Annotated in this window: 51 protein-coding genes, 1 tRNA gene and 5 pseudogenes; 24 read left to right on the plus strand and 33 right to left on the minus strand. The window is 58.3% G+C overall.

Annotated features, from left to right (window positions below):
* Nucleotides 1-320: 320 nt before the first annotated feature.
* Nucleotides 321-938 carry a TetR/AcrR family transcriptional regulator gene (locus tag AC4PS6_RS11630; protein WP_014719222.1) on the minus strand — a complete coding sequence of 206 codons (618 nt, stop codon included), beginning with the start codon at nt 936-938 and terminating at the stop codon, nt 321-323.
* Between the two features lie 134 nt (nt 939-1072).
* Here AC4PS6_RS11630 and AC4PS6_RS11635 point away from each other — a divergent pair, with 134 nt between their 5' ends.
* Together AC4PS6_RS11635 and AC4PS6_RS11640 are read left to right on the plus strand one after the other, a co-directional pair.
* A complete protein-coding gene (locus tag AC4PS6_RS11635; protein WP_003192702.1) occupies nt 1073-1513 on the plus strand; it encodes a hotdog fold domain-containing protein in 441 nt (146 codons plus the stop codon).
* A 512-nt stretch (nt 1514-2025) separates the two neighbouring features.
* Nucleotides 2026-3888 carry a DUF3857 domain-containing transglutaminase family protein gene (locus AC4PS6_RS11640; protein ID WP_336827471.1) on the plus strand — a complete coding sequence of 621 codons (1863 nt, stop codon included), beginning with the start codon at nt 2026-2028 and terminating at the stop codon, nt 3886-3888.
* 126 nt (nt 3889-4014) lie between these two features.
* Here AC4PS6_RS11640 and AC4PS6_RS11645 read toward each other — a convergent pair whose 3' ends face one another.
* Nucleotides 4015-5325, minus strand: a complete 1311-nt coding sequence (locus AC4PS6_RS11645; RefSeq protein ID WP_014719226.1) for a sensor histidine kinase — start codon at nt 5323-5325, stop codon at nt 4015-4017.
* On the minus strand, nt 5318-5992 hold the full coding sequence (locus tag AC4PS6_RS11650) for a response regulator transcription factor (RefSeq protein ID WP_019817535.1): 675 nt from the start codon (nt 5990-5992) through the stop codon (nt 5318-5320). The genes AC4PS6_RS11645 and AC4PS6_RS11650 overlap by 8 nt, the downstream gene beginning before the upstream one ends.
* A 137-nt stretch (nt 5993-6129) precedes the next feature.
* Between AC4PS6_RS11650 and AC4PS6_RS11655 the strand changes: the two genes are divergently transcribed.
* The 5 genes and pseudogenes from AC4PS6_RS11655 to AC4PS6_RS11675 all read left to right on the plus strand — a co-directional run bounded on the left by AC4PS6_RS11655 (nt 6130) and on the right by AC4PS6_RS11675 (nt 9080).
* On the plus strand, nt 6130-6303 hold the full coding sequence (locus AC4PS6_RS11655; RefSeq protein WP_014719228.1) for a hypothetical protein: 174 nt from the start codon (nt 6130-6132) through the stop codon (nt 6301-6303).
* Nucleotides 6284-6631: a hypothetical protein gene (locus AC4PS6_RS11660; RefSeq protein ID WP_197900889.1), complete on the plus strand. Its 348-nt coding sequence runs from the start codon at nt 6284-6286 to the stop codon at nt 6629-6631. The genes AC4PS6_RS11655 and AC4PS6_RS11660 overlap by 20 nt, the downstream gene beginning before the upstream one ends.
* Nucleotides 6632-6933: 302 nt before the next feature.
* On the plus strand, nt 6934-7503 hold the full coding sequence (locus AC4PS6_RS11665; RefSeq protein ID WP_032903716.1) for a type 1 glutamine amidotransferase family protein: 570 nt from the start codon (nt 6934-6936) through the stop codon (nt 7501-7503).
* Between the two features lie 93 nt (nt 7504-7596).
* Nucleotides 7597-7947: pseudogene (locus AC4PS6_RS11670) on the plus strand (conjugative transfer ATPase); the annotation flags it as partial.
* A 236-nt stretch (nt 7948-8183) separates the two neighbouring features.
* Complete coding sequence (locus AC4PS6_RS11675; protein ID WP_032903718.1) at nt 8184-9080, plus strand: ribonuclease H1 domain-containing protein; 897 nt, start codon at nt 8184-8186, stop codon at nt 9078-9080.
* A 379-nt stretch (nt 9081-9459) separates the two neighbouring features.
* Here the strand turns inward: AC4PS6_RS11675 and AC4PS6_RS11680 are convergent, their stop codons facing one another.
* Nucleotides 9460-10050, minus strand: a complete 591-nt coding sequence (locus tag AC4PS6_RS11680; protein WP_492180833.1) for an SH3 domain-containing protein — start codon at nt 10048-10050, stop codon at nt 9460-9462.
* A gap of 495 nt (nt 10051-10545) precedes the next feature.
* On the opposite strand from AC4PS6_RS11680, the gene AC4PS6_RS11685 reads away from it, so the two are divergent.
* From AC4PS6_RS11685 to AC4PS6_RS11705, 5 genes and pseudogenes are all read left to right on the plus strand, one after another.
* Complete coding sequence (locus tag AC4PS6_RS11685; RefSeq protein ID WP_014719234.1) at nt 10546-10878, plus strand: carboxymuconolactone decarboxylase family protein; 333 nt, start codon at nt 10546-10548, stop codon at nt 10876-10878.
* Nucleotides 10879-10923: 45 nt separating this feature from the next.
* Complete coding sequence (locus tag AC4PS6_RS11690) at nt 10924-12030, plus strand: alkene reductase (RefSeq protein WP_108538346.1); 1107 nt, start codon at nt 10924-10926, stop codon at nt 12028-12030.
* Between the two features lie 30 nt (nt 12031-12060).
* Nucleotides 12061-12279, plus strand: a complete 219-nt coding sequence (locus tag AC4PS6_RS11695; protein ID WP_014719236.1) for a tautomerase family protein — start codon at nt 12061-12063, stop codon at nt 12277-12279.
* A gap of 107 nt (nt 12280-12386) precedes the next feature.
* A pseudogene (locus tag AC4PS6_RS11700) lies at nt 12387-12593 on the plus strand (NAD(P)H-dependent oxidoreductase); the annotation flags it as partial.
* A gap of 1 nt (nt 12594) precedes the next feature.
* Nucleotides 12595-12925 (plus strand): annotated as a pseudogene (locus AC4PS6_RS11705) (glutathione-regulated potassium-efflux system protein KefC); the annotation flags it as partial.
* A gap of 31 nt (nt 12926-12956) precedes the next feature.
* On the opposite strand, the gene AC4PS6_RS11710 reads toward AC4PS6_RS11705, so the two are convergent.
* From AC4PS6_RS11710 to AC4PS6_RS11750, 9 genes and pseudogenes are all read right to left on the minus strand, one after another.
* Nucleotides 12957-13286 carry a thioredoxin family protein gene (locus tag AC4PS6_RS11710; RefSeq protein ID WP_038450968.1) on the minus strand — a complete coding sequence of 110 codons (330 nt, stop codon included), beginning with the start codon at nt 13284-13286 and terminating at the stop codon, nt 12957-12959.
* Nucleotides 13287-13351: 65 nt separating this feature from the next.
* Complete coding sequence (locus AC4PS6_RS11715) at nt 13352-14050, minus strand: DsbA family oxidoreductase (RefSeq protein WP_014719238.1); 699 nt, start codon at nt 14048-14050, stop codon at nt 13352-13354.
* 6 nt (nt 14051-14056) lie between these two features.
* Nucleotides 14057-14407: pseudogene (locus AC4PS6_RS11720) on the minus strand (TetR/AcrR family transcriptional regulator); the annotation flags it as partial.
* Between the two features lie 132 nt (nt 14408-14539).
* On the minus strand, nt 14540-15313 hold the full coding sequence (locus tag AC4PS6_RS11725) for an SDR family NAD(P)-dependent oxidoreductase (RefSeq protein ID WP_019817523.1): 774 nt from the start codon (nt 15311-15313) through the stop codon (nt 14540-14542).
* A 72-nt stretch (nt 15314-15385) separates the two neighbouring features.
* Nucleotides 15386-15940: an OsmC family protein gene (locus tag AC4PS6_RS11730; protein ID WP_014719240.1), complete on the minus strand. Its 555-nt coding sequence runs from the start codon at nt 15938-15940 to the stop codon at nt 15386-15388.
* 697 nt (nt 15941-16637) lie between these two features.
* Nucleotides 16638-17198 (minus strand): TetR/AcrR family transcriptional regulator, encoded by a 561-nt coding sequence (locus AC4PS6_RS11735; RefSeq protein WP_014719241.1) that lies wholly within the window; start codon nt 17196-17198, stop codon nt 16638-16640.
* Between the two features lie 340 nt (nt 17199-17538).
* Nucleotides 17539-18633 (minus strand): HlyD family secretion protein, encoded by a 1095-nt coding sequence (locus AC4PS6_RS11740; RefSeq protein ID WP_103452252.1) that lies wholly within the window; start codon nt 18631-18633, stop codon nt 17539-17541.
* On the minus strand, nt 18626-20263 hold the full coding sequence (locus AC4PS6_RS11745) for an MFS transporter (protein ID WP_336827309.1): 1638 nt from the start codon (nt 20261-20263) through the stop codon (nt 18626-18628). Before AC4PS6_RS11745 ends, AC4PS6_RS11740 begins: the two co-directional genes overlap by 8 nt.
* A gap of 39 nt (nt 20264-20302) precedes the next feature.
* Complete coding sequence (locus AC4PS6_RS11750; RefSeq protein ID WP_103452254.1) at nt 20303-22639, minus strand: membrane-bound PQQ-dependent dehydrogenase, glucose/quinate/shikimate family; 2337 nt, start codon at nt 22637-22639, stop codon at nt 20303-20305.
* 92 nt (nt 22640-22731) lie between these two features.
* Here AC4PS6_RS11750 and AC4PS6_RS11755 point away from each other — a divergent pair, with 92 nt between their 5' ends.
* Nucleotides 22732-23637 carry a LysR family transcriptional regulator gene (locus tag AC4PS6_RS11755; RefSeq protein ID WP_014719245.1) on the plus strand — a complete coding sequence of 302 codons (906 nt, stop codon included), beginning with the start codon at nt 22732-22734 and terminating at the stop codon, nt 23635-23637.
* A gap of 93 nt (nt 23638-23730) precedes the next feature.
* A complete protein-coding gene (locus AC4PS6_RS11760) occupies nt 23731-24405 on the plus strand; it encodes a MarC family NAAT transporter (protein WP_019817582.1) in 675 nt (224 codons plus the stop codon).
* 191 nt (nt 24406-24596) lie between these two features.
* Here the strand turns inward: AC4PS6_RS11760 and AC4PS6_RS11765 are convergent, their stop codons facing one another.
* Entirely contained in the window at nt 24597-25496 is a 900-nt protein-coding gene (locus AC4PS6_RS11765; RefSeq protein ID WP_492180836.1) for a LysR family transcriptional regulator, read from the minus strand.
* Nucleotides 25497-25679: 183 nt separating this feature from the next.
* Between AC4PS6_RS11765 and AC4PS6_RS11770 the strand changes: the two genes are divergently transcribed.
* Complete coding sequence (locus AC4PS6_RS11770; protein ID WP_014719248.1) at nt 25680-26690, plus strand: zinc-dependent alcohol dehydrogenase family protein; 1011 nt, start codon at nt 25680-25682, stop codon at nt 26688-26690.
* Here AC4PS6_RS11770 and AC4PS6_RS11775 read toward each other — a convergent pair.
* The 3 genes and pseudogenes from AC4PS6_RS11775 to AC4PS6_RS11785 form a co-directional block, all read right to left on the minus strand.
* A pseudogene (locus tag AC4PS6_RS11775) lies at nt 26621-26779 on the minus strand (transposase domain-containing protein); the annotation flags it as partial. The gene AC4PS6_RS11770 and the pseudogene AC4PS6_RS11775 sit on opposite strands and share 70 nt — an antisense overlap.
* A gap of 89 nt (nt 26780-26868) precedes the next feature.
* Nucleotides 26869-26944: transfer RNA gene (locus AC4PS6_RS11780), tRNA-Asn, on the minus strand.
* Between the two features lie 33 nt (nt 26945-26977).
* On the minus strand, nt 26978-27901 hold the full coding sequence (locus tag AC4PS6_RS11785) for a LysR family transcriptional regulator (protein ID WP_032903731.1): 924 nt from the start codon (nt 27899-27901) through the stop codon (nt 26978-26980).
* A gap of 100 nt (nt 27902-28001) precedes the next feature.
* Here AC4PS6_RS11785 and lldD point away from each other — a divergent pair, with 100 nt between their 5' ends.
* A complete protein-coding gene (gene lldD / locus AC4PS6_RS11790) occupies nt 28002-29132 on the plus strand; it encodes an FMN-dependent L-lactate dehydrogenase LldD (RefSeq protein WP_014719250.1) in 1131 nt (376 codons plus the stop codon).
* A 413-nt stretch (nt 29133-29545) separates the two neighbouring features.
* The gene (locus tag AC4PS6_RS11795; RefSeq protein WP_014719251.1) at nt 29546-30472 is read left to right on the plus strand and encodes a GGDEF domain-containing protein; all 927 of its coding nucleotides are present in this window, start codon (nt 29546-29548) and stop codon (nt 30470-30472) included.
* A gap of 44 nt (nt 30473-30516) precedes the next feature.
* Here AC4PS6_RS11795 and AC4PS6_RS11800 read toward each other — a convergent pair whose 3' ends face one another.
* The 7 genes from AC4PS6_RS11800 to AC4PS6_RS11830 all read right to left on the minus strand — a co-directional run bounded on the left by AC4PS6_RS11800 (nt 30517) and on the right by AC4PS6_RS11830 (nt 38198).
* Nucleotides 30517-31290, minus strand: coding sequence for an iron-containing redox enzyme family protein (locus tag AC4PS6_RS11800; protein WP_178122936.1), 774 nt, complete (start codon nt 31288-31290; stop codon nt 30517-30519).
* Between the two features lie 78 nt (nt 31291-31368).
* A complete protein-coding gene (locus AC4PS6_RS11805; protein WP_492180838.1) occupies nt 31369-33831 on the minus strand; it encodes an EAL domain-containing protein in 2463 nt (820 codons plus the stop codon).
* A 71-nt stretch (nt 33832-33902) separates the two neighbouring features.
* Entirely contained in the window at nt 33903-35705 is a 1803-nt protein-coding gene (locus AC4PS6_RS11810; RefSeq protein WP_019817586.1) for an ABC transporter ATP-binding protein, read from the minus strand.
* Nucleotides 35698-36333 (minus strand): DsbA family protein, encoded by a 636-nt coding sequence (locus AC4PS6_RS11815; RefSeq protein WP_014719255.1) that lies wholly within the window; start codon nt 36331-36333, stop codon nt 35698-35700. Before AC4PS6_RS11815 ends, AC4PS6_RS11810 begins: the two co-directional genes overlap by 8 nt.
* A gap of 3 nt (nt 36334-36336) precedes the next feature.
* On the minus strand, nt 36337-37278 hold the full coding sequence (gene trhO, locus AC4PS6_RS11820; protein ID WP_336827308.1) for an oxygen-dependent tRNA uridine(34) hydroxylase TrhO: 942 nt from the start codon (nt 37276-37278) through the stop codon (nt 36337-36339).
* A gap of 101 nt (nt 37279-37379) precedes the next feature.
* The gene (locus tag AC4PS6_RS11825; protein WP_020302252.1) at nt 37380-37673 is read right to left on the minus strand and encodes a BolA family protein; all 294 of its coding nucleotides are present in this window, start codon (nt 37671-37673) and stop codon (nt 37380-37382) included.
* 6 nt (nt 37674-37679) lie between these two features.
* Complete coding sequence (locus tag AC4PS6_RS11830; RefSeq protein WP_014719258.1) at nt 37680-38198, minus strand: DUF2059 domain-containing protein; 519 nt, start codon at nt 38196-38198, stop codon at nt 37680-37682.
* A 196-nt stretch (nt 38199-38394) separates the two neighbouring features.
* Here AC4PS6_RS11830 and AC4PS6_RS11835 point away from each other — a divergent pair, with 196 nt between their 5' ends.
* Nucleotides 38395-39777 (plus strand): class II fumarate hydratase, encoded by a 1383-nt coding sequence (locus AC4PS6_RS11835; RefSeq protein ID WP_014719259.1) that lies wholly within the window; start codon nt 38395-38397, stop codon nt 39775-39777.
* Here the strand turns inward: AC4PS6_RS11835 and AC4PS6_RS11840 are convergent.
* The 3 genes from AC4PS6_RS11840 to pap form a co-directional block, all read right to left on the minus strand.
* Complete coding sequence (locus AC4PS6_RS11840) at nt 39774-40730, minus strand: DMT family transporter (protein ID WP_336827307.1); 957 nt, start codon at nt 40728-40730, stop codon at nt 39774-39776. The two genes, AC4PS6_RS11835 and AC4PS6_RS11840, sit on opposite strands and share 4 nt — an antisense overlap.
* A gap of 188 nt (nt 40731-40918) precedes the next feature.
* Nucleotides 40919-42103, minus strand: coding sequence for a thiolase family protein (locus AC4PS6_RS11845; protein ID WP_014719261.1), 1185 nt, complete (start codon nt 42101-42103; stop codon nt 40919-40921).
* A gap of 92 nt (nt 42104-42195) precedes the next feature.
* Complete coding sequence (gene pap, locus AC4PS6_RS11850; RefSeq protein WP_014719262.1) at nt 42196-43710, minus strand: polyphosphate:AMP phosphotransferase; 1515 nt, start codon at nt 43708-43710, stop codon at nt 42196-42198.
* Between the two features lie 154 nt (nt 43711-43864).
* Here pap and mnmC point away from each other — a divergent pair, with 154 nt between their 5' ends.
* The 5 genes from mnmC to AC4PS6_RS11875 all read left to right on the plus strand — a co-directional run bounded on the left by mnmC (nt 43865) and on the right by AC4PS6_RS11875 (nt 51143).
* Nucleotides 43865-45865 carry a bifunctional tRNA (5-methylaminomethyl-2-thiouridine)(34)-methyltransferase MnmC2/FAD-dependent 5-carboxymethylaminomethyl-2-thiouridine(34) oxidoreductase MnmC1 gene (gene mnmC, locus AC4PS6_RS11855; protein ID WP_060767629.1) on the plus strand — a complete coding sequence of 667 codons (2001 nt, stop codon included), beginning with the start codon at nt 43865-43867 and terminating at the stop codon, nt 45863-45865.
* A gap of 136 nt (nt 45866-46001) precedes the next feature.
* Nucleotides 46002-47774 carry an N-acetylglutaminylglutamine amidotransferase gene (locus AC4PS6_RS11860; RefSeq protein WP_014719264.1) on the plus strand — a complete coding sequence of 591 codons (1773 nt, stop codon included), beginning with the start codon at nt 46002-46004 and terminating at the stop codon, nt 47772-47774.
* 3 nt (nt 47775-47777) lie between these two features.
* Nucleotides 47778-49523 carry an N-acetylglutaminylglutamine synthetase gene (gene ngg / locus AC4PS6_RS11865; protein ID WP_336827306.1) on the plus strand — a complete coding sequence of 582 codons (1746 nt, stop codon included), beginning with the start codon at nt 47778-47780 and terminating at the stop codon, nt 49521-49523.
* A gap of 135 nt (nt 49524-49658) precedes the next feature.
* On the plus strand, nt 49659-50843 hold the full coding sequence (locus AC4PS6_RS11870) for an osmoprotectant NAGGN system M42 family peptidase (RefSeq protein ID WP_014719266.1): 1185 nt from the start codon (nt 49659-49661) through the stop codon (nt 50841-50843).
* Between the two features lie 72 nt (nt 50844-50915).
* Nucleotides 50916-51143 (plus strand): YheU family protein, encoded by a 228-nt coding sequence (locus AC4PS6_RS11875; protein WP_003192759.1) that lies wholly within the window; start codon nt 50916-50918, stop codon nt 51141-51143.
* Between the two features lie 7 nt (nt 51144-51150).
* Here AC4PS6_RS11875 and csrA read toward each other — a convergent pair whose 3' ends face one another.
* Nucleotides 51151-51354: a carbon storage regulator CsrA gene (csrA, locus tag AC4PS6_RS11880; protein WP_014719267.1), complete on the minus strand. Its 204-nt coding sequence runs from the start codon at nt 51352-51354 to the stop codon at nt 51151-51153.
* Between the two features lie 127 nt (nt 51355-51481).
* Nucleotides 51482-52297: an SDR family oxidoreductase gene (locus AC4PS6_RS11885; RefSeq protein WP_014719268.1), complete on the minus strand. Its 816-nt coding sequence runs from the start codon at nt 52295-52297 to the stop codon at nt 51482-51484.
* Nucleotides 52298-52626: 329 nt separating this feature from the next.
* Here AC4PS6_RS11885 and AC4PS6_RS11890 point away from each other — a divergent pair, with 329 nt between their 5' ends.
* Nucleotides 52627-52779, plus strand: coding sequence for a DUF3309 family protein (locus AC4PS6_RS11890; protein ID WP_003192767.1), 153 nt, complete (start codon nt 52627-52629; stop codon nt 52777-52779).
* Nucleotides 52780-52879: 100 nt separating this feature from the next.
* Here AC4PS6_RS11890 and AC4PS6_RS11895 read toward each other — a convergent pair whose 3' ends face one another.
* From AC4PS6_RS11895 to AC4PS6_RS11910, 4 genes are all read right to left on the minus strand, one after another.
* Nucleotides 52880-54967 (minus strand): LTA synthase family protein, encoded by a 2088-nt coding sequence (locus tag AC4PS6_RS11895; RefSeq protein ID WP_032903735.1) that lies wholly within the window; start codon nt 54965-54967, stop codon nt 52880-52882.
* 409 nt (nt 54968-55376) lie between these two features.
* On the minus strand, nt 55377-55568 hold the full coding sequence (locus tag AC4PS6_RS11900) for a PLDc N-terminal domain-containing protein (RefSeq protein WP_003192770.1): 192 nt from the start codon (nt 55566-55568) through the stop codon (nt 55377-55379).
* Nucleotides 55569-55635: 67 nt separating this feature from the next.
* Nucleotides 55636-56166 carry a hypothetical protein gene (locus tag AC4PS6_RS11905; RefSeq protein WP_032903736.1) on the minus strand — a complete coding sequence of 177 codons (531 nt, stop codon included), beginning with the start codon at nt 56164-56166 and terminating at the stop codon, nt 55636-55638.
* 41 nt (nt 56167-56207) lie between these two features.
* Nucleotides 56208-56723 (minus strand): ankyrin repeat domain-containing protein, encoded by a 516-nt coding sequence (locus AC4PS6_RS11910; protein WP_014719271.1) that lies wholly within the window; start codon nt 56721-56723, stop codon nt 56208-56210.
* Nucleotides 56724-56799: the final 76 nt, after the last annotated feature.

Below are 56799 nucleotides of genomic sequence, written 5' to 3' on the forward strand. Positions count from 1 at the left end.
CAAATGTGGGAGCTGTCGAGCCCCAGCGAGGCTGCGATGGCGGCGGCACAGGCAAAATCTTCAGCGCCTGAACCACCGCTTTCGCAGCCTCGCTAAAGCTCGACAGCTCCCACAGGGGATCGGCGGTGTATGTGAAATATCGGTTTGCAGGACCATCGCGCCAAACACAATTCTCGACAATAACACCGCCCAAATGTGGGAGCTGTCGAGCCCCAGCGAGGCTGCGATGGCGGCGGCACAGGCAACCTCTTCAGCGCCTGAACCACCGCTTTCGCAGCCTCGCTGAAGCTCGACAGCTCCCACAGGGGATGGAGGACTGACTAACCCAGGCTGATCGACTTCCACGCGGCTTCAGCCAGCAGTTCGCGGTACTCAAAGGGGCTTTTTTTGACCTTCGCCGACAGCCACGCACGCGAGTAGCTTTCGGCCGCGCCAATGATCAGCGAAGGGATAAGTTCTGCGGGCAAATGACTGAAGTGCTCCTTGCGCCCTTCCCCGCCCATCCACTCCTTCAACTGCTGGTTGCGCTGCTTGTTGCGGGCAATCAACTCGTCCTTGAACGGCCCGCTGGACACGGCGAAACGGCTCTGGAAAACAAACCGCGCCCAGTCCGGCTGGGCGGTGACCCACTCAACGTAGCTGTACACCAGGCCGACCACACCGGCATGGGCCGTATCCGCCGCTTGCAGGTAGTGGTCACGCAGGGCGGCTTGGTCTTCCAGCGCAGCGAAGAACAGCGCGGCGACCAGCCCTTCCTTGTTGCCGAAGTGGTGATAGATAGCCCCCACACTGGTGTCGCAGCGCGCACGAATGGTCTCGATGTTGGTCGCCTCGATGCCTGCCTCGTTAAAACAGGCCAGCGCCTCACGCAGGATGGTGCGTTTGAGGTCGCTGCGCCTGCCGGGGAAGGTGCGCTCAATGAGATCGATGGAGTGCATGGGAGAACGCCAAATCGAAATAGTTTATAGGCTGAGCGCCCAGCAGAGAAAGCTCAGGTTGACAGCCATGGAATCTACAGAATATTGTTCTGGTACAGAATATTATTCTGTAACTACCCTTTGAGGATATTCCGATGAGCCAAGCCCTGAGCATGTTCAATAGCGTAGGCCCCGCCGCATTCAGCAACCTGGCGTGCCAAATGGCGCCCTACTTCAGCACCATCACTCCCGAGATCGCGGAGCTCAAACCCAACCATGCGGTGGTCACCGTGCCGTTTCGCAAGGAAATCACCAACCACCTGGCCTCGGTGCATGCCATCGCACTGTGCAACGCCGCCGAACTGGCCGGCGGCATGATGACCGACGCGTCGATCCCCGCAGGCGCACGCTGGATTCCCAAAGGCATGACTGTGGAATACCTGGCCAAGGCGAAAACCGATATCCGCGCTGTTGCCGATGGCAGCGCTATCGATTGGCAGACTGCGGGGGACAAGATCGTGCCGGTCGAGATTTTCGATGCGGGTGGCGTCAAGGTCTTCACCGCCCACATCACCATGAATGTGAAGCTCGCTTAGGTAATCGGCCGGCCCAGGCAGTATCAGCTACGCAGCATCTGCAATGCGTGACTGGACGCCTGGTGCGGTCGACGATGCACTGCGAAGCGGTGCGGATTGCCGTGGTGGTATCGCCGGCGACGTGCGGCATCAATTGCGCATCGGCAATACCGCCAACGGCGAGCTGAACCGGTCTTTTCCAGGGCGAAGGTATCAATGGCGAACGCCTTATCGGCATATCAAATAAGAGGACGGGAAAGATCATCGGCCGTCAAAAAAATACCTCTTCTCCCAAGAGACACGGATCAAAGCTTTTAACTTTCTGATTAACCAGCGCTAAATAAAATCCTTCGAAAACGTCTTACTCAATGGGAAGTCTCGGCACACATAGCGTGCGAGAGAAACCTAAAAATCTTCATAACCCCTGAACGTCAGCCAATTGAGTAGGCGAAGCACTTGCGAGTCCTATCCATCGGCTTATTCAGGAACACACGGCCGGTGAAATGGCGCCCCCCTAGCTCAGAAGGATCTCTATGCAAAGCCTCCCGCTCTCTTCGTTACGCCTGTTCGGTGTGCTGGCAGTCACGGTCTGCGCGCTGTTGACGACGCCAGCCCGTGCCGATTACACCGACCTTTCCCTGACCCACGAAAAAAACATCCAGTCCTACGTCGTGAACCCCGACGGTAGCTTTGTGCTGGATGTCGAACGGGTTATGCGGATCAATGAAGAGCGCGCGATCACCTCCAACGCCCAGCGCTCTGTGACCTACAATCGCACCCTGGAAACTCTGGATATTGTCGAGGCCTACACTCTCAAATCCGATGGCCGCAAAGTCGTGGTAACACCAGACCGGATCAAGGAGCAGCAGGAACTGGAGTCTGCCCAGGCGCCGATGTTTCAGGACTCGCGGGTCAAAGTGGTGATCTTCCCGGAGCTGCAAGTGGGTGATCGCATGGTTCTGCGGTACCAGCGCCATCGCAATACGCCGTTGTTTGCGGGGCAGTTCGAAGACCTTTTCTCGCCGGATTTCTACCAGAATGAGCAGGTGCGCCTGAGCTACGACATGCCCGCCGAAATGAAGCTGTACGCCGACTCACGGGGTTTCAAAGCGTCCACGCCAGCCAACGCCAACGGGCGAACGGTGTACCGCTGGGACGTGGAACAAACTAAGAAAAATCGCGTGGAAGATGGCTCCGTTGCCTACACCGACTACGGGCAACTGCTGGCCGTATCGACGTTCACCGACTACAAACAGTTTGCCCAGGCCTACGCTGCACGCGCACAGGTAGAAGTGACCCCGGCCATGACCCAACTGGCCAAGGAACTCACCGCCAACCTCGACAACCCACGCAGCAAGGCCTTGGTGCTGAGTGACTGGGTACGCAAGAACATTCGCTATGTGGCCGTGTACGTCGGTGCCGGTGGCGTGGTGCCGCATTCAGCGCAGGCGGTGCTGGATAACCGTTATGGCGACTGCAAAGACCATGTAGCCCTGCTTGAAGCGCTGCTCAAAGCCGTCGCCATTGAAAGCTCGCCCGCACTGATCAACGCCGGCAACGCCTACGTACTGCCCCAGGTGCCGACCCTGGGCGTGCTCAACCATGTAATCACTTATGTACCCAGCCTCGATCTGTACCTGGACTCCACCGCGACACCCATCTCCGCTGGCTACCTGCCTCTGCCCGAACTCGGCAAACCGGTATTGCTGACACAGACCGGTGAGCGTAAGCAGACACCGTCCCGCCAGCCTGGCAAAGTGGACACAACCATGGTGTTCAAGGTCAACACCAAAGGCGCTGCAGACTTTACCAATGACTCCACCATCGACGGTTGGGGCGCGGAGCTTAACCGCTTCATGCTCAAGGCCATGCAGCCAGCCGACCGTAATCAGTTGGTGCAACAGGTCCTGAGCATGTTTGGGCAATCCGGTAGCGGCGTGATCGAAACTGACGCTTTGGACAGTACTGCCAATACCTTCAAGTTCGCGATCAATGGCCACACCAGCAACCTGGTGAACCTGCCGGGCCCGACTGGGGTGCCTACCCTATCCAGCCTGGCCGGCGGTATTGGCCAGAGCGTGTTTTCCTTGATGGCCGAAAAGGAACGCACTCAGAACTTCTCCTGCCTTTCGAGTGAGATATCAGAAGTAGCGCGCCTGGAGTTCCCCGCCAAGGTGAAGATCCTCGCGGTGCCCAAGGCGGTGTCGGTGAAACAGGCGGGCTTCGACTATCGCTCGACCTATGTGAAGAAGGCCAATACGGTGCTGATCACGCGCCAATATGTGTTTAGCAAGCCAGAGATTCTCTGCACGCCGGAGGATTTTGCGGCCATGCAGCCGGCGATTGAAGGCATGGTCAACGATTTGAAAAGCCAGGTGATTGTGCAGACGTTGTAACGCCCTGGCCCTTCTTGCGTGTCAGTGGTTATGCACTGGCGCGCGGGAAGCGGGGACTGCATGCTGAGGCCTAGCTATAAAACCGTTCCTAACCCGGTTGGCGCTTCTGTGAGGCGCTATCAGCCTTTAACGTTCTGACTCGACAGCCCGCCCGCTCGTAAAATCAAGAATGACGGTAAACCTCTGTTGCTCACGGATCACCTCAATCTGCCAGCCCAGCTTTGCGCACAATTGCCGCATCAACTGCAACCCAAGACCATATCCATAGTCGTCGGATTCCTGCCGCGGCTTGGCCTCGTTGATGTAATTGGCAATCACCAGCCGGGGGTATTTGAAACTGATATCCACCGTGCCCTCTTCCGCGTATTGCAGCGCATTGCGCAGGAAGTTGCCGATCACGATACGACACGCCGTAGGGGGCAGTCGGCAAGGTTCGTTGTGGATGTCGATGCTCAGCTCAATATCTCGGTGACCGATCAGGTAGCGGTGTTTTTCAATCAGGTCGCCCACCAGCTCGCTCAGGTCAACGTCTTCTTCCGGCAGCGGCTCTGGACGCTCGCGACTCATCCACAGCAATGTCTCGGCGATCAGTTGCATATTCAGCACCGAGCGTTCTATGCGCTGCAATGAGGGTGGCAGCACACCGCCCGATTGCAGGGCCAACAATTCGATTGTGGCCTTGAGCACCGCCAGGGGCGTGCGCAGTTCATGGCTGGTGTAGCGCAACAGGCGGCCTTCGCGCTGGCTGGCGGCCTGCACCTGCTCAACACTTTTGGCCAGGGCATCAGCCAGCATGTTGAACTCCTTGAAACTGAAACCCGGCCGTGTGCCGGTCAGTGCCTCAGGGTCTTTGAGTGTGCCGGACCATTGCACCAGGCGCCCCAGCGGCCGAACCAGCCACCAGACCAGCAAGGCGATGATGATCAGCGCCGGCACGAAGACCGCCAGGCTGATGAACTTGACACTCTCTATGACCTGATCGAAATAGGCGTCAGACAACGGCGTCTCGACCTCTCCCCCTGCTTCCTTATCGTGATCGATGTCGTACATGTAGAGGATTTTGCCGTCACCCAGGGGCTGTTCGAGGATGATCTGGAAGGGCTCGTCGTCGTCATCGGAATAGAGATCGCCAAAGATATTCACCGCGCCGAAGGACAGGCTCGGCGATGTAGTGAGCAACTCGCGCACGTCCTGCGGCAACGCCTCCTTGCCGATGACGCTGGTGTAGAAGTAATTGTGCGGCGTCGGCGTGGTCGGGTCCTGTTTGTAATGCCGGAGAAAATACTGAGCTTCCTCCTCCATCATCGCGCTGGCCGTGTAGAACAGGCCGCGCACGGTGAATTCAGGCAGCAGCTTGCTGTAGATCACCAGCACCACCGCAATCAGACACAGGAAACTGCCGCTGATTACCCACTTCAGACTCAGGCCGTTACGCATGGGGTTTTACCTGAATGCCGACACCCGCCAGGGTATGGATCAACGGCCGGCCAAAGGGTTTGTCTACCGTCTTGCGCAGCCGATGCATATGTACTTTGAGCGAATTACTGTCGGGCGGCTCATCGCCCCAGATCTTCGCCTCCAGGCGCTCCCGAGAGACCGGTTGAGGACTTGCGCGCATCAGGTTTTCCAACAAGGTCCAACAGATGGGCGACAAATGCAGCTCCTGCCCTGCCCGGCTGACTTTACGCGTGGTCAGTTCCATCACTAGGTCGTCCACTTGCAGCCGACTGGTCTGGCCGCTGCGACGCAGGCTCAGGGCACGAATCCTGGCGACCAGTTCGGCCAGTTCGAACGGCTTGACCAGGTAGTCGTCGGCGCCAGCGGCAAAACTGGCGAGCTTGTCGGATAACGCGTCCAGCGAGGTCAGCATCAGGATCGGCGTTTGGATGCCTTGCTGGCGCAACCGATCGCATACCTGCTGCCCATCCAGTCGCGGCAGCATGATATCCAGGAGAATAACGTCGTAATGCTGATTGAGGGCCAGGTTAAGTCCGGTCTGACCATTACTGACGTGATCGCAGACGATGCCGCTGATCTCCAGGTACTCGATGACGGTGGTAGCCAGGTCCAGATTGTCCTCGACCAGCAGCAGATGAATATGCACGGAAAAAACCCCTCGGGCAGGCAGTGCGCAGCGGTGTGAAGAATAGCGGAAGTCGGGCTTTATCCCCCGATGTTTACCTGGCGTTAACCTGGTGCTGCTTAGGCTAAGGCTCTTCTTATCCAGAGCTCGTCACCGTCATGAACCTGTATTCGATGATCAAAGGGGTGCTGTTAGCCGTGATTTTCCTCGCGCTGATGGTGGGCATCCTTCCACAGCAAACTCAGCTGGTACGCATGGGAGGCAGTGGCTGGTTTCTGATTGGCCAGAATGTTGAGCAGACAGGGTCGTGTCATGTCGCCCGTGCGTCGTGATGAGCTGGGCGCCAACTATGCCAGCCAGTTGGTCGCCTGCGTGGTGCTGGTTATTGGTGTGGCGGTTTCGATGGGTGTCTATATCGCGCGCTTGAATGCGCACCTCGATGAGCAACGCGACCTGTCCTCGGTGTATCTGCCCGACTGCCCTGACGGCCGTGGTGGTTTTATGGTCTATCCCGATGACAGGCGCAGTGGTGACGAGTGCTACACCGCGCAGGAAGATGAGTCGATCGATGTCGATGAGCTGCAGCGGCTATCAGCCTGGAACCTTGCGCAACGGTTCGACTACCTCCTGCCTGCAGTTCAATCACCGCGCACGTTTTAGATGCACGGCCTTTATGCTTACCCAGTGCAGGCGCTGGGCCGCTCTAGAGCCGCTGCGCTGGAGGCAGACTTGCTGCGCAACGGCGAGCTGCGCAGCGCACCAGAACACCCTCTCAACCTTTCACGCCTGAATATACCGCCGCGTTGATCACTGTCATTGTTAGTTGAAACACATACTGCCAATCCTCCACCACACCACCCATCACCCCCGCTGGCGAGTACACTCGACGGCAATGCCCACCAGGACAACCCTGCTGGGCAGGTTGCTGCTGATTATCATGGAAACTTGAGAAGGACACTCAAATGGTACGTGCCGTTACTATTCTCACCGAGAATTTTTCTGACTGGGAGCCCGCGCTGATCAATTCCACGGGCCGCGCCTACTATGGCTTCGAGACTTGTTTTGCCGCTCCCGGTGGCAAGCAAGTAACATCATCCGGAGGCATGACCATCATTCCCGACCTGGCCATCGAGGCCATTCGGCTGGACGATGTCGACTTGCTGATTGTGCCGGGAGGCCCGATCTGGAGAACAGACAACGCCCCCGCCATCGAGGCGCTGGTCCGTGAGGCTCACGCCAGGAACATCGTCGTGGCGGGAATCTGTGACGGTACCCGCGTACTCGCCAAGGCTGGAGTGCTGGATCACTTGCAGCACACCTCCAATTCCGCTGACAACCTCAAGCAGGTGCATTATCGCGGAGCAGATTATTACCAGGACGTACCGTACGCCGTTGCCGACCAGGGTGTGGTCACGGCTCCTGGCAGCGCGCCGGTCAGTTTCATGGCGCAAATTCTCGACACCTTGGGTTTGAACGACAAGAAGCTGGATGCCTACCTGGCCATGCATGCGGCTGAACATATTCACGGCTGAACCCTTTCCCTCTATCTCTCCCCCTCACCTCGGCGCTGCGGCCAGTTACCGGGCCGTAGCGCGCGTCACCGTTGAACCGCCCCTCCAATACTCAAAGCGGCAGAACCGTTGCTGAACATGATTGAGTGGTGGATATGTCTGGACATGCCGCCTGACGAGGTCAACAAAATCGCCCGGTTCCGCGAACTCAATGATGCTCAAAAAGCGCTGATGCTTTCAGCTCGTAAGGAGTCAGGGAAACTCACGGAGGGGGTTATTCTGTCGAAGTCCACGGAGGTGCTGTTTCGGGCGGTACCGCCGAGCCTTTACTTGGCGATGGCGATGACTGGGCCAGAAGAGAAAGCTTAGCGATTCAGACTGATGAATGTGCATGGAATGAGCGAGCTGGACGCCGCTATGGCAGTGGCTAGAGCCATTCACCACAGGCGCGGCATGCTCTTTTAAGGTGGAGTTCAGTAGCAGACCTAGAACTTCAGGAGCGAGGCATTAAACATTATCGTCCAGCCAAATCTCATAATTCCGGCTCATGGGAAGTATCAATTGCAGGGGCAAGGCTCGCCATCGTATCGTCGATCGTGCTGATCCGCCTTTACCGGACAGCATCTATTTCGTCCAAGGGCAATGGATGGACGAATAGCTATACGTAAAACAGGGAAGAAGACTGAAGAAGGTTGCTCCTCATGGCAAAAAAACCTCGTTTTTACGCAGTGGTGCATGGCCGCCAGACGGGCATTTTCAACAAATGGGAAGGCGGTGCCCGCCTTGCTATCGATCACTTTCCGGGCGCTGATCATCGAGCCTTCAGATCACTTGAGCTCGCAGAAGAATGGTACCGGCAGAACACACGCAATCCACACTCCTGCCACTCTCCCATCTACCACTTTAACTCTGAAATCTTAGGAGCTGCATCGAGCGACGTACCCTTTCAAAAAGCGCTAGACGGCACCAGTCCGAAACGAATCATCGTTTACGCAATCGTGGACCCTGAGACTGAGGAGCCATTTTATGTTGGCGAGACCGGAAATTTTGCTCGTCGTCAGCAAGCCCACCTAAGAACCGCACATGAAAAAACAAAACGAGCCGCAGCGAAAATCGCGCAAATTCTGGCAAAGGGCCAAGTACCTGCATTCAAGGCTATTGAGTTTTGTGACTCTAAAATGGCGGCGCTAGAAGCCGAGACTAAGTGGATCAAACATTATGTCGAGAGGGGGTACACCGTCTGGAATCGCTTAAGAGAACACCGTGAGATCCAGGAGCTCCATAGCGCGCCCCAGACACCCATGGATAAAATAATAGGAGACGGTCCTATTAACCTAGGCCGCCATCACTATCCCTCTCGATTTGAGCTCAAGACCAAGTTACGCCGCTACCTTTCGGGAGAACCATTCGGCCGAGTCGCGCACCCTGTAGCGATCGAAAAACTCAGCTTGATATGGGGTACAACAAAGCAGAGCGGTCCTGCGAGCGAGTTCTGGGTTGTACCTGGTCATCCGCATCGACGACTGCATGCGGTCATCGATGGCATCACTGTCGATTTCGACTATACGGCAGCGATAGACCGAATCCGTGGAGATTAAAAGCGTGCCACTAATACCCATGTGACGCGCTACCTTCTTGGTTCACGGGAGCTCATCTGGCTTCCGCAGTAGCACTGCAACAGAGCGACTAATTTAGTTCAAAAGGAGAGGCAGTTGAAACACTTTGTAAAAAAGCCTGCATTTCTGCAGGCTTTTCTCTATCTGGCTCCACGACCTGGACTCGAACCAGGGACCCAATGATTAACAGTCATTTGCTACCTGTTAGTCAAACCGGTGCCACGAAAAACGTGGTAGAGACATAGAAACGCTGTGTAGCGCGAGCGCATGAACGCATCACGCCATGAAAGTTAGTCGCGTTGGATTAGCTTGTCAAAGCAGGGTAACTCATTGGGCTGTAGGAAAAGCAGACGGTAATCGCTCATACGCCATACCGCTTGTTACCGCCAGAGGTAATGCAGTATCGACCACCCCTAGGCCCTATACACACGTTTCCAGAGGAACAGGGGCACGAGGAGCCGTAAGCTGGAGTCTGTTGGCGAGCAGGCTGTACTGGCTGAGTCACTGGTTTGCGTTTCGAAACGAAGTAGCAGCCCGACCCGCTGCACAGGCTTTTTGACGAAAGCCACTTCGGTGATTGACCATCAATACTGATGCGTGCCCAATCGTTGCGCGTCTCGAAAGCCTGAACCTTTTCCCCGCGCTTCAGCTTCGAGACGACCTTACCGCTTGGTTGATTCCGGACATTGAGATTATCAGCGCTTACAAAGTGCTCAGTCGCAGAGACAGGGGCCGGCGTTGAGGGTGATGGAGAGGTCGACTCAAACGTACTCGGCGCGCTCAGAACGCCTGACTGTGCGGGGGCTGAAGGCGTGTCCTTCTTCCCCACTGCCCACAGGACGGCAAAAACAAGCAGGAGCGGGACAAACCATGACCGGGACTTCTTGCGTATATCCATTGCTCTCATTCGGCACGTATTACAACGGGTGTCTTCCTGACCAACCTGACGCATCACCTATTGCGAGCTTAGCCAATCTTCCGTTTTTTGCAGTCAACCTAATTTCGAAAGCTTGGTTTTTCCCTGATCCAGTATCTCGAGCAGACGCTGCATCGCATCATTAGAAAGAAACCATTTGGCTCTTTCTGCGTTGCAGTGTTTTGGATCGCTCAACGCCCATTCACCACCCTGTCCGCCGCAGCTATGTGGTGGTCAGCTATGAAGGTCTGATGCCCTTTGAAAATCCCCAATTGCTCGGTCGCATCAGTGAAGCTGGTGTCACCCAAAAAACGCAGTGGCATGGCATGGTTGAGTTGCTAAACAAGCCTCCAGCTAGCTAAGCGATATTTCTCACTCGAACTCTCCTTCCAAAAAAACAGCGTAAAGCCGCCTATTAAATTGCATTGATATTAAAAATCACCCCAGACTCGTTGAAACCCTACCAACTGGATGGTAGCTTTGTTTCAGATCTTAAATATCTGCAACCAACGACATCCCTGTGAGAATCCCATGCAAGACTGGAAGCAAACCCGAAAAGACATCAACACTCGTTTGATAGAGCTGAATGGCTTGTCACCTGAAACCATGAAGGGTATGGCTGCTCTCGGTGCCGCCGGAAGCAAAACCCATCATCTAGACGCCAAGACTCGCGAACTCATCTCCCTCGCAGTGGCCGTGACGACTCGCTGCGATGGCTGCATTGCATTTCACGCCGCTGAAGCAAAGAAGCTCGGTGTAACCAGTGAAGAGGTCGCCGAAGCACTGGGTGTAGCTATCAACATGAATGCCGGTGCCGCGCTGGTGTACAGCACCCACGTACTCGACGCGTTCGATAAGTCCTAATTCAAACGCCGATGTTCTTCCCCTTCAACGACGTCGAGATTAATTATGAATACGCTGTTCGCACCTTACGATCTGGCCGGTACTCCGCTGAAAAACCGTGTTGTCATGGCCCCAATGACTCGCACCCGAACCTTGAACAACATTCCGAATGAATCCAACGCGCTTTACTACGCGCAACGAGCTTCCGCCGGCTTGCTGATCACAGAAGGCCTGCCTATTTCCGATGAGGCTCGCGGCTATCTGTACACCCCTGGCATTTACGAAGATGTGCACTTACCAGGCTGGCGCAAAGTGACTGACGCGGTGCACGCCAAGGGCGGGAAGATTTTTGCGCAGCTCTGGCACGTAGGCCGTATGTCCCACACCTCGGTACACGGCATGGTGCCAGTCTCCTCGGGCACGGTGCCTGCGGTAGATACCACGGTGTATGCCTGGATCGAACCAGGTAAATCTGGCCCGGTACAGCCAAGCACACCACGTGCGCTGGAAACTGAAGAAGTGAAACGCGTCATCGCCGACTTCGTGAAGTCCGCAAGGATGGCCATTGACGCCGGCTTTGACGGTATCGAAATCATGGCAGCCAACGGCTTCCTGTTCGACCAATTCCTGAGCAGCGCCCTGAACACTCGTACTGATCAGTACGGAGGCTCTATTGCGAACCGTCAACGCTTCCTGCTGGAGACCATTGATGCGATTGCTGCTGAAATCGGCGGATCGAAGATTGGCGTTCGCTTCTCTCCGTTTGGTCGACTGTATGACTTCGGGGTGTACGAAGGCGAAGAAGAAACCTGGATGAGTATGGCGGCTGCCCTCAACGAAAGAGAGCTGGCATTTGTTCACCTGAACTACCAACCGACCATCCTCGCCGCGCAAACGCCACCAGGTTTCGGCGCTGCATTCCGTGAAGCGTACAAGGGCACCTTGATGGCTGCGGGCGGCTTCACCAAAGAGATTGCAGAGTCTGAGTTGGCCAAAGGCGAGCTAGATCTGATCGCCTTTGGCACCGCCTACATTGCCAACCCTGATCTAGTAGAGCGCATGCAGAACAATTGGCCATTGGCCGAGGGTGATCGCGCGACCTACTACGGCGTAAGCGGTTCGATTGATAAGGGCTACACCGACTATCCGGAATACGCAGCGGCCAAAGCCTGATATTCCTTCACAAACATCTAGGAGAACACCATGCCACTCGTAACTATCAAAGGGATTGAAGGCGTTTTTTCCGACGAGCAAAAAGCTGAGGTGATTCGCAAAGTGACTGACGCTATGGTGTCGGTTGAAGGCGAAAACATGCGCGCTCTCACGTGGGTCATCTTCGAAGAGGTAAAAAGTGGAGACTGGGGTATTGGTGGCAAACCTGTGACCACCCAAGAAGTATTGAAGCTGCAAGCCGGCGAGTAAGGCTTCACCTTCAGATCATTAGCTTCCTGTTATTTGAGTGCGGCCATGCTCAACGAACAGGGAGCTTTTCCGTTCTTGGAGAACGCCAGGTTTGTGGGGACTACTCCGTGATTCTGATCATTTACGCCCATCCTTACCCTGACAAATCCAACGTCAACATGTTGATGCTCAATCTGGCAGCCAGCAATCCCGCTGTCGCAATCCGTTCGCTGTACGACCTCTACCCCGGTTTCAATATCGACGTTCAAGCTGAGCAGAGAGCGGTGGAACAGGCGGATCTCCTCGTTCTGCAACACCCGCTGTACTGGTATAGCTATGGGGCACATCATTACCCTACGTCAGATGGGTGTGGAAGAAGTCGAGCGAGAAACATTTGAAAGCGCATTGCCCCTCGGGCGCCGGGGTTTTGGAGCAACTCGGGATAGGACGCTACGAAGCTCGTGAGCGTGCGGATCGATTCCGCCGCCTGAATTTGGAGATGCTAGAGGAGATGGCCGCTCAGGCCCAAGACGATACCGAATTCAAGTATGACGCTTACAAACGAGCCAACGCTTTACTAACGGAAATATTCAATGAAGACCGCGCTCATCCAAGTGATGCTGGCCCAGGAAAAGTGAGCCTTGCGCATAGGGAGACAGGTAGCTGATTTGGCTTATAGGTCGCGGAGGGATGCTTGGTTAGCTAGCATCTTCCAGCTCAGTGATGATTGCTTTTTTCAAGGCCGAGACCGATTTAGACCCAGCGAAGACTTTCAACAGTCGGCCTTCATGAAACACCGCCAACGACGGCACAGAGCGGATGCCGTACATCTGCGCGATTGTCGGAGACGCCGCGATATCGATCTTCCCAAAAACTGCTAGAGAGTGGAGCTTTTCCTCCAGCTCAATGAAGATTGGCTTCATTTCTTTACAGGGTTTGCACCAAGAGGCTGAGAACATTACGACACTGCTTCCTTTGGCTACGAAGCGGGCAAATTGGGGAGCGCTCAATTCAACGATACGGCTCATTGGGATCTCACATGTTGTGTTAAGGAAAAGGGGGCACCTTCTGAGTACCCCCGTTCCGTTGTCCATCAAATTTCGCAGCCATCAATGCCGCAGACTTGACCCATCAATGAGCTATCCCCGGTTCTCGCTTTAGCAACCATTTGATCCAGCGCTTCAAGAAAGATCGCTTCTGGCTGAGCACCTGACACCGAGAACGCGTTGTTGAAGACAAAAAGTGGCACGCCGGAACCCAGTTGGGCTGCGAAATGCTCGTCCTCTAGCATCTCAACACGCAGCTCCACGGATGACCGCGCCAACTGAATTGATTCATCGGGCACACCTGCCTCCTTCGCAATCGCCTCCAAATTGACGCGATCAAAAAGCGACTTGCCGTGACTGGTACTTTGCTCGTACAGCGCCTCAACAAGGCGCTTTTTCACTGTCGTGTCTTCAACTGCTTTCACCAGGATATGAGCATCCGCTGTGTCACCAAACATCATGGTGTCGAAGCGATAATCCAGCCCGTCAGCCTGGCCATATTTACTGACCGTACTCATCATCGCCGCTGCGGAGTCTGGGTTGCCGAGTTTACGTTTCAGTGCCGCGATCATCGGTTCAGGGGCGTGATTTGCAGCCAGTCGATAGGCCCGAATGTTGACCTGTACATCGTCCTTCTGCGGTAAGTTTTCGAGTGCTTTTTCAAAACGACGCTTGGCAATCCAGCACCAGGGACACACATAATCAGACCAGATATCGACTACATATTTTTTCGAAGGGGTTTGCATATTTTTTCCTGCACGGAGAAGTGAAGATTGCATTGCGGCCATTTCAAGCAAATGGTTAAAGCCAGCCAACGGGTCGGCTGAGCGACCCAATGTCCAATCAATGAGGCTTGCTCCCTCCAACATGCTCAGAAGCATGAAAGCGAAGTGCTCAACAGATGTTCCCAGCGATCAGCTGTGCTGCCGGACGGCGTCATTGAGGGTGCTTTGGAGCCAAGTGAGCTGCGAATTGAAGAATTCCCTTGTGAGCCCTTGGAGCGACAAAGGCAACGCAGCGATTTGCGCCGCCAAGGCGCCGCATAACGGCAGCAGCCCCTCATTCGCGCTGATCACAAAAAGTCGGGAAAAAGCCTGTAAGCGGTTTCCGCGTAGCTCAGCAGCGCGGCTTTTGATGGACACTTGAAACTCCTACAACCAGCACCCTTGTCACCGGAGCGGCGTGCTGCAGAGCGCCCCAATGAGAGGCGCTACACGCAGAGCTTGCCTCGGTGTTTAGGCACGCACCGCCATCACCCCTGCATCGACGTCCCAGATAGCACCAGTCACCCAGGAGGTTTTATCGGAGAGTAAGAAGAGGATGGTGTTGGCGACGTCTTCAGGAACACCGACTCGACCCAGTGGGTGGAAGTCGTTCAGCGACTTCATCGCATCCGGGATCGCGTCCTTATCCATGAAACCTTCATAGATCGAGGTGTGAACGATGCCTGGCGAAACGGCATTGACTCGGATACCTGAGGGAGCCAATTCAATTGCCAGGTTTCGGGTGACTGCGTGCAGGCCCGCCTTGGCCATCGAATAAGCGGTTGCTGGAGAGCCGGCCAGCGCGGCCTGCGCGCCAATCGAACCGACGTTAACAATGGAGCCTTCGCGCTTGGCAGCAAGCATATTCTTGACCACGGCCTGCGTGATAAAGAATGTGGCGCGGTTCAGATCCAAGTACATGTCGTAGTCAGCCTCATCGTGCTCGATGAAAGGCTTCGGAATGAATATGCCTGCAGAGTTCACCATGAAGCCGATGTCACTGTGGTTGGCATTGATTTCGTTGCGTACATGATTCATCCCTTCCTCGGTCATGAGGTTGGCAACGATCACTGATACGGTCCCCAACTGACTCAGCTCGGCGCGCACAGCATCGGCTTTATCCTGTTTGCTGCCGGTGAGAACCACGCTGCCACCTGCCTTTAAAAACTGGCGCGCTGTTTCCAGGCCCATGCCGCTCGTGCCGCCAACAACCAACAGTTTTTTACCTGCAAAAAAATCGCTCATTACAGACTCCGGTATTAGATTCGTAAGAGGTCGCCAGCGGCAAGGTGCCGCGCTGACCTATGGCCAGAACGGTTAGCCTTCGATGACTTCGAGCTTAGGGAGCATGCGAATGGCTTTAGAGAAGTTTGCGTAGTTGACCGAAGTCTTGAGCACTACGTTGTGCAGCTCCTCTACACGCTCACGGGAGGCGTCGGTTTGCAGGCGAATGACGACACTCACCTCGTCGTAGCCTGGGTTAACGCTTTCGTCGATGCCTAGGAAACCGCGCAGGTCGAGGGTGCCGTCAGTCTCGATCTCCAGGCTGTGAATCTTGATGCCCATCATCGCGGCATTGGCGGCATAGCCGACCGACATGCAGGCGTTGAGAGCAGCCATCAGCAGCTCCTGAGGGTTGGGCGCGGTGTTCTCGCCAAGCAATTCATTCGGCTCATCGGCTGCAATTTCAAAATCGCGGGAATAGGTTTCACCAGCCAAGCTGTAACGGCTGACTTTGGCTACAGAACGGGTCTGACCCTTCCAAGCAGTCTTAACGTTGAAGCTTGCGTGGCGCTTAGTCGCATCACCAGCAACGCCTTCGGCGAAATTCTGGAGTGCGGCGACATCGATACCATTCAGATTGCTGCTCATTGGACGTTCCTCTTCAGATAAGCCGGACGATTCGACCGGAAGAGAAACAAGCCTACCAAGTAGTAGGTTGACTTACAAGGAAGATGACGATACCAATAGCTTCGAAAAGCTAGGCTGCATAGAGGATTTGGGAATATTGATGACAACACAGTGGGAGTCGTGACCGACAGAATCACTCCGAGAGTGACGCCAGCACAGGTCATCTCACAGCTCTAAGCATCAGGTTTGTTTTATGTAACTGTACGAATTGATGGCACAAGACCGTCTCCGCATAGATATAAAATCAAGGAGGTTTATCGCTGTTTATGCCCCAGGCCACGTATTGGGACGAGATGGAGCTTCGTTTCAAGAGGTCACTTTGAACGCAGCCAAGAGCGCGGTCGCCGCTAAACATGGGCGGTACTGTACAATTCGCGGTCAGGAAAAAGCGCCGCCTACAAGCAAACCTCCCCGTCATTGGATGCAAATCTACCGCACACCAGATAATACCGAGTGATCTATCTGGTAGTTTTAGTCTGCGCTAATTAAGACAGCGTAGATTGGCTCGCGACCCCGAATCAAATAATTCAAGGCCGCCTGCTCTTGGCAGGCGATCAAGTCGGGAGACTATTGGAATATGTACCAAAGATACAGCGATGAAAGACGCCCCCGGGCAGAGAGTGCAGCGGTAGAGTCTATAAACGTAATTGCTACGTCTTTAGTGACGAAGGGTAGATAAAATCAAATCAAATCCCGAAGATCTCTCGTAATCATCGCTCATCGCCCAAGAAACAAAGCTCGCACCTTCTAAAGTGTTCAATATGAACCTTGAAACCCTGATTACATCCAGTTCGGCTTTAAGCTCTCCTCGATCTTGACCCTGCTTAATATTTTCTTGGAGCCAAGTGAGATGGATCTCAAAGAATTCCTTTGTCACTTCTTTGAGGCTTTCAGGCAGGGCCATAAGCTCTGCGGCCAAGGCTCCACAGAGTGGAAGCATCCCGTTCAGGCTGCTGTGAGCGAACATCAAGGCGAAGGCATTCAGCCGGTCGACAACACTGACGTGTTCATCATTGATAGCGTCCAGCTGCTTTTTAAACCGGAACAGGTAGCTCTCGACGATGGCAATTGCCAAGCCTTCCTTGGTGGGGAAGTGATGATGAATACTCGCCTTTTTAATGCCGATGTCGTCCGCAAGGTCGGCATAGCTGAAGGCCGCATAGCCTTTCGTGCGCAGCAGAACCTCGGCGCTGGTCAAAAGGTCTGAACGTGTACTCATGATGCTGCATCCAAATTTATCATCCTGGCATCATAAATTAGTCACACCTCATAAGACAGCGTTCGCCGAACGCTGAACTGAGCTACCGATGTGATTGCCGATTTCGTGTGCATGCCCTAAGCCGCATGAACCTCCTCGAATAGCCAATCTTGAAACGCTCTCAACCTCGGCACGCTCGCATATTTTTTACACGGGACAACGTCGTGGCAAAGTAAAGCACCCTCAGATTACGGGGCACGTGTGCCCTACGGGAAAGCCGGACCTGGGACCCACTACCTGTCCATACGCTCCAGGGGGCTCTCAACAGCAACTGAATGCTGATGGCCCACTACCCGCCTCCTCACCGATGACGCGTATCGACATCGACCTCAACCGACATGCCCGGGCGCAGCGAAGACTCGAAAGGCTGGTCTGGATCAACAGATATGCGCACCCCGATACGCTGCGGTACCTTGACGAAATTGCCCGTTGCATTGTCCGGCTTGAGCACCGCGAATTCCGAGCCCGTCGCTGGTGAGAGCCGCTCGACATGCCCCGTTAGCGTCGCCCCTCCTAACGCATCAATCCTGAGCGTCGCGATCTGGCCGGGCGCAATAGCCTTAGTCTGCGCCTCCTTGTAGTTCGCGACTATCCAGTGATCAGCGGGCACTACCGACATCAATTGTGTCCCGTGGGTCACGAATTGGCCCAACCGCACGCCCACTTCTCCGAGCACGCCATCCTCCGGCGCCTGGATGACCGTGTGATTAAGATCAATCTGAGCCGCACGCAGTTTTGCCTGTGCCACCCGCACCTGGGCTTCCAGACCTTCACGGCCGACATCCACGGTACGCAACTCCTCCCGAGCAATCGACTCTTGCGCACCCGCCTGCTGTACCTCGGCCTGGGCTTGACTGAAATCGGCTCGTGCCTGGTCGCGCTCGCGCGTAGAAATGGCGCCATCCATGACCAACGCGTTTGCGCGCTGCATGTCAGCGCGGGCACGCAATAAGCGCGCCTGCGCACCGGCCATAGCTGCAACATGACTCTCGATGCCCGCCATGCGAGCAGCGTGCGCCTGCTGGTTGTTGGAGAGGTCGGCATTGGCGACGCCAAGATTGGCCGTCGCCTCATCTACCTGCGCCTGATAGACCTCATCGTCAATACGCACAAGGACCTCGCCTCGCTTGACCTGCGCGAAATCTTGCCCGGCCACCTGGACGATATAGCCGCTGACCTGAGGGGCAATCACCGTGGTTCGCCCCCTCACATAGGCGTTATCTGTCTGTTGCAGACCTGCGTCAAAAGGCGGCAACTTCCAGATGTACAGGACGATCGTAATAACGCCAATCGCAGCCAGCACCATGATGATGCCTTGCAAACGGCCCCGGGGCGGGGGCGACCAATGAGAAGCAGTGTGTTCAACATCCGATGGAACAGTCATGGAATCAGTCATTTACGTTCTCAGGCTCGCGACGGATGCGCGAGAGGAAAAAAGCCGACATCTGCAGATAAAACACATACATCGCGGTGCCAAAAGCCAGCACTGACACCATGCGAAAGACGTCATTGAATGCCAGTACGCTAGCCTGTTGCTGCAACGCTTGTCCTAGCAGCTTGCTGCTCTGTTTCTGGCGCTGTTCCGGGTCGGCTATATGACTCGAAAGCAACGCCTCGCCAATGCCGAGGCGCGCTACGACAAGGGGATTGGTGATCGGCGCACTGTCCGCCAGGCTAGCGATATGGGACTGGGTTCTGATGAACTCGTAGCTGCCCATTACAGCCGACCCTGCCAGGCTGCCGATACTCTGGCTCGCCCCGTACAGGACCACGAGCGTGATCATGTACTGAGGTCCCTTCGCGAACAGTTTGAGAAAGCCAAAGATCAAGGCAGGCCCGATGAACAGCGTCGCACCGAACCCAATCAAACACTGGCTCAGGTACAGTTGCGGCGCACGCGTGAGGCTGGTGGATTGCGAGTCCAGATACGCTCCCGTTGCGATAAACAACGCCGCGACCATGACCTGCCAGGGGATACGTTTGGGCGACAACGTCAGGCAAGCGACGACGATCCCCATCAGCATCGACACCAGTACGCACGCAAACAGGACACGCAACTGATCGTTATTGAGCCCGCCCATTGATAGCAAACCTACCGAGCCGAAAGTCTGCTCGGCCAGCGATAGCCGAACCAGCAGCGCAATCGCAACAAAACGCATCAAGTCGAAACTGCCCAGCCATTCCAATTGCAACAGCGGCTGAAGCCGACGTCGTTCAATGAACACCACCGTCACCAGCAACGAGATAGCCGCCACCAGCATCCAGCCGAGAAAGGGCGCGTCGGTCCACCAATAGCTCCGGCCGAGGCCAAGCACACCGGCAAACAGCAGGAAGGATGAAACCAGCAATACAATCACGACTGCGTCCGAGGCAGAAAACACGCTGGCCCTATCACTGCGTGGCAAAGGCACCGCCAACGTCACACCCAACACCGCCATACCAATGCCCAGATTCAACAAGTGCAGCCCCAACCAATGTTCCGAGGCGAGAAACTCCACGGGAATCATGCGCGCCACCGGCGATCCTATCTGGGTAAGCCCTACGCTGATAATCAGGGCCATCGGCTGGGCCGATGGGGCTAGGGCCTGCATCAGATAATAGGTACTCAAGGCGATCAACGTCGCGCACATCAAGCCGTTGATCGCCGTGGCAATGACCGCAGTTGTCAAAGTGGGCCACAGTAACTGCAGCACACAGGCAGCGATGTAGGTACCGACAATGCTTGCCGTGACCAAAGGGATTCCGAACTGCATCCGGGCCTTGACCAAGGTCAGGTTGGCGCTGGCATTGATCGCCAAAAAAACTGCCACCAACCATGAGACCTGAGCCGTGTACTCGCCAATAGAGCCAGAGATTACGCCTAGATTGCTCGCCACCAGGCCGTTGCACAGCGTCGTGCAGGTCCCGAGGAATAAGCCTACGACAAAATATATGCCACGCCTGGCCGGCGACAGCCTGGGCTTATAAGGACTGCCCGCCATCGCCGGTTTCTCGTCAGCTTTGAACACGTATTCAGCGCTGGCCATGTACAGGTAACGCCTTCTTTTGCTGTCGCTGCAGACGCTTCACGGTTGGGATGTCGGAAGGCTGAAGGCCATTACATAGTCACCGGTGTCGGGAGAATGCGCTGCCCCGCCTACGGAAATGACAACGTACTGTTTGCCCGTCGTCGGCGAGACGTAGGAGATCGGCGTGGCGCTGGCGCCGACCGGTAACTCATGTTCCCAGACGAGTTTGCCACTTTGCCCGTCGTATGCCCGGATGTAGTAGTCCTGATAACCGGCAAAGAATACGAGGCCGCCTGCCGTGGTCATCGTTCCTGCATAAGTTGGCATGCCCATGGGCATGGGCAGGTGTGATGCGATACCCAGTGGCCCCAATTGCTCTGTGGTGCCAGCCGGCACTTGCCAGGCCACCTTGTGCGTATTCAGATCGACCGCCGTGACGGTCCCATAGGGTGGCTGGTTGCACGGAACCCCTAGGGATGACATCCAGATATAAATGGCTTGACCGTAAGGTGTTTTCAACTGCGGTGACGGCCCATGTCCGCTCACCTCGATCTGGTGGGTTTTTGTCCAAGTATTGAATTCATCACGAGGCATCAGCCAAAAGATGTTCGGCACCCGGATATCGTTCATGTAAGCCAGATGATTAACGGGGTCGTAGGAAACGCTACCCCAGTTGAATCCTCCGATATTGCCGGGCTGATCCAGCGCCTTGGTCAGACCGATCGGCGTGAAGTCTCCCTCGTAGCGCAGTTGCTTGAACATGATGCGGCACATGAGTTGGTCGAACATGGTTGCCCCCCACATCTTCTTCTCGGTGAGGTGTTCGGCACCGATAGTCGGCATCCCTACCGAATAAGGCTGTGTAGACGAAAGCTTTTCTTCAGGTACCGCACCGGCCGTAGGCACGGGCTTTTCGACGACGTCCGCAATCGGCTCCCCGGTGGCGCGATTTAGCAGGAAAAGCTGGCCACGCTTGGTGGTTTGCAATACCCCGGGGATGGTTCCGCCTTGGCCGTCAGGCAAATCGACCAGCGCGGGTTGAGAAGGCAAGTCGTAGTCCCAGATGTCGTGATGGACGGTCTGGAATTTCCATTTCGGGCGGCCCGTCATGATATCGAGGGCGACAAGGGAAGAGTTGTATTCATCCGAGTGCGGTGGTCGCTCCATGCCGAAAAAGTCCGGCGTGGCATTTCCCAGCGGCGCATAGATAAGACCCAACTGGTCGTCATAGGCAGCGGCGGTCCACATGTTGGGCGTGCCGGGCGTGTAGGTCTGCCCCGCCGGTGGCAAGCCGGTTATGTCCGGGTTGCCCAGGTCCCACGCCCATGCCAGTGCGCCGGTGCGGGCATCAAAGGCGCGGATCACGCCTGACGGCTCACCGCGGCTGTAGTTATCAACTACCCAGCCACTGATAATAATGTAGTCGCGCGCCACCAGCGGCGCGGAAGTCTGAAAGTAGAACCCAGGCTTAACGTCGCCCATGCCCTGCTTCAGGTCGACGACGCCGTCGCTGCCAAAACCTGGGCACTGCTTGCCGGTCTTGGCATCTAGTTCGATCAGGCGCGCATCGATGGTGGAATTGACGATTCGTTCCGCACAGACGCCATCAGCCGGCGCCTCCTTGAGCTTGTAGTAACCCAGGCCGCGGCAACGGTTCCAGATAGGAGATGCACTATGGGTATCGAATTTCCAACGTTCTACCCCCGTATCTGCATCGATGGCAGCAATGCGATCATCGGGTGTGCAAGTGAACAACGTATCTTCAATTTGCAATGGGGTGTTCGAATCCACGGCGCCCTTGTCCAACTGGATCTTCGCGCCGGTACGATAGGTCCAGGCCACTTTCAGGTCCTGAACGTTGTCACGGTTGATCTGCGTAAAGGGCGCGTAGCGCGTACCCGCAGTGGTTCGGCCATATGCGGACCAATTTGAAGGCGTGGTGTTTGTGGCTGCTGCAGTAAAAGGTGTGCCCGAGACAGGCGAGACGACACCATGTGGAGTAAAGGCAAACCCAAAGAACACAGCCGTCCCTAATAGCGCTAGTACACCCAGGCCGCGTATCCGGCGCCGGGAGTCCGCAGGCGACCAAGTGGATAACAGGAGCAAGCCGATGCTCGCCATCGCTGCCGGTACGAGCAGGCGTGGAAACAGCGCCCAATAGAACGTGCCTGACTCCCAGAGCGCCCACGGAACACTCAGCACGGCAACCGCTACCAGCAGCCATACTCCACAAACTTGCCTACGCCAAAGCATGACGCCAGCGCTCAGATAGGCCCATCCGGCCAGCACGTAATAAAACGATCCGCCAAGGGTTAAGAGGTAAGCTCCACCTAACAATAGCCCCAGCCCCATCAAGGCAACTAGGCTGGCAAAAATACGATTTATCGAGGTCACAGTTGAACTCCTATACGCTAAATGGCTCTCAGACTTGGTGATGATAGTGTTAGTCTATTAATTTTAGCCATGCCATATGGAGCAACTATACATTGCATAAAAGCAACGCCATGTGGAGCGAATACCACACCTTCCTCGTTGCCGCGCAAACATTGAACTTCAGCCGTGCGGCTGAACGGCTTGGGCAGAACACTTCAAGCATCAGTCGCGCCGTGACCCGGCTGGAGGAGCACCTGGGTCTGCGCTTGTTCAATCGGATGCCCTCTATGCGATTGACGGACCCGGGCGAGCGGCTCTATAGCGAAATCGCGCCCTTGTTCGAAGGCCTTCAGGAGGTTGAAAGCGCGATCAAGTCGGATGATGGAAAAATTAGAGGACGTATCCGGGTCGTCGGATCGCCCGAGGTTGTGCACTGGTTTATCAACCCGGCTATCGCTCGAATGCTGGAAGAACAGCACGAAATTCATTTTGAAGTGGAGGCCAGCACACGCGTGCCAAACCCCATTGAAGAGCCAGTGGATGTCTACTTCAGTCATCGCCGCGCCGAAGTGATTAACAAGTCGCTGGTTGCTCGGCCAATCTGTTCAATGCCACAAGGGTTATTCGCTTCTCCCCTGTTACTGGCCGGCAGGAAACCTCCCCGTGTACCGGACGATCTCCTGCAATGGCCCTGCCTTGGGCGTCAGGGAGAACCCGAGTGGGAGCTCATCGACCCCCAAGGACATAAACACCTGATGCCGGTGCAAGCCATCCTGCTTGCCACACCGAACGATGCGCGCATGGATCTTACTCTGCGCGGACTTGGCATCGCGCAGTTCAATTTGCCCAGCGCCAATGAGGCCGTTGAGAGCGGAAAACTGGTACGTATTTTACCTGGCTATACCCTCCAGAACATGTCGCTTTATGCTTTTCTACTGTCACGACGCTTGATTCCGCAGGCGGTGCAGATCTTTCTGCGCTATACCACGGAAGAGGCAAAAAAATACTTTCCCGATTGAGTCCTGACTTGATATCGGTTCGTTAGGGCAGATGACGTACGACCTTAATAATCTTATAGCCTCCTATTCGTTGCATAACCGAGTAAAAACACTATGGGCAATTACTTTCATCATGTTCTTGTCGGACTATTGGCCCTGCTTCCTATGGCCAATCCTCTAACTAGCATCTCCCTTTTACTAGGCCTTGGAGGAAAGCTGCCTACAGTAGAGCGTAACCGGCAAATCCTGAAGGCAAGCTTATATGTAGCTCTGATTATGTTTGTCAGCTTCTACGGAGGCAGCCTGGTAATGCAGGTATTCGGAATATCTGTCCCCGGCTTGAGAATAGCCGGAGGCCTGATCGTTACCTACATCGGTTTCGCCATGCTTTTTCCAGCAACGACACCTGACGAAACAGAGGTTCAGAAAGATTTCCTTTCAGAGAAAGAGAAATCAACCCCACATTTCCGCGATCTGTCATTTGTACCTTTAGCTCTTCCTGGTGCAGCAGGCCCCGGCACGATAGCGTTGCTTATCAGCTCCGCCTCTACCCTGCAGTCGACCTACCAGACCCTGCCACTCGTCATTCACCTTGCAGCCGCAACCGTATTCATTATTACTGCGCTTATTTTCTGGATAGCTTTACGATGTTCGGGGCGAATCATGAAAGTGCTTGGTGAGTCAGGAATCGATGCAATTTCCCGAGTCGTTGGTTTTCTACTGGTTTGTATGGGCGTTCAGTTCGTTATCAATGGTGGTTTTGAGTTAGCGTCTACACCTATGCACTGATCATAGTTCTCATAATAGTGAATTATTAAAGGCCGTTGATATTCCCGCGGCCACATTCGCTAGCACCAGGTGAATGGGTGTTCCTACGCCTATGGAGAACTGACGCCCTGCCGCCCTCAGGAAGCTAGGGGGCCAGACTCGGACAAAATCAACATTGGCCAGTTACGACTAGCCCCACTACAAAACAATGGTTAGTGCGCTGTGAACCAGTTGGGGTGTAGCACCGGAAAATGTTCCTTCAGCCAATCCACAAATGCCTCGACCTGAGGCGCAAGATGCGTTCTGCTTGGATAAAGCACGGAAACCAGGCGAGGCTTTGGACGAAATGCCTTGAGCACTTCGATCAGTTCTCCGCTTGCGAGGAATGTCTCAACGGCGATTCCAGGCGCTTGAACAATGCCGAAGCCTGCAACACCGCATTGAACGTAGGCATTCGACTCATTCACGGTGATTCCACGCCGAGGCGTATGTGGACGATCTTCGCCGTCTACCGAGAAGTGCCAAGGCAGCGGTCTGTTATTTTGACCGGAAAGGAAGCTGACACATTGGTGGTCTACTAGATCTTGTAGGGTTATGGGTGCACCGCAGGCTTGGAGATAACCTGCAGACGCACAGGTCACCATGGTGGCGGTGCCAATTTCTCTAGCCACCATGCTTGAATCCGGAAGTTCACACATTCGCAATACACAGTCGATGCCCTCGGCTACGAGATCTACCGTACGGTCGGTCACGCCTAGCACAAGCTCGATTTCGGGAAATGCCTCGGTAAACCTCCTAAGGCTTTCCATGAAGCTGTGCTGGGAAAATGCAGTAGGGATGTCAATTCGAAGCCGCCCTCGCAACGTCGATCCACTACGGTCGAACATGGAAGTGGTTTCTGCGATGGTTGCTAAAATCTCTTTGACGCGTTCGTAAAACCGCTCTCCCTCAGCAGTCAGTTTTACTTTACGCGTAGTGCGCTGGAACAGACGGACACCCAGCGAGGCTTCCAGATCCTGAATGGTGCGTGTGACGTGCGGTCGCCCGGCCTGCATTGCCTCAGCGACTTTGGTGAAGCTCCCCAACTCCGCTAGCTTGGCGAATACTTGCATCGACTGTAGAAGCTCCATAAGTCTCTTCTCGGGAAGCGTGTTAACGGGATGATTATTGCTGATCAGGATAACAATCCTGTTCGTTTCTGCACATTTATCTAGGGCCGCGAAACCTTAACAATGTCCTCAGCGTAAAGGAGGAGCTTTGCTCCCCTGCACATTCAAAATTGTTGGAGACAGAAAATGAAAGCGTGGCTTCTAAAAGATTTCGGCTTGGATAATCTCGTGCAGGGCGAAACGGAAACCCCCGTGCCCCGAGCGGGTGAGCTGCTGGTTAAAGTAGGCGCTGTATCACTCAATTTCCGGGACAAGGCCATCGTTGACGGCATCTATGAACCTCACATGGTGCCCAAGCCGCTGATCCCCGTCAGCGATGCGGCGGGAACTGTCGTGGCAGTAGGTGAAGGTGTCAGCCGCTTTGCTATCGGAGATCGGGTCAACTCACACCTCTACTCCCGTTGGTTGGACGGCATGCCTGGGCCAGATGAACCCAACTACTGTTTCGGCTCGCCATTGCCTGGTGGTCTGGCGCAATACATGATCATCCATGAAGACAGCGCAGTACGTGCCCCCGACAATATGTCTGATGAGGAAGCAGCGACCCTTCCAATTGCTGCTCTGACGGCGTGGTATGCGCTCGTCGACTATGGCCAGATAGAGGCCGGCCAAACCGTTTTGGTTCAGGGCTCTGGAGGTGTTTCTGTTTTTGCAGCACAAATTGCTACCGCTTTGGGAGCCAAGGTTATCGTCACCTCCAGCCGTGATGACAATCTGGAAGCTGTAAAAAAACTGGGCGCGGTTGCGGGTGTGAATTATCGCACCACCCCTGAGTGGGCAGAGGAAGTTCTGAAGCTCACTGACGGCAAGGGAGTGGATCTGCTGCTGGATGTGGCGGGCGGGGACGGCATCAACCAATCGATTGCTGCGACAAAGGCAGGTGGACGTATTGCACAGATCGGCTTTCTGACAGGCCAGACCTCCGCCTTGAACCTGATGCCTATGATTTTCCGGCAAACAACGATTCGCGGCATAGCCGTTGCTCCACGCTCGTCATTTGACCGAATGAACGAATTCTTGAACGAGCACAAGATTCGCCCGGTAATCGACCACGTGTATCCATTCGATCAAGCACGCGAAGCGTACGAACATCTGGCCAGAGGCGCCTTTGGTAAGGTAGTAATCAAAATCGCGTAGGACCCAGCCGCTTCAATCTCACTCGCCCGCTGCGACGACAGGCGCGTGAGCACGTCCTTCAAATAAGCATACGGATCATGCCCATTGATGGCGTCATAGGAAGCGCGCTAAGCGTCTGGATTGCTGGGTCAACTCCCAAGCAAAAAAAAGCCTGCATCTCTGCAGGCTTTTCTCTATCTGGCTCCACGACCTGGACTCGAACCAGGGACCCAATGATTAACAGTCATTTGCTCTACCAACTGAGCTATCGCGGAATGCGCCGTATGTTACTGATTAAAAAGAAGAAGTCAAGCGTCCTCAGATATTTTCCGCAAATCGTCCCCCTGTTCGCTTGAATACGACGGTTCCCTGGCCAGTTCCAACCAGGCCCGCGCTGCCGGTGGCAGGTGGGCGCTGGCGCGCCAGGCCAGGGCGATGTGCCAATCGGTGTGGGGCTCGTCCAGGGGGATCAAGGCGATGCCGGGGTGTTGGTGTTTGTGCGCCAGCATCCGGGGCAGGAAGGCGACGCCCAGCCCGGCGGTGACCAGGTCGACGATAAAGTCTATTTGCCCACTGCGAGCGGTGACTTTAGGTGTCACGCCTTTACGTTCGCAGGCGCTGAGGATCTTGGCGTTGAGGGCAAAGCCGGCTTCGAACAGGATGAACGGCGAGTCGGCCAGGTCGGTGAAGTCGATGCGCTTGCGCCGGGCCAATGGGTGGCCCATGGGCAACACGGCGATCAATGGCTCGTTGCGCACCGGTTGGTAGTCGAAGCCTTCATCAACCGGTAGCAGCAAGGCGGCGAGGTCAACCTCCCCCGCTTCCAGGCATTCGCGCAGCCTTTTACTGCCGTATTCGGTCAGTTCGATGTCGATGCCCGGGTAGCGGCTGCGGTAAGTGGCAAACATGGCCGCGAACAGCACGCCGCACCCTACCGGCGGCAGACCGATGCGCAGCACGCCGCGCTTGAGACCGCGCAGGTCGTTGATTTCAGCCATCAGGTCGGTGCGTTCGGCGAGCATTACCAAGGCGCGGCGGTAGGCAATTTCGCCGGCGGCGGTGAGTTCGTTCTTGTGGCCAAGGCGATTGAGCAGCGGCATGCCTAATTCGTCCTCAAGGGTCTTGACCGCTTTGCTGACGGTGGACTGGGTCAGGGCAACCACTTCGGCCGCCTGGGAGAACCCACCCTGGCGCACCACTTCGACAAACGCACGCAGTGTTCGTAGGTTCATCAGTATTCCTGTAACGACTGGATGGCAGTGATAAAAGTTGTTTTCATCATGGCATAACTTTGCTTAGGGTGTAGCACTTTGCCCTGTGGAGACACCGTCGATGATCATCTCGTCCGCTTCCGACTACCGCGCTGCGGCCAAGCGCAAGTTGCCGCGCTTTCTGTTCGATTACATCGACGGCGGCGCCTACGCCGAGCACACGCTGCGCGCCAACAGTTCGGACCTGGCCGAGATCAGCCTGCGCCAACGCATCCTGCGCAATGTCGACAACCTGAGCCTGAGCACCCATTTGTTCGGCACGGAACTGGCGATGCCGGTCATCCTCAGCCCCGTCGGGCTGACCGGCATGTATGCGCGACGCGGTGAAGTGCAAGCAGCCAAGGCGGCGGCCAACAAAAACATCCCTTTTTGCCTGTCGACAGTGTCGGTGTGTTCGATTGAGGAAGTGGCCTCGCAAAGCCCGCAGTCGATCTGGTTCCAGCTGTATGTGCTCAAGGATCGCGGCTTCATGCGCAACGCCCTGGAGCGGGCGCAGGCCGCCGGGGTGACAACGCTGGTGTTCACCGTTGACATGCCGACACCGGGCGCACGCTACCGTGACGCTCACTCCGGTATGTCCGGCCCCTACGCGGCGCAGCGGCGCATGTTGCAGGCAGTGACCAAGCCGCAATGGGCCTTCGATGTGGGCTTGATGGGCCGCCCCCACGACTTGGGCAATATCTCCAAATATCTGGGCAAACCCACCCACCTGGAGGACTACATTGGCTGGCTGGCCAACAACTTCGACCCGTCGATCAGTTGGAAAGACCTGGAATGGATCCGCGAATTCTGGAAAGGCCCGATGATCATCAAGGGCATCCTCGACCCGCAGGACGCCAAGGACGCGGTGAGTTTCGGGGCCGACGGCATCGTGGTCTCCAACCATGGCGGCCGCCAGCTCGACGGGGTGCTCTCCACGGCCAAGGCGTTGCCGCCGATTGCCGAAGCGGTAGGCGATGACCTGACCGTGCTGGTGGACTCGGGCATTCGCTCCGGGCTCGACGTGGTGCGCATGCTAGCCCTGGGTGCCAAGGCGTGCCTGCTAGGGCGTGCCACCGCCTATGCGCTGGCCGCCGAGGGCCAGCATGGGGTAGAGAACCTGCTGGACATCTTCGCCAAGGAAATGCGCGTGGCCATGACCCTGACCGGGGTCACCTCCATCGCGCAGATCGACCGTACCACCTTGGTCTAGTAGTGATGAGGGATGGTGTACGTTGTGTGCGGATAACCGAAGCGTTGTTTATTTGCGACAAACAACTCGCCCCACCGAAACAGTAAGGTTAACCGGGCCGGCAGTAATGCCGGCCCCAATCAGCCAAATAACTGGCGCCATGCTTTAACAGACTTTTCTTACTTAAAAATTAGTTAATTGATTTATAAGGATTTTTACCAACCAAATACACTTGGCATGAATCTCGCTCCAGTACTGTTCAAGCAGGTTCGGCGATGACAAGACGTGCGGCAGTGCCCCGGGGTTATAACCCAAAGAAAAGCGGTTTAAACTGTTTCCAATGTTTTACGGAACTGAAGGATCAGTAAGACGCTTGGCACTCGCCACTCTCATCCCGCCTGTAAGACAGCCCAGTGCTTAGAGGCCACCCGCTTATGAAAACCCCCACCCAGACCAACGCAATTGACTTTGACAGTGCCAAATTGCAACGCCTGGGATTTGGCCAGCCATCCTTACGCCCACGTCGCCCCGCCACCCTTGCCGAACTTCGCCAGCAACTGAACCAGCAGTTGCAGACCAGCCTGGAGCCGGAGCGCATCCTGGGCCTGTTCTTTCGTGAGGTTCAGCGCCTGGTGCCGCTGGACGCGTTGCAATACCGTCACGCCGCCAGCGACCTGCGCCTGGAGTTTGGCCACCGGGGTCATCACTCCGTCAGCTACACCCTGAGCCATGAAGGCGAGCACCTGGGGGAACTGGTCTTTCGTCGCAACCAGCGGTTGCTTGAAGAAGAACTGAGCCAGCTCGAACTCCTGCTGGTGACCTTGCTTTATCCGATGCGCAACGCCCTGCTCTACCGCGCCGCCACCCGCAGCGCCCTGCGTGACCCGTTGACCGAAACCGGCAACCGTGTGGCCATGGACCAGACGCTGCAGAGAGAAATCGACATGGCACGCCGGCATTTGCACCCGCTGTCGTTGTTGATGCTGGACATCGACCACTTCAAGAAAATCAACGACACCCATGGGCATGCCGCGGGCGACAGCGTGCTGCGCGCCGTGGCCGGGGCGATCAAACGCCAGCTGCGCAACGTGGACATGGTGTTCCGGTTTGGCGGGGAGGAGTTTTTGATCCTGCTGTCCAACACCGGTCGCGATGCCGCGAGGATGGTGGGAGAGCGCCTGCGCCAGGCGGCACAAGCCCAGGACTACTGGGTGGAGGGCACGCGAATAGAACTGACCGTGAGCCTCGGCTGCTCGACGCTGCTGGCGGCCGAGTCGGCTGAAAGCCTGCTGCGTCGGGCCGACAATGCGTTGTATGTGGCCAAGCGCGAAGGTCGTAACCGCTTGGCGATGGCGGGGTAAAGTCAATTGTGGCGAGGGAGATTGCTCCCTCGCCACAGTTACCGCTACGCCTCGCTGGCGATGCGCACAGGGCGCTCGCGAACGGCTGGCGCCTTGTCTTTCTCTGTATGCTCTAGACGCATGCAGCTTTCCAGGAACAAGTGCATGTAGTCGTAGCTCTTGCATACCGCCTGGCGCAACTCTTCCTGCAGGGCCTTGCTCGGGTTGGTCCCGGCCAGCGTGCAGATGATTTCCAGGGCTTCCCAAGGGTGGGCGTCATCGTACTGGGCGTGCATCTTCAGCCACTTCATCGCCCGCTTGCGATCTTCCTCAGGGAAGGCGGCAGCATACACACCGGTAGAGCAGACCACGGCGGACCACTCCCCCGTCGCCCCCTCGATCGCGTAGTTGGTGGCGGCAATCGCGACGATCAACGCATCCGCCGAGCTGGTGTGCCAGCACCAATGACTCAGGGCGTGCAACTCAGGCGGCACCTCCTGCGCTTGCAGTTCTTCAAGGCTGACGCCGTGAGCCCGCGCCCAATTGACCCAATAGTCGGCATGGTTGAGCTCCACGCGGATATTGCGCATGAGCCAACGGCGCGCCATATCCTCCCCAGGATGACGGGCAAACTTGGTCTTGGTCAGGTTCTGCGCCATGTACAAGGCAAACTGTTCCACCACCGGCCAACCACCAATCAGGTAGTGGCGCATGGTCTTGGCGCTGAGGGCGTTGTCACGCATGCGCTGATACAGTTCGTGCTCGACAACCCGACGCTTGCTCTCGCTACAGTCCTGGATCAATTGCTGCGCCCAGGCGGGGTAACTGGAGGCTTCCATAAGCGGGCCGGTTCTGTTGAATGTGTCGATCACTGTGGGGCTCCTTTTCAAGTGTGATTGTACAGACCAGCAAATGTTTCAGCGGAAAGTGCCGGGCGCCTTGAATAACAGTGGCTGCGGCCGCTCAGGTCGGCACTGCAAGCTATCAAAGGTAAACAATTGCGGGCGTTCAATCAGGTAGCCCTGAGCGTAATCCACACCTATCTCAAGTAAAGCCTGTTCGATCTGGGGTGTTTCAACAAACTCGGCAATCGTGCGCTTACCCATGACGTGGCCGATGTGGTTGATCACTTCGACCATGGCGCGGTTAATCGGGTCGTCCAGCATATCCTTTACGAAACTTCCATCGATCTTCAGGAAGTCTACAGGTAAATGTTTCAAATATGCGAATGAGGACATTCCGGCGCAAAAATCATCGAGTGAGAAATGGCACCCTAACGCTTTGAGTTCATTAATAAACCGAATCGCGCTGCCCAAATTGGCTATAGCGCTGGTTTCAGTTATTTCAAAACAAATCATTTCCGGTGGAATGTTGTAAGTATCGAATTTCTGACGCAAAAAACCTAAAAAGTCATCATCGCCAATGGTTATGCCTGACAGATTAATCGCACACATGGCCATGGGGCGGCCCGGGCGCTCATGCATGCAACGGGCGATAATCTTGAATACGTTTTCCACTACCCAACGATCCAGGGACGTCATCAACCCGTAGCGTTCGGCCGCCGGAATAAAACTGTTGGGCAAAATGATCCGCCCCGCTTCGTCATGCAGGCGCAGGAGAATTTCGATGTGCCCACTGCCGGCGTCGGTAGGGCCCAAAGGCGCAATTTCCTGGGCGTAAAGGCAAAAGCGGTCTTCCTCAAGCGCAATATGCAGCCGCTGTACCCAGGCCATCTCGCCAAACCGCAGAGACAACTCCGAGTCGTCGACATGGTAGACCTGCACCCGGTTGCGCCCCTTTTCCTTGGCCATGTAGCACGCCATGTCGGCGGCACGCAGGGAGGTTTCCAGGGTGGTCGGGGTTTGCGAGATATGCACCAGGCCGATGCTGACGGTGGTCATGAAGGGCCGACCCTTCCACACGAAGTGCAAGCTCTGCACAGTGTGGCGCAGGCTCTCGGCGATTTTTTCCGCCACCGGCGCCGGGCAGTTCTCCAGCAGGATACCAAACTCGTCGCCGCCCAACCGAGCCAGGGTGTCGCCCTCGCGCAGGTCCGACTGCAGCAACGCGCAGATGTGGCGCAGCAGTTCATCGCCCGCGGCATGGCCACAGGTGTCATTGACCAGCTTGAACTGGTCGAGGTCGAGGAACATCAAGGCATGTCGCCCACTTTGCTGGCGCGCGACCTGTTGCAGCACCTGTTCAAGGCGGAACTCGAACTCGCGACGGTTAGCCAGGCCAGTCAACGCGTCGTGGGTGGCCTGCCAGGAAAGGTTGGCGATGTACTGGCGTTCCTGGGTCATGTCATGCAGCACCAGGACCGCACCGCTGACCTTGCCGGCACTGCGGATCGGCGCGCCCACCAGGGTGACCGAGACGGTGCTGCCGTCCAGGCGCTGGATCAGCTTGGAATGCTCGCTGCCGCCGCTGAACTGGCCTTTGACGATGTGTTCAATCAGTGTGAAACCGTCGGGCTCGGCGTTTTCATTCAAAAGCTTGAACAGCGCCGCCAGCGGCAGGCCCTGGGCTTGCTCCGAGCGCCAGTGGGTCAACGCTTCGGCTGCAGGGTTCATATAGGCAATGGCCCCGTCGACGTCGGTGGTAATCACCCCGTCGCCAATCGACTCCAATGTGATCTGCGCCCGCTCCTTCTCCGCTTGCAGCGCATCGGCAAAGGCATGACGCTGGGCCAGCAGCTTGTGGGGGCGCAGCAGCGCCAACACGATCAGGCCCAAGGCAGTCGCCAGGTTGGTGATCAACAACAGGCGCAGGATCATCCGCGAACCTTCGCCCAGGGCATCGCTGAACGCCTTGGCAGCGGGCGTCACCCCTTCATTGATGGCCGTGATGCGCGCCTTCCAATGATGGACATCGTCACTGCTGACGTAGCCGGAGGTAATGGCGCCGTGCATCTCCTGAGCCAGCTCATCGAGCTGCACGAGGTAGCCGTCGCCCACCGTCCACAGCTCAATGGCTTTTTCCAGGTAGCTGAAATGACGGAAGTTGAGGTATAGCCAGATCAGGCTGGAAACGTCGTCCGGATGATTACCGCCCTTGAGAATGCCCAAGCGGGCCGCGTCCGTATCGGGGGTGGGACGGTCCAGAGCAATGCGCAATTCATGCCCACCCTGGGGCACGGCAATGGCCTGCTGATATTTGAGGTAGGTGGCGTCGTTGCGGTTATCGGCGTAGAGGGTCAGGTAGTAGATGGCATCCTTCTGGCCCTTGGACCACAGGCTTTCGCCCGCCACATAGCCCCGCACTGCCGAAAGCACGTAGAGACTGACGCAGCCTAACAATGCCTGGAACAACACGACGGCGATAAAGGGCCAGACAATACCCAGCAGGCGTGGCGTTCCGAGAGTCCGCTTTTGCTTCATGAAGTCCCTTACACATGCACAGCTTGATACGCACGCGAAAATCCGCTCCCGATAGCACAGCCTAAGCTAAATCAACGTACTTGTTGCAAGTGTCCGTACAGTTTGGCGTACAACCCGCCATCGGCAATCAACTGCTGATGGTCGCCGTCCTCGGCGATGTGCCCGCCATCGAACACCAGCACTCGGTCAGCCTGCTTCACCGCAGACAGCCGGTGGGCGATGATGAGTGTAGTACGCCCGCTGAGAAACCGCGCCAGTGCCTGGTGCAGGTTGTACTCGGTCGCCGCGTCCAATGCGGAGGTGGCCTCGTCCAGAATCACCACTTTAGGCTCGGCGAGCACCATGCGGGCAATGGCCAGGCGTTGCCGCTGGCCACCGGAAAAGCGCACGCCCGAACGCCCGACCACGCTGTCCAGGCCCAAGGGCAATGCCTTGACAGTAGCATCCAGTTGGGCGATTTCCAGCGCCTGCCAGCAGGCTTGATCGGTGCGGGTGCGGCCCATGGTCAGGTTGGCGCGCACGGTATCGTTGAACAGCGCAGGATGTTGCAGCACCACCGCGACGTTTTCGCGGATGGTCTCCAGGCCGATCTCCTGCTGGGTGGCAGTGCCAAAACGAATGCTGCCGGCCTGCGGCGTGTAGAGCCCCAGCAACAGTTGCACCAGGGTGCTTTTACCGCCGCCGCTGGCGCCGACAATTGCCACCTTTTCACCCGGTGCGATGGCCAGGTTCAACTGGTTGAGTACCAGCTCTTCGCCGTAGCCGAAGTCGAGGCCACGCACTTCGATGCCGACCGTCTCGCGCCCGCTGAACGGGTCTGCGCCGCCTGGGTATTGCGGCTCATCGGCACGCGCCAGCAGCTCGTTGATGCGCGACAGCGCGCCGCCTGCCGCGTAATAGGCGTATTGCAGGTTCAGCAATTGTTCCACCGGGCCAATCATGAACCACAGGTAACTGAACACCGCGAGCATCTGGCCGATGGACAGGTCGGAAAACAGCACGGTGAGCATGGCCGCGGCGCGGAAGATGTCGATACCGAACTGGAACAGCAAGCCACTGGCGCGGCTCGACGCGTCGGTTTTCCATTGGGAATGAATGGCGTAGTCACGCACTTCCTGGGCACGCTGGCCCAGCCGCCCGAGGAAAAAGCCCTGGCGGTTGCCAGCACGTACTTCCTGTATGGCATCGAGGGTTTCGGTCAGCGCCTGGGTAAAGCGTGAAGTACTGTCGTTTTCCAGCTTCTTGAGGTGCTTGACGCGCTTGCCCAACTGCACCGTGGCGTAGATCACCAATGGGTTGAACAACAGGATCAACAACGCCAGTTGCCAATGCATCCACACCAGGATCGCCGAGGTGCCGACCAGGGTCAGCATCGCCACCAGGAAGCGGCTGAGGGTTTCGCCGACGAATTTGTCCAGGGTGTCCAGGTCGGTCACCAAGTGGGTGGTGACCGTACCGCTGCCCAGGCTTTCGTACTCACCCAGGGAGATGCGCTTGAGACGCTCGATCAGGCGCACGCGGATGCGGTACACGATGTCCTTGGCCAAGCGCGCAAACAGCCGCGCCTGCACCACGTTGAACACCAACGCGCCGCAACGCAGGGCCAGGGTGACCAAGAGCATCAGGCCGATATAGCCAGCCGCTTTTTGCCAGCCCAGGGGCAACGCGTGGTTCATCACCTTGAGGGCGGCATCGCCATGGCCCAGTAGCACTTCGTCGACCAGCAACGGCAACAACAGCGGGATAGGCACGCTGCACAGGGTGGCGAGCACGGCGACACCGTTGGCGACCCACAGGGATTTTTTGTGACGCAGGGCCAGGCGGCGAATTTCCGCCCAGGTCAGGCGGTCGGTGCGTGGAGGCTGTTCATACACAGGCAGCTCGCTCCAACCATCGAGCGAGTAACGGCGACAGCTCGGACAGCGGCTGGTAACCATTGGTCAGCAAAGCCAACTGGCCGTTGCGCTCGGCCAGCAGGGTCGGAAACCCGGCAATGCCCAGGTCCTGCACCCAGGTGAAATCGGCCGCCGTGGCCGCGTGCTGATCGGCACGGTCGAACTCGCCGGCAAACTCGATACGTGGAATACCGGCCTGTTCGGCCAGCTCCACCAGCACAGGGGCGAGCGTCACGTCCCGGCCTTCGACATAGAACGCGCGCTGGATCAGCCCCAGCAGCGTCCAGGCGCAATCCGGCGCCAGGCTGCGTGCGGTGACGATAGCGCGGCACGCAGGCTCGGTGTCGTAGACAAACCCGTCGGGCAATGCGCCTTCTCGCTTGAACGGCTGGCCGGTGGCGTCGGTGACGGCCTGCCAGTGTTCAAGGATGTAGCGCCGGGTCGTCGGCTCCAGCGCCGCGCCGCTGCCGGTGCGCAAGCCGCCCACCACCAGGTGCACGTCCACGCCGGCCGCCTGGGCCTGCTCCACCAGCGCTTGTGCCACCGGGGCAAAGCCCCAGCACCAGGAACACATCGGGTCCATTACATAGAGCAGGCGCGCAGACATGGCTCAGGCCTCGGAAGGGGTTTGCTTGTAGTTGTAACCAATCGGGTGCGGCATGTTGCGGGCCTTGGCCAGTTCGATCTGCTTCTGGCGGTCGATCGCACTGCGACGGGTCTTCTCCGGCAGCTTATCCCAGCAATGGGGGCAACTGATGCCAGCCACATAATGCTCGGAGGCACGGTCTTCTACGCTCACCGGTGTGCGGCAGGCATGACATTGATCGTAGTCGCCTTCGCTCAAGTCGTGGCGCACGGTCACGCGATTGTCGAACACAAAGCAGTCGCCCTGCCATTTGGTTTCTTCCTGGGGCACCTCTTCGAGGTACTTCAGGATACCGCCCTTGAGGTGGTAGACCTCATCGAAGCCTTCGCTGAGCATGTAGCTCGACGCCTTCTCACAGCGAATGCCGCCAGTGCAGAACATGGCGACCTTCTTGTGCTTGGCCGGGTCGAAGTTGGCTTTGATGTAGTCGGGAAATTCGCGAAAACTGGTGGTTTTCGGGTCGATTGCGCCTTCAAAGGTGCCGATGGACACTTCGTAGTCGTTACGGGTGTCGATCAACAATACTTCCGGGTCGCTGATCAGCGCGTTCCAATCCTGCGGGTCGACGTAAGTACCCACCTTTTTGTTCGGGTCCACGCCTTCGACACCCAGGGTCACGATCTCTTTCTTGAGTTTGACCTTGGTGCGGTAGAACGGCTGGTCGTCGCAGTAAGACTCTTTGTGGTCGATGTCGACCATGCGTGGGTCTTTCTTGAGCCAGGCCATCAGGCCGTCAATGCCTTCGCGGCTGCCGGAAACGGTGCCGTTGATGCCTTCTTCGGCGATCAGCAAGGTGCCTTTGATGCCGTTATTGACCATCGCCTGCAACAGGGGCTCGCGCAGGGCGACGTAATCTTCGAGGGTGACGAACTTGTACAGTGCCGCCACGACAATCGGTTGAGTCATGGGTGTTCTCTCCAGGTGGCTACCCTCGTAAGGGGTGAACCGGATGCAAAAAAAACGCGCCGGCTAAGCGGCGCGTTGCGGATTCTATCAGGGTTACCCCATCAATGTCCGCCGGCGCAGGTCGGCGAGGCCGGGGCTGCGTCGATTGTCGCCCATTCTTCGGGCGTATAGGTATGCAGCGCCAGCGCATGAAATTCGCTCATCAGGCTACCCAGGGTGGCGTAGACCTTCTGGTGGCGCTTGACGCGGTTAAGCCCCTCGAACTGCTGGCTGACCAGCACGGCCTTGAAGTGGGTCTGCAACCCACGACTGTGCATGTGGCTTTCATCCAGCACGCTCAAATGCTCCGGGACCAGGGCGGCAAGGGCCGTTTCGATACGCTGTTGCATGGTCATTCCTGCTTACTTCTTCTTGGCCGGTGCGGCGGCTTTTGGCGCCAGCTCGTTGGTCATGTCTTCCAACAGCTTGTTCACCACCGGTACGGCGCTTTCCAGCTTGGCCTGGGTCATCTGGGCCGATTGCTGGGTCAGCTGGGGCATTTTTTCCAGGACTTTCTTGCCAAGTGGCGACTGGTAGAACGCTACCAGGTCCTTGAGCTCGGATTCGCTGAAGTTGGTGGTGTAGAGCTTGACCATGTCGGGCTTGAGCTTCGGCCAGCCGATGGCCTGGTCCAGAGCGGCGTTGGCCTTGGCCTGGTAGCTGTCCAGTACGGACTGCTTGGCGGCAGGCGCCTTGGTCTGTTCGAAACGCTGGGCGAACATTTGCTGCACTTGCATGTACACCGGGGTCCCCAGCTTGTCAGCATGGGCCAGGGTAAGGAAGGCTTCGGCACTGGCGTTGTGGCTGGCGGTATCGGCAAGAACCTGGCCGCTGGCGCAAACCAGAGCAACCGCGGTACAGATGGCACGAAGACGAGTCATCGAGTTTCCTTTTCTAGCAGGCGAGGTAAGACCCCAAGGGCGACCATTCTGCGCCTAAAAAACCTCGCGGCTCAACCCCACCCCTCGGCAAGCCCTGGTTTCACGGGGCACGAGGGCACAAATGCGCTTTTAGGGAACCCACGCTGGCCGCCAGGGCCTAAACTGACCAATCACGACTGGATAAGGAGGGTGACCGATGAGCCGTATCGAAACCGACAGCCTGGGGGAAGTACAGGTCCCTGATGACGCCTATTGGGGTGCGCAAACCCAACGTTCGCTGGTCAATTTCGCGATTGGCGAGCAGCGCATGCCGCTGGCGGTATTGCATGCCTTGGCCTTGATCAAGAAGGCTGCGGCACGGGTCAACGACCGTAACGGCGACCTGCCCGCCGATATTGCCCGCCTGATCGAGCAAGCTGCCGACGAGGTTCTGGACGGCCAGCACGACGACCAGTTCCCGCTGGTGGTCTGGCAGACCGGCAGTGGCACCCAGAGCAACATGAACGCCAACGAAGTGATCGCTGGCCGCGCCAACGAACTGGCCGGCAACAACCGCGGCGGCAAGAGCCCGGTGCACCCCAACGATCACGTCAACCGCTCCCAGAGTTCCAACGACTGTTTCCCTACTGCCATGAGCATTGCTGCGGTGCAAGCGGTGAACAAGCAACTGCTGCCGGCGATCGCCACCTTGTCCGGTGGCCTGGCGGAATTGGCCGCGCGGCATATGAAACTGGTCAAGACCGGCCGTACCCACATGATGGATGCCACGCCGATCACCTTCGGCCAGGAGCTTTCGGCGTTTATCGCCCAGCTCGATTACGCCGAGCGTGCGATCCGCAGCGCCCTGCCCGCGGTGTGCGAGCTGGCCCAGGGCGGCACTGCCGTCGGCACCGGCCTCAATGCCCCTCATGGCTTTGGCGAGGCGATTGCTTCCGAACTGGCCGCGTTGTCGGGTTTACCCTTTGTGACCGCGCCGAACAAATTCGCCGCCCTCTCCGGCCATGAGCCGCTGGTGACCCTGCACGGCGCGCTGAAAACTCTGGCCGTGGCGCTGATGAAAATCGCCAACGACCTGCGCCTGCTGGGTTCGGGCCCTCGCGCCGGGCTGGCCGAAGTCAAGTTGCCGGCCAACGAACCGGGCAGTTCGATCATGCCCGGCAAGGTCAATCCGACCCAGTGCGAAGCGCTGTCGATGCTGGCCTGCCAGGTACTGGGCAACGACGTGACCATCGGCATGGCCGCCAGCCAAGGGCACTTGCAGTTGAACGTGTACAAGCCGGTGATCATCCACAACCTGCTGGAGTCGATCCGCCTGCTGGCCGATGGCTGCAACAATTTCCAGGAGCATTGCATTGCCGGCCTCGAACCCGACGCCGAGCAAATGGCCCAGCACCTGGAACGCGGGCTGATGCTGGTCACCGCCCTCAACCCGCATATCGGCTACGACAAGTCAGCCGAAATCGCCAAGAAGGCTTACGCCGAAGGGCTGACACTGCGTGAGGCTGCACTGGAGCTGGGCTACCTCACCGATGCCGAGTTTGACCAATGGGTGCGCCCGGAAAACATGCTCGGCGCTTAAACCGACATCCGCAGCCGCCGGGCCCTGAGCCCGGCGAGCAGCGAAGGCGCCAGCGCCACCATCGCCGAGCCCGTCACCACCACTAGCGCCCCCACATACCCCAAGGCATTGATCTCTTCGGCTTGCACATAGTCCGGCCATAGACAAGCCGCTACCGCCACGGCTACGAAGGTCACCAGGGGCGTCAACGCCAGGGTTGCACTGACCCGCGAAGCTTCCCAATGCGCCAGGGCTTCGGCAAATGCGCCGTAGGCCACCAGCGTATTCATGCAGCACGCCAGCAGCAGCCAGCCTTGCAGCGGGCTCAACTGCAACGCCTCCAGCGGATGTGCCCAAGGGGTGAGCAACAGCGCGCACGACAGATAGATCACCATCATCACCTGCAGCGAATTCCACACCGTCAGCAACTGCTTCTGACCCAGTGCATAGAACACCCAGATGGTGGTGGCGAGCAGGATCGTCAGCACACCGGCGGTGTAGGTGCCCATGGACGTCAGCAATTCCACCAGACGTTGGTTGAAGAACAAACCAAAGCCTGCGATCAGCACCAACAACCCCACTCCCTGCCCCAGGCTGAAGCGCTCCTTGAACACAAACACACTGGCTACCATCAGAAAGATCGGCCCCATCTGCACCACCAACTGCGCCGTGCCCGGGCTGAGCATTTTCAGGCCCACCAGGTACAACACGTAGTTGCCCACCAGGCCACACACCGCCATGCCCACCAGCCACCCACCCTTGGGGCCAAGCACTTTGCGGCTGGGCAGGCGTTTGGTGGCGGCCAGGTAAACGAACAGGCACGTGCCCGCTACCATGAGGCGAAACCAAGTCACAGTGATCGGATCCATCACCTGCAACACTTGCTTGAGCTTGATCGGAAGAATGCCCCACAGAAACGCGGTCAGCAGGGTCAGGAAAAAGCCGTAGACCCAGCGGCCGGAAGAGATGTGCATGAGTGCCCCAGATGCCAGAGGAAGTGGAGCAGGCATTCTAGGGGCAAGTCACTGAGTTCGGATACGTCACAGTCTTGAATGGGGGAGCTGGCTTGCCTGCGATGGCGGTTTATTTGTGCCCAATCTGTCGCTGGCCCACCGCTATCGCAGGCAAGCCAGCTCCCACATTGGCCGTATTCCAACCCGACTCAGCGTACGGCTTCGAAGAGTCCGGTGGCGCCCATCCCGCCCCCCACGCACATGGTGACAATCCCGTAACGCAGGTTGCGCCGTTGCAGCTCGCGCACCAGGTGCCCCACCTGCCGCGAGCCGGTCATGCCGAACGGGTGCCCGATGGAAATCGAGCCGCCGTTGACATTGTATTTGGCATTATCGATCTCCAAGCGATTGCGTGCGTAAAGGCACTGGGAAGCAAAGGCCTCATTGAGTTCCCACACGTCGATGTCCGCCACCTGCAAGCCCTTGGCCTTGAGCAACTTGGGCACCGAGAACACCGGGCCAATGCCCATTTCATCCGGTTCGCAACCGGCCACGGTAAAGCCCCGGAAGAACGCCTTGGGCTTGAGCCCCAGTGCCAAGGCTTTTTCCAGGCTCATCACCAGGGTCATCGACGCACCGTCGGAAAGCTGCGAGGAGTTACCTGCCGTTACCGAGCCATCCTCGGCAAATACCGGCTTCAGGCCGCTGAGGCTGGCCAGGGTGGTGTCCGGGCGGTTGCAGTCGTCACGGTCGACCACGCCATCCAGGATCTGCACCGTGCCAGTGTTCTTGTCCTCGACCTTGTACTTGACCGCCATCGGCACGATTTCATCGTTGAACAAGCCATCAGCCTGGGCCTGGGCGGTGCGCTGCTGGCTTTGCAGCGCGTAAAGATCCTGGTCTTCGCGGCTGACGTGATAGCGGCGCGCAACGATTTCGGCGGTCTGGCCCATGGGCAAGTAAATGCCCGGCACCTGTTCCTTAAGCAGCGGGTTGATCAGGTTATCGGTGTTGACGCTCTTCATGGTCAGGCTGATGGACTCCACGCCACCGGCAACAATGATGTCGCTGCAGCCCGAAGCGATCTGGTTGGCGGCAATGGCAATCGCCTGCAAGCCCGACGAACAGAAACGGTTGAGGGTCATGCCCGCCGTACCGGTGCCCAGTTGCGAGAGCACCGCCACGTTACGCCCGATGTTATAGCCCTGGGCGCCTTCGTTGGAGCCGGCACCGACGATGCAGTCTTCTACCGTCGCAGGGTCGATACCGTTGCGGGCCAGCAGCGCATTGACACAATGGGCCGCCATGTCATCGGGGCGGGTCTGGTTGAACTTGCCGCGAAAGGACTTGGCCAGGCCGGTTCGCACGCTGTCGACGATCACTACTTCACGCATGGGCTACCTCGATCTTGTGGTTGTTGATCGAGGATAGAGCCGGGCCAGGCCGACCGCGATGATCATTCACTGCGTGGATGCAAAAGCATGGGCTATTTCTTTTTCTTCTTGTCGTGCTTGTCGCTTTTATCAAATGCTTCTTCCAGCGCACGGTTGATGGTGCGCAGCACTTTGACCCGCGCCCAGCGCTTGTCGTTGGCCTCGACCAGAGTCCAGGGCGCCACCTCGGTGCTGGTGCGGTCAACCATATCGCCCACTGCCGCGCGGTAGTCGTCCCACTTGTCGCGATTGCGCCAGTCGTCTTCGGTGATCTTGAAGCGTTTGAAGGGGATTTCTTCACGGGCCTGGAAGCGCTCCAGCTGCGTCTCCTTGTCGATGGCCAGCCAGAACTTGACCACGATCACGCCCGCATCGCGCAGTTGCTCTTCGAAGTCATTGATCTCGCCATAGGCGCGCATCCAGTCCGCTGGGGTACAGAAGCCTTCGATGCGCTCCACCAGCACGCGACCGTACCAGGAGCGGTCAAACACGGTGAACATGCCGCGCGCCGGGATCTTCTGCCAGAACCGCCACAGATAAGGCTGGGCCCGTTCGTCTTCGCTGGGCGCGGCAATCGGCACGATGTGGTACTGGCGTGGGTCCAGTGCTGCCGCCACACGGCGGATCGCCCCGCCCTTGCCTGCCGCGTCGTTGCCCTCGAATACACTCACCAACGCGTGCTTGCGCATGCGTTTGTCGCGCATCAGCCCAGAGAAGCGCGCCTGCTCGGTAATCAGTTGTTCTTCGTAATCATCCTTGTCCAGGCGCAGGGTCATGTCGAGGCTGTCGAGCAGGCTCTTTTGGTCCACCGAGGCAAGCAACGGCGCCGGGTTCATGCCGCTGGCCTTGACCTTGGCCTGCTTCAGGGCACTTTGCAGCCCATCGAGCAGGATCTTGCCCACGGTCAGCCCCCGGTAATGGGGGTCGACGCCTTCGATCACATGCCACGGCGCGTAATCGCGGCTGGTGCGGCGCAGCACCCGCTCACCGAAATGCACGAACTTGTCGTAGGTCTTGGACTGCTGCCAGTCCAATGGGCTGATGCGCCAGCTGTGCAGCGGGTCGTCGGCCAGAGCCTTGAGGCGCGCCTTCATCTGTTTTTTGGACAGATGGAACCAGAACTTGAAGATCAGCGCACCTTCATCGCAGAGCATCTTTTCCAGACGTTCGGCGCCGGCGATGGCCTGGTCCAGCCGCGCATCCTTGATCTGCCCATGCACGCGGCCTTGGAGCATCTGGCTGTACCAGTTGCCGAAGAAAATGCCCATGCGGCCCTTGGCCGGCAGTTGCCGCCAGTAGCGCCAGGCCGGTGGGCGCGCCAGTTCTTCGTCGGTTTGCTGGTCGAAGGTGCGGACTTCGATCAGGCGCGGGTCCATCCATTCATTGAGCAGCTTGACGGTTTCACCCTTGCCCGCGCCCTCGATGCCGTTGATGAGGATGATCACCGGGAAGCGCTTCTGCTGTTGCAGCTCGTACTGAACTTCCAGCAAGGCTTCACGCAGGGCTGGCACCTCGGCGTCGTAGGTGTCTTTGTCGATGGCGTGACCGATTTCGGCGGATTCGAACATGGGCAGCTCCGTTTCAAGATGGCTCAAGACTAGCGGATTGGGCCAAGACACGCGCAAGGAAATACAACCCAGCCTTGCCATGGATCAATTCAACGCCTGTTGATCGGCTAGAATGGCCGCCTTGTCTTTGCCCGCTTTCATTTTATGAGCCGCCATGAACCCCATCACCCACGCCCAGCTCGACTGGGATGATCAAGGCCGCCCGCATTCGCGGGTATTCGACGACGTGTATTTCTCCGACCAGTCGGGCCTGGAAGAAACCCGCTACGTGTTCCTGGAGCAGAACCGCTTGCAGGAACGCTTCGCCGCCTTGCCGACAGGTGGGCGCCTGGTGATTGGTGAAACTGGCTTCGGCACCGGTTTGAACTTCCTCTGCGCCTGGCAGTTGTTCGAACAGCACGCAGTCGCCGGTGCGCGGCTGCACTTTGTCAGCGTGGAAAAGTACCCCCTCAGCCATGCCGACCTGCAACGCGCCCTCGCCCTCTGGCCCGAACTGCAACCCTTGGCCGAGCAACTGCTGGCGCAATACATTGCCATCCACCAGGGTTTCCAGCGCCTGGTACTGGACAATGGCCGCGTGACCCTGACCCTGTTGATCGGTGATGCGCTGGAACAATTGCCGCAACTGGACGCCCAGGTGGATGCGTGGTTTCTCGACGGGTTCGCCCCGGCGAAAAACCCCGACATGTGGACCGCTGAGCTGTTCGCCCAACTGGCGCGCCTGGCGGCACCGGGCTCGACCATCAGCACCTTCACCAGCACCGGCTGGGTAAGGCGGCTGATCAATGCCGCCGGGTTCAAGATGAAACGCACGCCAGGCATCGGCCATAAGTGGGAGATCCTGCGTGGGGAGTTTGTCGGTTGGCCCGCCGACTTACCCGCGCCGGCCCCACGTAAACCCTGGTTCGCCCGGCCACCCGCCATCGAGGGAGAACGTCATGCCCTGGTCATCGGCGGTGGCCTGGCCGGTTGCGCGACCGCCGCCAGCCTGGCCGCCCGGGGTTGGCGTGTCAGCCTTCTGGAGCGCCATGCCGGCCTGGCACAGGAAGCTTCGGGCAACCCACAGGGTGTGTTGTACCTCAAGCTTTCGGCCCATGGCACGGCCTTGTCCCAACTGATAGTCAGCGGTTTTGGCCACACCCGACGCCTGCTGGAACACTTGCACCGAGGTGTCGATTGGGACGGCTGTGGCGTGTTGCAACTGGCGTTTGACGCTAAAGAAACCCAGCGTCAGGCTCAATTGGCAAACGCCTTTGCTCCGGACCTGCTGCATCTGCTGGACCGCGAGCAAGCGCAGCAAAAGGCGGGAATCGAACTGGCCCACGGCGGGTTGTTTTTTCCACAGGGCGGTTGGGTGCATCCGCCCGCGCTGTGCCAGTGGCAGGCCAAACATCCACTGATTGAAGTGCTCACCCACCACGAGGCACTGGAACTGCACCGGCTCGACGACCAATGGCAAGCCCGCGCCGGTGACCGCGTACTGGCCAGCGCCGGTGTCGTGGTGCTCGCCGGGGCTGCGGAGATCAAGCGTTTCCCCTTCAGTGCAGACATACCGCTCAAGCGCATCCGTGGGCAGATCACTCGGCTGGCGCAAACCTGCGCGAGTAAAGCGCTGGCCACGGTGGTCTGTGCCGAAGGCTACGTCGCGCCGGCCCGGCTTGGCGAACACACCCTGGGCGCGAGTTTCGACTTCAACAATCAAGACCTCACGCCCACGCCCGCCGAACACCATGGCAACCTGCAGATGCTGGGTGAGATTTCTACCGACCTGCTGCAACGCCTGGGTGCTGATCGCTTGACACCTGAACAGCTGGAGGGCCGTGCCGCGTTTCGTTGTACCAGCCCTGACTACCTGCCCATCGTTGGGCCACTGGCTGACCATGCGGCGTTTGAGCAGGCTTATGCGGTACTGGGCAAAGATGCCCGGCAAGTACCGCAAACGCCCTGCCCGTGGCTGCCAGGTCTGTTTCTCAATAGCGGCCATGGCTCGCGTGGATTGATCACTGCGCCGTTGTGCGGCGAACTATTGGCTGCGTGGCTGAGTGATGAGCCCCTGCCCGTGCCCACCAGCGTGGCCGAGGCTTGCCACCCCAATCGATTTGCCCTGCGCGCGTTGGTGCGAGGCCAGGGCGCTGCACAAAAAAAGCCGGATTAAAGGCAAGGCGGCGATCTGGCTTATAACTTATCGGTCTAAAACTCCACGCATAGCACTGGGTCAGTTTCTGGGTACGCGCCCTTTTGGGCGTATTGAGTGTTGACCCCTCCCCAACGGAAAAACCGGTAAGGAACTTATGTGTGGATTAGCTGGCGAGTTACGCTTTGATCATCAACCTGCCGACCTGGCAGCCGTAGAACGCATCACCCATCACCTCGCCCCCCGAGGCCCCGACGCCTGGGGCTTTCATGCCCAAGGGCCGATTGCCCTGGGCCACCGCCGCCTGAAGATCATGGACCTGTCGGACGGCTCTGCCCAACCGATGGTCGACGCCCATCTGGGGCTGTCCCTGGCGTTCAATGGCGCTATCTATAATTTCCCGGAGCTGCGCCAAGAGCTGGAAGCCCTGGGTTACGCCTTCTATTCCGGTGGCGACACCGAAGTGTTGCTCAAGGGTTATCACGCCTGGGGCGAAGCGCTGCTGCCCAAGCTCAACGGCATGTTCGCTTTCGCCATCTGGGAGCGTGATGCCCAGCGTCTGTTCATCGCTCGTGACCGTCTCGGTGTGAAGCCCCTGTACCTGTCGCGCACCGGCCAGCGCCTGCGTTTCGCCTCGGCGTTGCCAGCGTTGCTCAAGGGTGGGGATATCAACCCGATCCTCGATCCGGTCGCCCTCAACCACTACCTGAATTTCCACGCCGTGGTCCCCGCGCCGCGCACGCTGTTGGCCGGCATCGAAAAGCTGCCGCCCGCCAGTTGGATGCGCATCGACGCCAGCGGCAAGACTGAACAGAAAACCTGGTGGACCCTGCCCTACGGCCCCCATGAGGACGAAAAACACCTGACCCTGGAAGACTGGACCGACCGCGTGCTCGACAGCACCCGCGAAGCCGTGGCCATTCGCCAACGTGCGGCGGTGGATGTGGGGGTGCTGCTGTCAGGCGGCGTCGATTCGAGCATGCTCGTCGGCCTGCTGCGTGAAGTGGGCGTGGAGGATTTGTCGACCTTCTCCATCGGCTTTGAAGACGCCGGCGGCGAACGTGGCGATGAGTTCCAGTACTCAGACCTGATCGCCAAACACTACGGCACCCATCACCACCAACTGCGCATCGCCGAAAGCGAGATCATCGAGCAACTGCCAGCAGCCTTCCGCGCCATGAGCGAGCCGATGGTCAGCCATGACTGCATCGCCTTCTACCTGCTGTCGCGGGAAGTGGCCAAGCATTGCAAAGTGGTGCAGAGCGGCCAGGGCGCCGATGAACTGTTCGCCGGTTACCACTGGTACCCGCAAGTGGACGGTGCCAGCGACCCGTACGCGGCCTACCGCGAGGCGTTTTTCGACCGCAGCTACGACGACTACGCGGCGACCGTCGCGCCCCAATGGCTGACCGCCAACGACGCGGCAGGCGATTTCGTGCGCGAGCACTTTGCAATGCCGGGCGCCGACGCGGCGGTGGACAAGGCCCTGCGTCTGGACAGCACGGTGATGCTGGTGGACGACCCGGTCAAACGCGTCGACAACATGACCATGGCCTGGGGCCTGGAAGCGCGCACACCGTTCCTCGACTACCGCCTGGTAGAACTGTCGGCCCGTGTGCCGGCCCAGTTCAAGCTGCCCGACGGCGGCAAACAGGTGCTCAAGGAAGCGGCGCGCCGGGTGATCCCCAGCGAAGTCATCGACCGCAAGAAAGGCTACTTCCCGGTGCCCGGCCTCAAGCACCTGCAGGGCGATACCTTGAATTGGGTGCGCGAGTTGCTGCTGGACCCGAGCCAGGACCGCGGGTTGTTCAACCCGGCCATGCTCGACCGCTTGCTCACCGACCCGCAAGGCCAATTGACCCCGCTGCGCGGCTCCAAGCTGTGGCAGCTGGCGGCGCTGAACCTGTGGCTGAGCGAACAAGGAATCTGATCCATGAAACCGAATGCCGCGGCTTACAGCCAACGCTTACTCAAGGGCCAGGCGCCGACCTACGAGCGCCTGCAAGCGCGCCTGGCCGAAGATGGCAGCGCACTGGCCGCCGACCCGATTGCCGTGCATTGCGGCTGGGGCCGTTTGTTGATCGGCCACACCTTTCCCGACCCGGCAAGCCTGGCTCAGGAACTGCTCAACGAGCAGCCCGGGGAGCGCGATATCGCCCTGTACGTGGCAGCGCCCCAGCAAATCCTGGGCATTGACCCGCAGCAACTGTTCCTCGACCCGTCCGACACCCTGCGCCTGTGGTTCACCGACTACCGCCCGGCCACCCGGGTGTTTCGCGGCTTTCGTATTCGCCGGGTGCAGAGCGAGGCCGACTGGCAAGCGGTCAACCACCTGTACCAGGGCCGCGGGATGCTGCCTGTCGACCCGGAACGCCTCACCCCACGTCATCAAGGCGGCCCGGTTTACTGGCTGGCCGAAGACGAAGACAGCGGCGCGGTGATTGGCAGCGTGATGGGCCTCAACCATCACAAGGCCTTCCACGACCCGGAGAACGGTTGCAGCCTCTGGTGTTTGGCCGTCGACCCTCAATGCACCCGCCCTGGCGTCGGTGAAGTGTTGGTGCGCCACTTGGTGGAGCACTTCATGAGCCGAGGCTTGAGCTACCTGGACTTGTCGGTGCTGCACGATAACCGCCAGGCCAAGAGCCTTTACGCCAAGCTGGGCTTTCGGGCGTTGACCACCTTTGCAATCAAGCGCAAGAACGGCATCAATCAACCGCTGTTTCTGGGCCCGGGGCCGCAGGCGGAGTTCAACCCTTACGCGCGCATCATTGTCGAAGAAGCCCACCGACGCGGTATTGATGTGCACGTTGACGACGCCGATGCGGGCCTGTTCACCCTCAGCCACGGCGGGCGTCGCGTGCGTTGTCGTGAGTCCCTGAGCGACCTGACCAGCGCCATCAGCATGACCCTGTGTCAGGACAAGAGCCTCACCCACAAGGTGCTCAAGGCGGCGGGCCTGCAGGTGCCGGTGCAACAGTTGGCGGGCAGTGCCGACGACAACCTGGAGTTTCTCGACGAACACCAGCGCATCGTGGTCAAGCCGCTGGATGGCGAGCAAGGCCATGGCGTCGCCGTGGATCTGCGCAGCATCGAAGACGTGCAGCAGGCGATCGAAGCGGCGCGCCAGTTCGACAGCCGCGTGTTGCTGGAAAGCTTCCACGAAGGCCTGGACCTGCGGATTCTGGTGATCGGTTTTGAAGTGGTCGCGGCTGCGATTCGTCGCCCTGCCGAAGTGATCGGCGACGGCCAACATTCAATTCGCGCGTTGATCCAGGCGCAAAGCCGTCGTCGCCAGGCGGCCACCGATGGCGAGAGCAAAATCCCGCTGGATGCAGAAACCGAGCGCACCCTCAAAGCCGCAGGTTACGACTACAACAGCATCCTGCCCCGTGGCGTGCAACTGGCCGTGCGACGCACCGCCAACCTGCACACCGGGGGTTGCCTGGAAGATGTCACGGCGATCCTGCACCCGATACTGGTGGATGCAGCCGTGCGTGCGGCCCGTGCCCTGGATATCCCCATGGTCGGCCTGGACCTGATGGTGCCTGCGGCCGACCAGCCAGAGTATGTGTTTATCGAAGCCAACGAACGGGCCGGCCTGGCCAACCATGAACCGCAACCCACGGCTGAGAAGTTTGTGGATTTGTTGTTCCCACACAGTCAGCCAGCTACCTGACTACCGATCGTTCCCACGCTCCGCGTGGGAATGCAGCCTGTGATGCTCTGCGTCACCACAGCGGACGCAAAGCGTCCCTGAGGCGTTCCCACGCAGAGCGTGGGAACGATCGCCCTCAACTCATCAGGAGTTTCCATGACCCGAACCATTCCCGAACCCGATCTCGCGTACCTGCAAAAAGTGCTGCTGGAAATGCTCGCCATTCCCAGCCCCACCGGATTTACCGACACCATCGTGCGCTACGTCGCCGAGCGCCTGGAAGAACTCGGCATCCCGTTTGAAATGACCCGGCGCGGCACCATTCGCGCCACCCTCAAGGGCCAGAAAAACAGCCCTGACCGCGCCGTCTCCGCCCACCTGGACACCATCGGCGCCGCCGTGCGTGCGATCAAGGACAACGGGCGCCTGACCCTGGCGCCGGTGGGCTGCTGGTCGAGCCGCTTTGCCGAAGGTAGCCGGGTCAGCCTGTTCACCGACAACGGCGTGATTCGCGGCAGCGTATTACCGCTGATGGCCTCCGGGCACGCATTCAACACCGCCGTGGATGAAATGCCGGTGAGCTGGGACCATGTCGAGCTGCGCCTGGACGCCTACTGCGCCACGCGTGCCGACTGCGACTCCCTGGGCATCAGTGTGGGTGACTACGTGGCGTTCGACCCACTGCCCGAGTTCACCGAGAGCGGGCATATCAGCGCTCGCCACCTGGACGACAAGGCCGGCGTCGCCGCCCTGCTCGCCGCGCTCAAGGCCATCGTCGACAGTGGCGAACCCTTGCTGATCGACTGCCACCCGCTGTTCACCATTACCGAGGAAACCGGCAGTGGCGCAGCGGCCGCCCTGCCCTGGGATGTGAGTGAGTTTGTCGGCATCGATATCGCCCCGGTCGCCCCCGGCCAGCACTCCAGCGAACATGCGGTGAGCGTGGCCATGCAGGACTCCGGCGGGCCCTATGACTATCACCTGTCCCGCCACTTGCTGCGCCTGGCGTCGGACAACGACCTGCCGGTACGCCGCGATCTGTTCCGCTATTACTTCAGCGATGCGCACTCGGCGGTCACCGCCGGCCATGACATTCGCACTGCATTACTGGCCTTCGGTTGTGACGCCACCCATGGTTACGAGCGTACCCATATCGACAGCCTCGCCGCCCTGAGCCGCTTATTGGGCGCCTATATCCTCAGCCCGCCGGTGTTTGCCAGCGATGCGCAACCGGCCCAGGGCTCACTGGATCGGTTCAGTCATCAGATCGAGCATGAAACGCAAATGGAGAGCGACACCCGCGTGCCGTCGGTAGACAGCCTGGTCGGCCAGAAGTCCTGACGCGGTGAGTTGATACTGGCAACAAAGGTCCCGGCACAGTAGCATCGCCGGGACCTGACACCTGAGGCTTGTATGCTGATTCCCTACGATGCACTTGAAGTCGACACCCTGACCCGCCTCATCGAAGACTTCGTCACCCGCGACGGCACCGACAATGGCGACGACACGCCCCTGGAAACCCGCGTGCTGCGCGTGCGCCAGGCGCTGACCAAAGGCCAGGCGCTGATCGTCTTCGATCCCGAGAGCGAGCAATGCCAGTTGATGCTCAAGCACGATGTGCCCAAGCACCTGTTCGACTGAAGCCTGCCTAAGGGTTGGGCACCGGCACGGGGTGGGTAGCCTGGCCCTCGCCTTTGAGAATCTTGCGGTACACCTCGGCACGGTACACGTTGACGCCCACCGGCGCCTCGATGCCGAATTTCACGTGAGTACCGTTCACTTCAAGGATATGCACGGTGATGTCATCGCCAATGGCGATGGCTTCGCCTATAGCACGGCTTAAGACCAGCATGGCGGTAGTCCTTTTCCAGTAACAGGACCTCGACCATGCCCCCTTCGCGCTGGACCGACAATGGCTTGCGGGCAAATCAGGCATCTCCTACACAGGTAGGTAATTTGCCTGACAGACCCCAGCCAAATCAGGCCTTAACAGCCTGCGCCTTGGCGCGCATCTTGTCGGCCATCAGGGTCATTTCGTCATACAGCAACTGCGGATTTTTCTGTTTCAACGCCCAAGCCATGCGGCCTTGCTCGTGGGGCAGAATCATGAATTCGCCTTCGGCCACGCGCTGGTAAATGTAGTCGGCAATATCCGCCGCCGAGATGGGCGAACTCTCAAGCAACTTGCCCACTTGAGCCTTCATGGCTGGGGTTGGCCCACGGAACGAGTCGAGCAGGTTGGTCTGGAAAAACGACGGGCACACCACATGCACGCCCACTTCCTGTTGCTTGAGCTCCACCAACAGGCTCTCGGACAACGCCACCACGCCCGCCTTGGCCACGTTGTAGTTGCTCATGGCCGGGCCTTGCATCAGCGCTGCCATTGACGCGATGTTGATGATCCGCCCCTTGCTCTTTTCCAACAGCGGCAGGAACGCCTTGCAGCCTTTGACGACGCCCATCAGGTTGATTGCGATCTGCCAGTCCCAATCCTCCAGGGACAGTTCAGCGAAGAACCCGCCCGAGGCCACGCCGGCGTTGTTGACGATCACATCGATGCCCCCGAGCTTCACCTCACAGGCCTGGGCAAAGGCCGTGAGCTGGCTGTAGTCACGCACGTCGCAGCGCTGGGTAAAGCCATCCCCCCCGGCTTCGCGAACCTGCTTGAGGGTTTCCTGCAAACCGGGCTCGCTGACATCAGACAACGCCAACTGCCAGCCTTCACGGGCCCAGCGCAGAGCGATTTCGCGACCCAGGCCAGACCCGGCGCCAGTGATCATCATGCGGTTTTGCATAGGAAGTAGCCTTGTGGTTCACGAAAGAAGTGACCGGCAGTGTAGCGAAGGTTTTTGCTCTACCCACGCACCATCAGGGTGATGAATGCCCCGGGCAAACCGTGGGCTCGGTCGCAGGCGTGCCTATAGATTAAGTTCAATTTTTTTCAACTGATTAGTTCAAGTTGCGCACGCGTTAAAAGAAATAAGCGACCCATCAAAATGTTTTATAAAAACAATGAATTTTTTACGAAGTGGCAGAGTCGGAATGGGTAAGGCGTCCCACTGTACATGGACGAACCAACGGTTAAACAGCCGGTTTTTGCAAAGAACCTATAAGGAATAAAACCATGAGCCTCATTCTGATTATTATCCTGATCCTGCTGCTGGTCGGTGGTCTGCCGGTGTTCCCGCACTCGCGTAACTGGGGTTATGGACCGTCGGGTATCCTGGGTGTGGTACTGGTTGTTCTGCTGGTGCTGTTGTTGCTCGGCAAGATATAAACACCGCGCTACGCTTTTTATCGGAGCGAGCAAGCGCTCCTACAATTGAGAAGCAAAAAAAATAGGCCTTCTAGAAGGCCTCTTTTTTATTGTCGGTCAGTTAGTCCGGCTTACCGTCCACGACACCTGCGGTGTTATCCAACAAGCTCTTGGTCGCGGTCTGCAGGAACGACTCGAGTTTCTGCTTGAGTGCAGCTTCGTCCGGCGACTCCGGAATCACCTTGCCAGTCGGCTCGGCGCCCAGTGTGTATTCCCACAACTTGGGTGGCATTTCCTTGGGCAATACCAGTACGCGGTCGCCGGTGAGCAAGGCCACGGTCTGGTCGCTGCCCGATGGCTTGATCACGCCGAAACCCTTGTCACCTTCGGGCAGGTTCAGCAGGTCGCGGCCCCAGCACTGGTGCAAGGTATCGCCGCCCAGGCGGCCCATGATGGTCGGCACGATGTCGATCTGGGTGCCCACAGTGTGGTCACGCTCACCGAACTTCTCGCGCATGCCCGGTGCAATCATCAGCATCGGCACGTTGAAGCGACCCAGGTCCATCTCGGTGATCTGCTGCTCATTGCCAAAGCCGTGGTCACCGACGATCACAAACAGGGTTTCCTTGAAGTACGGCTCTTTGCGGGCCTTTTCAAAGAACTGGCCCAAGGCCCAGTCGGAGTAACGCATGGCCGTCAAATGCTCGTTGAGGCTGCCACGGTCGGTGACCTTCTCAACCGGCAATGGGGTCGGCAATGCGTACGGCGTGTGGTTGGACAGGGTTTGCAGCAGTGCGTAGAACGGCTTGCCGCCTTCGCGCGCCTTCAGTTCTTCCAGGCCACGGTTGAACATGTCCTGGTCGGACACGCCCCAGGTCGGGTCGGAGAACACCGGGTCGACGAAGTCATTGCGGCCGATGAAGTTGGTCATGCCCTGGTTGCTGAAGAAGCCCGACTGGTTGTCCCAGGCGAAATCGCCGTTGTAGACATACACATCGTCGAAATCACGCGCACTGAGCAACTGCGGCAGGCCCGACAGCTTGTGGCTGCCTTCCGGGGTCTGCATCAGGTATTCGAAACCCGGCAGGTTCGGGAAGCAGGCCATGGTGGCGAACATACCCTGGTGGGTGTGGGTGCCGTTGGAGAAGAAGCGGTCGAACAGCAGGCCCTCTTGGGTCAGCTTGTCGAAGTACGGGGTGATATTGCCCGGACGTCCCAATGCGCCAACCGAGTGACCGGCGAAGCTTTCCATCAGGATCACCACGACGTTCTTGATCGGCAGGGTTTTCTCGTCCGGTGGCGTGAAGTCACGGCGCACGGCAGCGGTGTCGGTGTCTACCAGCTTCTCTTGCGGCAGCACCAGCATGTCGCGCACGGTCTGGGTGGCCAGTGGTTGTTCCAGGGTCGCCTTCCAGATGTTGGCGCGGTCCTCACCGAAGCGCGCCTTGGCCGCCGCGATCAGCGACAAGGTGCCATTGAGGCCCAACTGGTTGGCGAAGTTCGAGTCAGTGGTGTAGACGTCACCCCAACGCAGCGGTGGCCCTTGGCGCAGGGTGCCACGGATGGCAACCACGGCAACCAGCAGGCAAACCATGAACACTGCGATGCGGCTGTACCACGGCGCCACTTGGCGGGTGCTGACAGTGCCGCCGCTGAACGGGCCCCGTGGGCGCGTTGCGCGGTCAGCGCCCTTGAAGGCCATGCTCAGGATCAGCGTGCCCACGGCCCAGGCCAGCAGGTAACGCACCACCGGGAAACCGTACCAGAGCATGCTCATCACGGTTTTCGGGTCTTCCTTCACATACTGGAAGACCAGGCCGTTGAGGCGCTGGTGGAATTCGCGGTAGAAGTCCATCTCCATCAAGCCCAGGAACAAGGCGATGCTGGACGCGACGGTCAGCCACAAACGGAAGAACCCGCGCGCCGCCATGGCCCGCACGCTGAACAGCGCCAACAGCAGCGGAATCAGCAGGTACATCACCAGGCGAATGTCCAGGCGCAGGCCGTTGGCAAACGCTTCAAGGAACGTCGAGGCCGGCGTATCGAGGATCATCTCGCGGTTGTAGACCAGCAACGCCAGGCGCAGCAGGGAAAACATCACCATCATGACCAATGCGCAGAGCAGCGTGTACGCCAGATGGGATTTGACGGTCGGTTGCAGCAGGCGATTTGAAGCTCGCTGCTGATTCAGGGCGTCCGGGTTTGCCATGTCGTTTTAGGACCCATTGGAAGTTTAAGTTGCGAAATAATGCAGTGGCGTCCGTCCCTCGCCCAGGCTGGCTGGGGTAGGCGGTTAACGCGGTGGCACAAATGGTGCCCGATCGAGGCCGGCAAGGCTATTAATTACTGAACGTAAGGCACGACCCTGCCTTTAAGGGCACTGGAGATAGAGCCCTGGCAGCCGGATAAAGCCGGCGAATTGTCTTGGATGGGATGTGAAAATTTCGTGCGGCGAATAGTTTCGACACACAAATTTAATTAACGCCGTAAACCCCACTGTGGGAGCAGGCTTGCCTGCGATAGCGGTGTGTCAACCAAAACAATGCAAGCTGACCCACCGCTATCGCAGGCAAGCCAGCTCCCACATTGACTGTGCCCGCTCCAAATCGGGTGGGTCGTCAGATCCGCACGTTACCGCGCGGCCCGGCGATAGCCCAGATGATCAGGCCCAGCACTGGCAACAGCAGGATCAACAGGATCCACAGCACTTTGGCGCCGGTGCTGGCGCCGCTTTTGAACACGTTAATGATTGCCCAGATATCCAGCGCGAGGATGATCAGGCCAATCAGACTATTAAACGTGGAACCCATGGTGTCGCTCCTAAGTGAGGGCATGCACTTGTAGGATAGTCAGCCTTGGCGCGGGTTCCGTTTTATTTCAGACGTGTACGGCAATCTTCAAGGCTTCCAATGATGGTTCGGCCTTGATGCCGACTTCGGCACACAGTTCCAGTACCCGCGCCAGGTCGTTGCCGAACACCAGCACTGCCTGGATCTCGTCGTCCAGCAACTGGCTGAAGTTCATCAGCACATAACCGCCGTCTTCCGGGCTCAGGGCGCTCATCTGGATCTGGATGCGGTTGAGCGCGGTCAGGTCTTCGGTCTTGGCCAGTTGCTTGGGCTTGAGGTTGAACGCCACGCCCGGACCGAACGACGCGACGATCTGGGCAAACAGGTCGCCATAGGTATCGGCCTGGAACAACACCGTGTCTGGCAGGCTACCGACCACCACCCACTCTCCCAGCGGAATCGGGAAACTGTCGTCGTAGTTGATATCCGGATTGGCCGCCAGGAACGCCGCCGGGTCCGCGTAGGCCTGGGCCGCTTCGTCGGCAATACGCGCTACTTCATCCTCCCCCATGACGCCGGCGCTGATTTTGCTGATGAGTTCGACGAGGGCGGTTTTCATGGGGCGATCCTGTAACGGGCAAGTTTTGAAGGGCGCGTAGCCTACACCAGTTTCTGCAACTGCGCCGCCGTATCCACCGCGCCCATGGTCTGCGCCGCGGCCAGTGCCGTCGCGCCTTGTGCATCGGTGGCCTTGGGGTTTGCGCCTTTACCGAGCAGGTAATCAACCATGTCAACGCGGTTGAACATCGCCGCCATCATCAAGGCCGTACGCCCGTCCGAGGAGGCCGCGTCAATCGGCGTGCCGCCCTCGATCAACGCCTGGACCACCGGCAGGTTGCCTTTGAACGCCGCCCCGGCAATCGGCAACTGGTTCTTGTCGTTGGCGATCAGGGGGTCGGCCTTGAACTCCAGCAGCACTTTGACCGCCTCGGCATGGCCGTGGTACGCCGCGAGCATCAACAAGGTGTCGCCATTGTGATTACGAAAGTTGGCCGGCAGGCCTTTCGCCAACAGTGCGGCAAGCATGGCGGCGTCGCCGCGCCGGGCGACGTCGAAGACTTGCTCGGCAAACTCGGCGGCTTCGTCTTCGGTCATTTGTTTAGGCTGATCTGACATGGGGGCTCCTTGCTGAGGCGACTGACATAACTGTTTAAGGCGCCCAGTGTCGCGATGGAGTTCCCCGGTGTCATGG

The sequence above is a fragment of the Pseudomonas sp. DW-iso17 genome, from assembly GCF_058725345.1.

Bases quoted from the DNA above. Each gene is read 5' to 3' on its own strand.
- AC4PS6_RS11800 (WP_178122936.1), bottom strand. From the start codon at position 31,290: ATGGAAGCCTCCAGTTACCCCGCCTGGGCGCAGCAATTGATCCAGGAC.
- AC4PS6_RS11830 (WP_014719258.1), bottom strand. From the start codon at position 38,198: ATGACTCGTCTTCGTGCCATCTGTACCGCGGTTGCTCTGGTTTGCGCC.
- AC4PS6_RS11660 (WP_197900889.1), top strand. From the start codon at position 6,284: ATGTCGCCCGTGCGTCGTGATGAGCTGGGCGCCAACTATGCCAGCCAG.
- AC4PS6_RS11735 (WP_014719241.1), bottom strand. From the start codon at position 17,198: ATGAGTACACGTTCAGACCTTTTGACCAGCGCCGAGGTTCTGCTGCGC.
- AC4PS6_RS11640 (WP_336827471.1), top strand. From the start codon at position 2,026: ATGCAAAGCCTCCCGCTCTCTTCGTTACGCCTGTTCGGTGTGCTGGCA.
- AC4PS6_RS11835 (WP_014719259.1), top strand. From the start codon at position 38,395: ATGAGCCGTATCGAAACCGACAGCCTGGGGGAAGTACAGGTCCCTGAT.
- AC4PS6_RS11680 (WP_492180833.1), bottom strand. From the start codon at position 10,050: ATGCGTCAGGTTGGTCAGGAAGACACCCGTTGTAATACGTGCCGAATG.
- AC4PS6_RS11725 (WP_019817523.1), bottom strand. From the start codon at position 15,313: ATGAGCGATTTTTTTGCAGGTAAAAAACTGTTGGTTGTTGGCGGCACG.
- AC4PS6_RS11905 (WP_032903736.1), bottom strand. From the start codon at position 56,166: ATGAAAACCGCCCTCGTCGAACTCATCAGCAAAATCAGCGCCGGCGTC.
- mnmC (WP_060767629.1), top strand. From the start codon at position 43,865: ATGAACCCCATCACCCACGCCCAGCTCGACTGGGATGATCAAGGCCGC.
- AC4PS6_RS11685 (WP_014719234.1), top strand. From the start codon at position 10,546: ATGCAAGACTGGAAGCAAACCCGAAAAGACATCAACACTCGTTTGATA.
- AC4PS6_RS11840 (WP_336827307.1), bottom strand. From the start codon at position 40,730: ATGCACATCTCTTCCGGCCGCTGGGTCTACGGCTTTTTCCTGACCCTG.
- AC4PS6_RS11630 (WP_014719222.1), bottom strand. From the start codon at position 938: ATGCACTCCATCGATCTCATTGAGCGCACCTTCCCCGGCAGGCGCAGC.
- AC4PS6_RS11675 (WP_032903718.1), top strand. From the start codon at position 8,184: ATGGCAAAAAAACCTCGTTTTTACGCAGTGGTGCATGGCCGCCAGACG.
- AC4PS6_RS11900 (WP_003192770.1), bottom strand. From the start codon at position 55,568: ATGGGTTCCACGTTTAATAGTCTGATTGGCCTGATCATCCTCGCGCTG.
- AC4PS6_RS11695 (WP_014719236.1), top strand. From the start codon at position 12,061: ATGCCACTCGTAACTATCAAAGGGATTGAAGGCGTTTTTTCCGACGAG.
- AC4PS6_RS11815 (WP_014719255.1), bottom strand. From the start codon at position 36,333: ATGTCTGCGCGCCTGCTCTATGTAATGGACCCGATGTGTTCCTGGTGC.
- lldD (WP_014719250.1), top strand. From the start codon at position 28,002: ATGATCATCTCGTCCGCTTCCGACTACCGCGCTGCGGCCAAGCGCAAG.
- AC4PS6_RS11690 (WP_108538346.1), top strand. From the start codon at position 10,924: ATGAATACGCTGTTCGCACCTTACGATCTGGCCGGTACTCCGCTGAAA.
- AC4PS6_RS11730 (WP_014719240.1), bottom strand. From the start codon at position 15,940: ATGAGCAGCAATCTGAATGGTATCGATGTCGCCGCACTCCAGAATTTC.
- AC4PS6_RS11740 (WP_103452252.1), bottom strand. From the start codon at position 18,633: ATGACTGATTCCATGACTGTTCCATCGGATGTTGAACACACTGCTTCT.
- trhO (WP_336827308.1), bottom strand. From the start codon at position 37,278: ATGACTCAACCGATTGTCGTGGCGGCACTGTACAAGTTCGTCACCCTC.
- ngg (WP_336827306.1), top strand. From the start codon at position 47,778: ATGAAACCGAATGCCGCGGCTTACAGCCAACGCTTACTCAAGGGCCAG.
- AC4PS6_RS11715 (WP_014719238.1), bottom strand. From the start codon at position 14,050: ATGCAAACCCCTTCGAAAAAATATGTAGTCGATATCTGGTCTGATTAT.
- AC4PS6_RS11895 (WP_032903735.1), bottom strand. From the start codon at position 54,967: ATGGCAAACCCGGACGCCCTGAATCAGCAGCGAGCTTCAAATCGCCTG.
- AC4PS6_RS11785 (WP_032903731.1), bottom strand. From the start codon at position 27,901: ATGAACCTACGAACACTGCGTGCGTTTGTCGAAGTGGTGCGCCAGGGT.
- AC4PS6_RS11635 (WP_003192702.1), top strand. From the start codon at position 1,073: ATGAGCCAAGCCCTGAGCATGTTCAATAGCGTAGGCCCCGCCGCATTC.
- AC4PS6_RS11890 (WP_003192767.1), top strand. From the start codon at position 52,627: ATGAGCCTCATTCTGATTATTATCCTGATCCTGCTGCTGGTCGGTGGT.
- AC4PS6_RS11805 (WP_492180838.1), bottom strand. From the start codon at position 33,831: ATGAAGCAAAAGCGGACTCTCGGAACGCCACGCCTGCTGGGTATTGTC.
- AC4PS6_RS11875 (WP_003192759.1), top strand. From the start codon at position 50,916: ATGCTGATTCCCTACGATGCACTTGAAGTCGACACCCTGACCCGCCTC.
- AC4PS6_RS11860 (WP_014719264.1), top strand. From the start codon at position 46,002: ATGTGTGGATTAGCTGGCGAGTTACGCTTTGATCATCAACCTGCCGAC.
- AC4PS6_RS11795 (WP_014719251.1), top strand. From the start codon at position 29,546: ATGAAAACCCCCACCCAGACCAACGCAATTGACTTTGACAGTGCCAAA.
- AC4PS6_RS11760 (WP_019817582.1), top strand. From the start codon at position 23,731: ATGGGCAATTACTTTCATCATGTTCTTGTCGGACTATTGGCCCTGCTT.
- AC4PS6_RS11770 (WP_014719248.1), top strand. From the start codon at position 25,680: ATGAAAGCGTGGCTTCTAAAAGATTTCGGCTTGGATAATCTCGTGCAG.
- AC4PS6_RS11765 (WP_492180836.1), bottom strand. From the start codon at position 25,496: ATGCAAGTATTCGCCAAGCTAGCGGAGTTGGGGAGCTTCACCAAAGTC.
- pap (WP_014719262.1), bottom strand. From the start codon at position 43,710: ATGTTCGAATCCGCCGAAATCGGTCACGCCATCGACAAAGACACCTAC.
- csrA (WP_014719267.1), bottom strand. From the start codon at position 51,354: ATGCTGGTCTTAAGCCGTGCTATAGGCGAAGCCATCGCCATTGGCGAT.
- AC4PS6_RS11825 (WP_020302252.1), bottom strand. From the start codon at position 37,673: ATGACCATGCAACAGCGTATCGAAACGGCCCTTGCCGCCCTGGTCCCG.
- AC4PS6_RS11710 (WP_038450968.1), bottom strand. From the start codon at position 13,286: ATGAGCCGTATCGTTGAATTGAGCGCTCCCCAATTTGCCCGCTTCGTA.
- AC4PS6_RS11845 (WP_014719261.1), bottom strand. From the start codon at position 42,103: ATGCGTGAAGTAGTGATCGTCGACAGCGTGCGAACCGGCCTGGCCAAG.
- AC4PS6_RS11910 (WP_014719271.1), bottom strand. From the start codon at position 56,723: ATGTCAGATCAGCCTAAACAAATGACCGAAGACGAAGCCGCCGAGTTT.
- AC4PS6_RS11645 (WP_014719226.1), bottom strand. From the start codon at position 5,325: ATGCGTAACGGCCTGAGTCTGAAGTGGGTAATCAGCGGCAGTTTCCTG.
- AC4PS6_RS11655 (WP_014719228.1), top strand. From the start codon at position 6,130: ATGAACCTGTATTCGATGATCAAAGGGGTGCTGTTAGCCGTGATTTTC.
- AC4PS6_RS11665 (WP_032903716.1), top strand. From the start codon at position 6,934: ATGGTACGTGCCGTTACTATTCTCACCGAGAATTTTTCTGACTGGGAG.
- AC4PS6_RS11745 (WP_336827309.1), bottom strand. From the start codon at position 20,263: ATGGCCAGCGCTGAATACGTGTTCAAAGCTGACGAGAAACCGGCGATG.
- AC4PS6_RS11870 (WP_014719266.1), top strand. From the start codon at position 49,659: ATGACCCGAACCATTCCCGAACCCGATCTCGCGTACCTGCAAAAAGTG.
- AC4PS6_RS11885 (WP_014719268.1), bottom strand. From the start codon at position 52,297: ATGCAAAACCGCATGATGATCACTGGCGCCGGGTCTGGCCTGGGTCGC.